The organism is Lysinibacillus sp. EB271-A1-10B (assembly GCF_058791335.1).
Genome location: NZ_JBYTDL010000006.1, coordinates 57,672 through 115,342 on the forward strand (window position 1 = coordinate 57,672; position 57,671 = coordinate 115,342).

Genomic DNA, 57,671 nt, shown 5'->3' on the forward strand with positions numbered 1-57,671 from the left:
GGTCCTAAATATTTTATATGTTGCTCAATAATTCGTGCACCTGGTCCAGGAATATACTTTGACACAGCTGAAGTAATAATGCCATTTAACATGATTGTTGGTACGATTGGCTTTTGAAAAGGTGTCATTGCAGCATAATCATGTTGAATATAAAGTGGATTATTATCATTCGTCAGTCCTAAATAAAGCAATAAATCCTTATCTTCTATCTTTTCGGTTATATGAATCTTCTCGCCAACTGTAATTTCATCAATAGAGAGACCAAGCTTACTGTTTTTTTGAAGCAAAAATACGCCAACCCCTTTTCTATCATATACCTTCATAGTATCAATTTTATTCCAAAAGTACAACGAAAAGCAGAATAACCATGTAATCTTCATTCAGCATTATTTATCGGTTCCTTTGTCTTTAACCGAGAATGGTGTTGCCATTCTTTTTGATATTTAGCTGATGAATGTTGAAGGACCAGATTCTCCAAAGCGTAGCTGAAAAAAATACAAAAGACATCTACCCTTCATATTTGCGGATTTCACCAATTCCTTACTTAGAAAATCGCCGAAAGAACTAAAAATTAACGAACTGCTAATTTAACATAATTATGAAGTTCAGACTAAAGTTGTAAATACTTTTCCGAATCACGTTGGTAATATATGGTGTGTAGTGAATTGAGGTCAAGGATTTTAAAGGGGGAGTAATTTTGAATTACTATATTTGTGAAACATGTGGGGTGCAGTATGAAAAATCAATGGAAGAGCCAAAGCAATGTACTATTTGCTCAGAAGAAAGACAATATGTCGATGTAAATGGGCAAACTTGGACAACTTTGAACAAAATGATTTCTTCTGAAATTTATAAAAATGACTTTAATCTTGAAGAAGATGGATTATTTAGCATAACAACTATTCCAACATTTGGAATTGGACAAACAACTTATTTAATTCAAGAACAGGGTTTTAATTTGTTATGGGATTGTATTTCATATATTGATCAAGAAACTATTGATAAAATAGAGAGGTTGGGGGGAATTGATGCCATCGCATTATCTCATCCTCATTATTATTCAAGTCAAGTGGAGTGGGCAGAAACTTTTAACGCACCTATTTATATTCATGAGGATGATAAAAAATGGGTTACAAGAACTAGTGACAAGATTATTTTTTGGTCTGGTGAATCTCTTACTTTACAGAATGGGTTAACTCTTTATCGTATGGGTGGTCATTTTAAAGGAGCCACTGTACTAGAATGGAAAAATGGTAATCAACAAAAAGGCATATTACTAGTTGGAGATATCATTCGTGTAGTGGCTGACCGCAATTGGGTAACATTTATGTATAGTTTCCCTAATTTTATTCCACTTCCTGTTAAAACAGTGGAAAGAATCTTAAGTCAAGTAGAGGATCTACATTTTGAACGAATATATGATGCTTTTCTCCGTATTGTGAAAAAAGATGCAAAACAATCTGTTCATAACTCAGCTGTAAGGTATATAAATGCTATAGAGGGTAAGCTATTCACTACTTAAGTTAATTTCACTTTATTGATAGGATTTTGTTAATGTTTTCAAAGTCATTGCCTCCAATTTTTGCAGAAACAAAAAGCGTCCTGCTATCGTTTTTCATTACGATGCAAGACGCTCTAGCTACTATTTACGATCAATTGATTTTCATTAAAACCATTCATTTTGCCTGATGAACTACTATGTCAGACAATATATGTTTGGGTAAAATAAGTATATGAGATGATTTATAGGAGAGCTATTTTATTGCCTTTCAAGTCTCCTATTTTCGATTAGATATTACCCCAAATGTAGATGCTTTAATGTATGTTTGCCCTTGTAATAACTCCAATTGCTTTGGTGTGCCAGTTACTACGGCCCCGATAATTTTCACATCACTTCTTTCCAGGGTTCCATTTTCCCCTATTAAGGATTGGTAAACTTGGTTTGTTTCCCACTCAAAGTTCTTGCTCCCTCGAAGAAGCTCAAGGTTTTGAATAAAGGTGTCAACCTCGTCGATTTGAGACTGTCGGGGTACTGGTTTTGATTGTTCCGATTGAAATCCGAAAATGAACGGAGAATTAGCTGCAATAGTACCCTGTCCTTGCTTCATAAAATTCAATCCTTCCTCTGTAAAGGCATCCACCCACCACCAATCTACTTGCACATCAGAAGGCAACTTGCGTTTAATGTCGTCAAAGCTATATGCATTATCAAAAGATATTGCTAGCTCTACGAAAGTATTTTCTTCCAATTGATTGAGTTCACTGATACTACCTTTATAAACATCGTATGAAATCTCCGGGTGATAAAAAAACATTTCTCTATCGCCAGTGTATTCATTAAATTGTTCAAATTGATTTGATTCCGCTAGTGATTCTGAACCTTCTATTTGGATCGAGCCTGAAACATAATTTCTTGTAAGAGTTCCAAATAGATTGTAATCACTTTCGAGAGGTTCCCAAATATAAGGTCTATGCTTATCTCCAAGTACCTTAAATGTTGTCGTTTTTATTTTCCCTCCAAACAAATTATAGTCATACATTTGATTACTAATTTGAACATTTGGGGCGCTAATTGCGTTAAACAATCTAATATCGTCCTTTACTTTCTCAGCACTATTTATTGATAAGTTCCTAAGACCGTACCATACTACTACTAGAACAATTGGCGTAACGATGATCGTTATGCCAATAATTTTTATTGTTGACCAAAACTTTGCCTTTCTCATTATTTTTTTCGTCTGTTTTTCATCAAATAAAAAATCATTTTGCCCTTTATTCATAATCAGTGTCCTCCTTAAATCTTTCAGTAAATTCTTCCCTAGCACGTCTGACGTGTGTTTTTAGAGTGTTTTCATTCTTATTCATTAAAGCTGAAATTTCTTTATACGATAATCCCATCTCATATTTCAGAACTAATAATTCCTGATGCAAGTTAGACAGCGTTTCAAGAGTGTCTCTTATGTCCTCTAATTTTTCTTTTTTTAGAACCTGAATTTCAGGTATATTAGTCAATGCTGTCAATTGGACTTCATCAAATTCGGTTGTTGGATGACGCTTTTCTTTTCTCTTGAGATCATAAAACTGATTGGTAGCCACACGGTATAACCAGCTCATTACTTTGTCTGATTGAATTCCATTTTTATGTAATAAAAATTTATAACATGTATCTTGAACGATATCTTCTGCATCCTCATGGGCTAATCCACGTTTTCTTAAATATCGGTATAATATGGTACCTACTTGCTGCAGAAATTCATTCATTGATTGATTTGCCATATCTATCTCCCTTCTGCCTATACAACGCAGAACTCAAAGAAAAGTTTACATATTATAAAAAATCCTTCATAAATTATTTTATTTTCCATAAAAACACAAAAAAGAGGAGGGATTTGTGCCACCCACCTCTATTTTTCGGTATCCTGTATTTTGTAAGAACATCTTATTTTTCCACATTAATCGCTCTACTTTTTGATAGCTAAATACTCAAAAAAAAATCGAGTAGGAATGAATCCTACTCGATTTCATAAACTTTTATTAAGCTAAAACTTTCATAACATCGCGGACTGCTTCTGCCGACTTATCTAAAGCTGCTTTTTCATTGTCTGTTAATTCAAGTTCAAATATTTTTTCTACACCATTTGCACCTAATAATGTCGGAACACCTAGGTATAAATCGTTGTAGCCATATTCGCCTTCTAAGTATGCAATAGATGGAAGTATACGTTTTTGGTCTTTAATGATAGCTTCCGCCATTTCAATAAGCGCCGCTGAAGGAGCATAATATGCAGAACCGTTCCCAAGAAGGTTCACGATTTCAGCGCCACCTTTTCGTGTACGGTCAACAATCTCTTCAAGACGATCTGCTGGGATTAACGTTTCTAATGGAATACCTCCAGCAAATGAGTAGCGTGTTAGTGGCACCATTGTATCACCATGCCCACCTAAAACAAAACCTGTGATGTCTTTTACGGAGATATTAAGTTCTTCAGCTACAAACGCACAGAAACGAGCCGTATCGAGTACACCTGATTGACCTATTACACGATTTTTAGGGAAACCAGTTTCTTTGAATACTGTGTAAGTCATTGCATCAACTGGGTTTGTAAGAACGAGGATTGTTGCATTTGGTGAGTACTTAGCAATTTCTTTGGAAACTGCTTTCATTACATCTTGGTTAATTTGAACAAGATCGTCACGGCTCATACCTGGTTTACGAGCAACACCAGCAGTGATAATTACTACATCAGAATCTGCAGTATCCGCATAATTAGAAGTACCTTTAACATAAGAATCATAGCCTTGCACTGGTGCAGCTTCCCACATATCTAGAGCTTTACCTTTTGTTGGGTTTTCAGCTTGAGGGATATCCACTAACACTACATCACCAAGTTCTTTTTGAGCTGCTAAAAATGCTGCAGTAGCGCCAGTAAAACCGCTACCGATTACTGAGATTTTTTTTCGTTTCAGAGACATTCGAATACGCTCCTTTAAATTAGGTTATATAATCTATTATGCCTCGGCATAATTGCGTCAAGAATCGGCTTTGTGCAAGCACAAAGAACTCCTTTCCGATTCCGTGACATCCACCGGAGGCTTCTTTCAGCGGGTGTTTAAACACCTGCTGTAAGAATTTAAAAAAGGGAGGAGAATAAATTCTCCTCCCTCGATTAAACAAGTTCATCGTAAATATTTTATTAAGCTAAGTTCAATAGAAATTTACATTTCACCCTAATTATATCGGCAGAATATACATCCGCTTTAACTATAATTTCTATTTAAAATAGAAAATTAAAGGTTTTTGATTAATTCAGTAGCGAATTCTGAACATTTTACTTCTGTAGCGCCGTCCATTAAACGAGCGAAGTCGTAAGTTACAACTTTAGAAGAGATTGTTTTCTCTACAGATTTAGTAACCATATCAGCTGCTTCTTGCCATCCTAAGTGCTCAAGCATTAATACGCCTGAAAGTAATACTGAAGATGGGTTTACTTTATCTTGACCAGCATATTTTGGAGCTGTACCGTGAGTAGCTTCGAAGATCGCGTGTCCAGTTACATAGTTAATATTTGCGCCTGGAGCGATACCGATACCACCAACTTGTGCAGCTAATGCGTCAGAGATATAGTCACCGTTTAAGTTCATTGTAGCAACTACGTCGAACTCATTTGGACGAGTTAAGATTTGTTGTAAGAAGATATCAGCGATAGAATCTTTAACTAAGATTTTACCAGCTGCTAAAGCGTCAGCTTGTGCTTTGTTCGCTGCTTCTTCACCTTGTTCAGCTTTAATAGCATCATATTGGTTCCAAGTGAATGTTTGATCAGCAAATTCTTTTTCAGCTAATTCATAACCCCATTTTTTGAATCCACCTTCAGTGAATTTCATGATGTTACCTTTGTGTACTAAAGTAACAGATGGGCGTTTATGGTTAATAGCATATTCGATAGCAGAACGTACTAAACGCTCAGTACCTTCTTTAGATACAGGTTTTACACCGATACCAGAAGTTTCTGGGAAGCGGATTTGGTTAACACCAAATTCAGATTGTAAGAAGTTGATGATTTTTTGTGCTTGTTCAGAGCCAGATTCGAATTCAATACCAGCGTAGATGTCTTCTGTGTTTTCGCGGAAGATAACCATTTCAACGTCTTCTGGACGTTTAACTGGAGAAGGTACTCCATCAAAGTGACGTACTGGACGTAAGCATACATATAGGTCAAGTTGTTGACGTAATGCTACGTTTAGAGAGCGGATACCACCACCGATTGGAGTAGTAAGAGGACCTTTGATTGCGATTAGGTATTCGTTGATTTTGTCTAAAGTTTCTTGTGGTAACCATTCACCAGTTTGGTTGAATGCTTTTTCACCAGCTAAAACTTCTAACCATTCGATTTTCTTTTCACCGTTGTAAGCTTTTTCTACTGCTGCGTCGATTACGCGTGATGCTGCAGCCCAAATATCTGGACCAATTCCGTCACCTTCGATGAAAGGAATCACTGGATTGTTTGGTACATTAAGTACGCCATTTTCAACTACAATTTTGTTTGACATTGATGTTGCCTCCTAAATTCATAATCATAGGACTGTGTTATGTAACACAGTCCCAAATATTCTAGCATATTTTCCGAATTAGCGCTCGCTGATTGGAACATATTTTTGCATGCCTGGTCCAACATACTCTGCACGTGGACGGATTAGGCGGTTGTTAGCATATTGCTCTAGAATATGAGCTACCCAACCAGAAGTACGTGATACTGCGAAAATTGGTGTGAATAGGTCATGATCGATACCTAAAGAATCATACACTGACGCAGAGAAGAAGTCTACGTTTGCAGGTAATTTCTTTTGTTCTACGATCATGTCATGGATTTTAACTGACATTTCATAAAGTTCTGGTTTACCAGTTAGCTCAGTTAATTTTTGTGACATTACACGTAAGTGTGGTGCACGTGGGTCGCCTTTGCGGTATACGCGGTGACCGAAGCCCATGATTTTTTCTTTGTTATCTAATTTATTTTGAATATAAGATTCAACGTTTTCAAGTGAGCCGATTTCAGTTAACATTTTCATAACTTGCTCGTTTGCACCACCGTGAAGTGGTCCTTTTAATGCTCCGATAGCTGAAGTTACACCAGAATAAACATCTGATAATGTAGCTACACAAACACGTGCAGTGAATGTAGATGCATTTAATTCGTGGTCAGCATGTAATACTAACGCTTTGTCGAATGCTTCAACTTCGATTGCTGCTGGTTCTTCACCTTTAAGCATGTATAAGAAGTTTGCAGCATATCCTAATTCTGGTTTTGGAGCAACTGGCTCTAAACCTTTACGAACACGCGCAAATGCAGTAACTACAGTTGCAATTTTAGCTTGTAAACGGATAGCTTTACGATAGTTAGCTTCTGTATCCATAACATCCGCTTCTTCATCGAATACACCAAGTAAAGATACTGCAGTACGTAGTGCAGCCATTGGATGTACAGTTGAAAGTGGGTATGTTTTGAATTGGTCTACAATTGCTTGCGGAATAGACATGTTGTCTGCCAATTGTTGTTTTAATTCAGCTAGCTCGTCTGCTTTTGGTAAACGAGTATGCCATAATAAATAAATTACCTCTTCGAATGACGCGTTCACTGCTAAATCATCAATGTTGTAACCAACATATGTAAGTGTGTCATCGATAATTGAACTGATTTTAGATTCCGCTGCTACGATACCTTCTAAACCTTTAGTTGCTGACATAAATTATCGCTCCCTCATATTTATATTTTTTAGTTGTAAATGCAGTTATTAGGTCGCATTTACGTTTTTTGCTCATATGAACCATTAAGTAAATCGCTTACAATTGCTATTATAATCATTTTTGACAGCTTTGTGAATGAAAAACCTCCGAATAAAGAAAAAGGTGCATGAGCGATTATATATACGCCTGAAAGAGATTCTTTTTCGCATTTTGACATTAATTTATCAATTGAAATGGGGTGAATTTGTAAAAATGAGGAATATTAAATATTTTTCATACGAAAGAACTATAAGTGTTTTGTTTTTTATATTCTACTTAACAATATTATGGTTCGTATTACCTGTATCTCTCGCGATTTTTTTGTCTTTTTCTACGTATCCTATCATAAAATTTCTTCATTCTTATTGTAGGATTGCCTATTGGCTTGCAGCAATTATCGTGGAAGCACTTATTCTAACTTGCATTTTTCTTCTCGTTATCATTTCTATAAACAGTATTATTCTTATCTTCCCTGAAATCCGAGATACACTACAAAATTTCCCACTTTTCAACGAATATGAATCAATGTTTATCCAAGTTTTAAAGGAAAAATCGCTTTCTATTTTCGATTCAATCTTTTTATACATGGCAAACATTTTCCAACTATTAATGAAACATGTAATTGAAGTATTTATATTCCTTGTCGCTTACTATTTTGCCCTATTGGAAACTCGCAAATCCCGGTATTGGTTTTTTCAATATGTGCCCAAGAAATTTCGCAATGAGTGGCAGTCGCATTTTTCTAAAATTATGCAGCTATTTCATTACTTTTTGTATGTGGAGTTTCAACTGTTCACAATTACTCTACTCATCCTTTGTGCGGTATTCATGATTCTTCAATTTGAACAAGCCATCATCAAAGCTTTTATAGTTGCATTTGCAGATGTACTTCCGTTCTTTGGGATTGGTGTATTTCTTGTACCCATGAGCATTTATTTTTACTTAAAAGGCAATACCTTTTTATGTGTAGCTATTTTACTTTTATATCTCTTCGTTCAATTAACAAGGCAGCTAGCTGATTCCATGCTTTGGTCAAACACATTACAATTACGGACTTTCCACACCTTTTTCATCAGTGCTGCCTCTATTTTATTATTTGGTTTTTACGGCATTTTACTTAGCCCCATATTTTTATTTTTGGCAGTTAAACTAAAGGAAAATGCTATTTTTGAACGATGATAAATTGACCCTTTTTCATTTTTTTCCGCATCCAATAATAAAAGATTGGTTGGAACATTTTGCGAGAAAAAGGCAGTAACAATAATAAACCAACAAGATCTGTTATAAAACCTGGTAATACTAGTAGTACACCACCACTAAAATTCAAAACTGTGTTAACTAATGCTGGCCCTGGAGCCTCTCCTCGTGCTATCGTATTTTTAACCTTTTGCACAGAATTCATACCTTTATTTTTCACTACATAAATACCTATAATACTCGTAGCGACTATAAGCAGTAATGTATTTAAAATACCAATATTTTGACCAACTACTATTAATAACGCCAACTCGGCTAATGCATAGACAATGAAACCAAGAAAAATTTTTCTCATATTTTTCTCCTTTCTAGCTGAAAACGCTATACCTTATATACGTTATTATAGCCCATTAAGTTTCATAAAAAAACAATCGGCCCTATTAAAGAGAAGACGACGTTATTATTTTTATAGTAAATTCTCATTCCATGAGGGAACTATTTTTATGTTGGTTAAATATTGTTTAAATCTAGGTCATCTCAAGATGTCGGTGATAAACCGCAAAATGCTATTTACTTCATCTTTATAAGAAAAGCTCTAGTACAATTAATTGCACTAGAGCTTTTTGTTATAGATAAAAACATTTACTAAAGAAATTAAAGAACACTTGCATGCCCTTTGTAAATAACTCCCGTTTCAGCATCCATTGTAATTTCTTGACCGTGGCGAATCAGTGTAGTAGCTTCTTTTACTCCAACGATAACAGGGATGCCAAGGCTTAGTCCTACAACTGCTGCATGACTTGTAAGCCCGCCCTCTTCCGTAATCAGACCAATGCAATTTTCAAGCGCTGGCATCATATCACGATCTGAACCAACCGTTACTATAATGCATCCGTCTGTATCATAAGCTAGTGCCTCTGCTGCATTTTTAGCAACAACTGTTTTACCTACTACTGAAGATTTACCGATACCTTGACCACGCGCTAACAAATCTCCGATGATGTGTACCTTCATTAAGTTAGTAGTACCTGCTTCCCCTACTGGTACACCTGCTGTAATAACAACTGCATCACCATGCGTTACAAAGCCATGTTTCAAGCTTTCATCAACAGCTAGCTCTAAAATTTCATCTGTTGTCGTAACACGTTGGCAAACAACTGGGAATACACCCCAAACTAGTGTTAATGCGTGAGCTGTATTGGCAGAACCCGTTACCGCGACAATTTGTACACCTGGGCGATATTTTGCAATCATTCTAGCTGTGTTACCACTTTCTGTTGGTGCAAGCACGGCCTTTACACCTAAGTTAATCGAAGTGTACGCTACTGCCTGAGAAATCGCCTCCGTCATATTTGCTTCTTTTTCACGACTACGAGTAGAGACGATGGCCTTATAGTCTAATGAATTTTCTGTACGTTGTGCGATTTTATTCATTGTTTGTACAGACTCTACTGGATAAAGTCCTGCTGCAGTTTCACCAGAAAGCATAATTGCATCTGTACCGTCGATAATTGCGTTTGCTACGTCACTAGCTTCTGCTCTTGTCGGACGTGGATTACGTTGCATCGAATCTAGCATTTGTGTAGCCGTAATAACTGGTTTACCTACTTGATTACATTTTAAAATTAATTTCTTTTGTACAAGTGGTACTTCTTCTGCTGGGATTTCTACACCAAGATCACCACGTGCTACCATTAACCCATCTGAAACTAAGATGATCTCATCGATATTATCGACACCCTCTTGATTCTCGATTTTCGGGATAATTTGAATGTGGTTACCGCCATTTTGTTCAAGTAATTCTCGAATTTCAAGTACATCCTTTGCTCGACGAACGAACGAGGCTGCAATAAAATCAACACCCTGCTTAATACCGAATAAAATGTCCTGTGCATCTTTTTCTGTAATTCCAGGAAGTTGTACAGAAACGCCCGGCACGTTAACACCCTTTTTATTTTTTAAAACACCTGCATTTTCAACAATCGTATGAATAAGACCTTTTTCCATATCTTTTGCTAATACACGTAGTTGAATAAGTCCATCATCTAATAAAATAATGCCGTTTTGCTCAACATCCTCGATTAAACGTTCGTACGTTACAGAGAAGCTAGTTTCTGTTCCTTCAACTTCCGTCATTGAAATATCAATAACTTGCCCTGCTGCTAAATGCAATTCTCCGTTTTTCATATTATGCGTACGAATTTCAGGACCTTTTGTGTCCAGCAAAATCCCAACTGGTTTCCCTAATTTTTGTGCTACTTCGCGAATTAAATTAATGCGTACTTCGTGCTCCTCATGAGAACCATGCGAAAAGTTTAAGCGGGCTACATTCATACCTGCTTCAATTAGTTTCTCTAAAACTTCTGGTGACTCACTTGCTGGACCAATTGTACATACGATTTTTGTTTTTCTCATTTTCTGCCCACTCCGTTTTTATATCAAATTATATGGATAGTTCTTTCATTAAAGTATATAAGCTTACATCTGCCTCATGATTTTTTTCGAAAGCCTCAGGCATATCATAGTCAATCACTTGATGATTACGGATACCTACCGCCCTGCCAGACTTTCCTTCCATTAGCAATTCAACTGCATGTGCACCGAATTGACTCGCTAGAACACGATCACGCGCAGTAGGTGAACCACCGCGTTGGATATGTCCAAGAACAGAAACACGCGTCTCTTTTCCTGTTTTTTCATATAATAGCTTTGCCAACTCACTACCAGACATGACACCTTCAGCGACAATAATAATGCTATGCTTTTTCCCACGCGCTGCACCACGGTCTAAGCGTGCCACAATATCATCCAAATTATAATCTTCTTCTGGAATTAAAACTGTTTCAGCACCGGCTGCCAGACCTGCCCATAAAGCAATGTCTCCTGCATCTCGCCCCATTACCTCAACGATAAAGGAATTTTCATGAGAAGTTGCTGTATCGCGGATTTTATCAATGGATTCCACGACCGTATTTAGCGCAGTATCAAATCCTATCGTATACTCGGTTCCTGGTACGTCATTATCAATAGTTCCTGGAACGCCCACAACAGGAAAGCCTTTTTTCACTAAATCCATAGCTCCACGGTATGAACCGTCTCCGCCGATTACGACTAGTCCCTCAATGCCAGCTTCACGCATATTGTCTATACCTCGTTGCTGAACAGCGGCTTCTTTAAATTCAGGACATCTTGCTGAATTTAAATGTGTACCACCGCGTTGAATAATACCACCTACTGAACCTAAATCAAGATCTTCCATACTTCCTTTTATTAAGCCATCATAGCCGTGCTTAATTCCGACAACATTAATTCCATGATATGCTGCCTTACGAACGACCGCACGAATAGCTGCATTCATTCCTGGTGCATCTCCACCACTTGTTAATACGGCAATTTTTTTCATTGTCGAACCTCCTGCAGATACTATTATTATTCACATTAACATGAAAAAACAAACTATGTAAGTGTTCTGAGGCTACAAAAACATAACTTTTACATAAAAAATAAAAAGAATGCGCTTTCACACACTCTTTCCATTCAAAAACATCCTGAATTTAACATTTTTCTGAAGTGTTTGGTAATATTTTTCGCACTATTTATTCTTCCATCATTAGGTTATTTATTTTTTAAAGAAACAATTTTTAACTCTTTACGAGCAAATTTATATGTCCAAAAACCTAAAAATGGATTTAAGCTTCTGTATATTGTCCAATCTTTCTGAATTTCTCATAACGGTCTTCAATTAATTGGTCGCCATTTAAAGAGTTCAATGTTTTTAGTGTGTCGCTTATACATTCTTTTAAATAAAGTGCTTGTTTTGCTACATTGCGATGAGCTCCACCTGTTATTTCAGGGATAATTCCATCAATAACGCCAAGCTCTTTTAAGTCAGGTGCTGTTATACGCATTGCTTCTGCCGCTTGCTTTGCAAGGCTACCATCACGCCATAAAATCGACGCTGCCCCTTCTGGCGAGATTACAGAGTATGTTGAGTTTTCTAGCATAAAGACACGATTTGCTACACCTAATGCAAGTGCACCACCGCTTCCGCCTTCCCCAATAACGATTGAAATAACTGGTACTGTTAAGCCCGCCATTTCGACAAGATTTCTAGCAATCGCTTCACTTTGACCACGTTCCTCAGCTGCCTTACCGGGATAAGCACCTTTCGTATCAATAAAGCAAATAATTGGTCGTTTAAATTTCTCCGCCTGCTTCATTAAGCGTAATGCCTTACGATATCCTTCTGGGTGTGGCATACCAAAATTTCGACGAATGTTTTCTTTCGTTGATTTCCCTCGTTGGTGTCCAATAATTGTTACTGGCTGACCTTCAAAAAGAGCAATCCCACCAAGAATAGCCGCATCATCACCAAACGTACGATCTCCATGTAACTCAATAAAGTTTTCACACATAGCTTCTATATATTGTAAAGTTGTTGGTCGTTCTGGATGTCTAGCAACCTGTACACGATCCCATGGCTTCATATTTGCATAAATAGATTGTTCTAGCTGTGTTAGACGTGTTTCAAGCTTTTCAATTTCGCCTGTCATATCTACATCTGCCTCGGTAGCAATCGTTTTTAATTCATCAATTTTTTCACGTAATTGTACTACTGGTTCTTCAAAAGCTAAATTTTTAGACATGTTGCACGCCTCCTTTTGTATGCATTTTTACAAGCACTGCTACTTGGTTTCGTAAATCTTTTCGATGGAAGATTGCATCAAGCTGTCCATGTGCTAATAAAAATTCCGCTGTTTGGAAATCATTTGGTAGTTTTTCTCTTACTGTTTCTTCGATTACTCGACGACCAGCAAAGCCAATCAATGCTTGTGGCTCCGCAATATTAATATCTCCAACAGAGGCAAAGCTTGCAGAAACGCCACCTGTTGTAGGATGCGTTAATATTGAAATAAACAATAGTCCATGATCACTATGACGTTTTAATGCCACACTCGTTTTCGCCATTTGCATTAATGATAGTACGCCTTCTTGCATGCGCGCCCCACCACTTGCAGTAAAGATAATAAACGGTACTCGTAATTCCGTAGCTTTTTCTACGGCACTTGTGATTTTTTCTCCAACAACTGAGCCCATTGAACCCATACGGAAATGAGAATCCATAATTGCTACAACAATTTCTTCTCCATCAAGGGTACCCACACCTGTCAGTACGGCTTCGTTTAATCCCGTTTTTTGTTGGTCCGCTGAAATTTTTTCAACATAAGCAGGGAAATTAAGAGGATTACTTGTTTGTAAATGATCGTCCATTGAAACAAATGAACCTTCATCTAAAAAACATGCTACGCGCTCCTGTGCAGTCATTTTGAAATGATGGTCACATTTTGTACACACTTTGTTATTTTTTTCTAATTCTTTCGTTAATTGAATGTGACGGCATTCTGGACATTTTGTCATAAGTCCTTCTGGAAACCCCTTTTCTTGTCCGTCCTCTTTCTTTTTACTAAATATGCTGCGAATTGCCATGTTTGACTCCCCCTTTGTTGTCTAATTACTTCGTAAAGTCTTCATCCATTGCTCGTAAGCTTTTAGTGCTTCTTTTTCATAGCCAAGCTGCATCGATTTCAACATAGTTTGAATGATCAATTTTTCTTCTTCTGTTGAGTTTCGATTTAAACGGTCACCATCATAAGCTGCTAACTGAAACCAGACTTTTAGTGAAAGACGATTTCCCGCCGTGATGATTATTTCTCGTAATACATCTCGACAACTAATCGCATCCTCTATCTCTAGCTTTACAAAAAAACTGTCCCACACCGGTAGTGTTCGCAGAGTCTCTGTACAACTTATTACGCGAATGGCTTCCTTTTCATGAATTTGTCGCGTTAATTCGACATCTTTTTTCGATTTTTCATCTTCTAGTATAAACATCGACAGTATTTCTACGAGCTGATGCTTATGCGTGGAAGCTAGGAACGTACCTCCCCCATGTTTCGTTTCAATAAGACCTAACAATTCTAAGCTTCGCAATGCCTCTCTCACAGAGGATCGCCCGACACCTAGACGCTCTGAAAGGACTCGTTCGGAAGGTAGTTTTTCTCCAGCCTGTATTTCTTCCATTTTAATAAGTTGTCGTAATTGTTGGACGATATCCAAAAACACTTTTTTTTGTTCGGTTTTTTTATCCATACGATCAACTCCTATTATCAATTTCGCCTTGGCGTAATTGTATCTGTCGCTACATATACATACCGAAAGTGGTCTGGCCACTTTTGAACATTGACTCTAGCTTACAAAATAACTGTTAAAAAGTAAAGAAAAAACTGCATAAAAAATTTATGCAGTTTCTAATATTTTCTTCAATTTCATATTCTTTTCGTCGCTTGCGCATGTTTTACTTTCACTTGAGGTTTACCAAAGCGTCTTTCAAGTGTCCCCTCAATGTAAAGCAATTCATCTTCAAGTAACAGCTCTTGAACAAGATGAAAAACCTGAGGGAATAAGGTTACAGATATTGCTCCAAACTCATCCTGAAGCTGAACAAAGGCCATTTGCTCACCTTTTTTTGTGCGTATTTTTTTCACTTCTTCTATCATGCCAAGCATTTTGACATACGTTCCGTCACGCGCTTGTTTTAACTCTCTGCACGTACTATTTACCTCATTCCAAAAAGCTCTTTCCTCTGTAACCGGATGGGCTGATATATAAAAACCAAGACTTTCCTTTTCACGTAGCAATTTTTCCTTTTGTGGCATCGCTTCTGCTTCCATATACTTTGGCTTACCAAAGCTAAAGGTAGTAGTCGATTCAATATCAATATCCTCAGTTGGTCTTAGCAGTTCTGCATGCTTCAAAGCTGCCTCCAATGTCGCTATCAGTACCGCACGATCTTTATCTAAATAATCGAGAGCCCCCGCGAAAATTAAAGACTCCATTACTTTTGGTTTAAAATGCTGTGCGCTTAATGCAACTGCCATGTCAAATATATTATCCAATGCTTCTGGCTTCGCCTGGCGTAAGGCGTATACTTTTTCTATAAATGTATAGGGAACACCCTTTATTCCGGACAAGCTGTAGCGAATTCCATCCTTCTCAACAGTAAAGAATTTTGTACTTTGTTTTAATGATGGCGGGTAAAACGAAATTCCTTTCTCTTTTGCCGCATTCTCAAGTTGCAGAATTTTTTCCACATTTCCTGTTGCATTTGATAATAACGCAGAATAAAAACTTTGCGGGAAATGTGCCTTTAAATAGGCCATTTGGTAGGAGATAACGCTATATGCGACAGCATGGCTTTTAGGAAAACCGTAGTCTGCAAAGCGTACAATTAATGCATACACTTCTTCCGCCACATGGACGTCAAAGCCTTGCTTCATTGCTCCATCTACAAATGCGGTACGTTGCTCTTCTAATACTTGACGATTTTTTTTACTTACCGCTCGACGCAATAAATCCGCTTGTCCCATCGTAAATCCAGCCATCACCGAGGCAATTTGCATGATCTGTTCTTGATAAACTATGACACCAAATGTCTCTCGTAAAATGGGCTCTAATGCCGGATGAGGCATAGTAACCGATTCCCTTCCCGCTTTCCGTCTAGCATACATCGGAATAAAATCCATTGGACCAGGGCGATACAACGCATTGACTGCTACTATATCTAAAAAATGGGTTGGTTGAATATCACGTAAAGCTTGCTTCATACCTTCCGATTCTAATTGGAAAATCCCTAATGTATCTCCCATTTGAAGAAGTTGAAATGTTTTTTCATCTTGCATCGGTATAAGCTCAAACTCTATCCAAGGACCACCGGCTTTATAAATTGACCAACGCACTTGCTCTAAAATTGTCAGGTTGCGCAATCCTAAAAAATCCATTTTGACAAGTCCACAGGCTTCTACATCTCCCATCGGCCATTGCGTACAATAAATTCCATCATGCCCTTCTTCAATCGGTATCGTATTAACTAATGGAGAAGGTGACAGCACAATTCCTGCCGCATGAGTGGAAGAATTTCTTGGCACCCCTTCAAGTTTTAACGCCACCTCAAACCAACGACGATGTTTTTCATCCTCAGCTAACCAGCCTTGTAAGCCTTGTGATTCGGCTACTGCTTTTTGCAATGTTATTCCTGGTTTATTGGGAATCATTTTCGAGATTTTCTCTAACGTTTCAGCGTCAAAACCAAAAACACGCGCAACATCTCTAGCTACTGCCTTTGCAGATAAAGTGCCAAACGTAATAATTTGCGCCACATTTGCCTTGCCATATTTCTGAGCGACATAATGGATTACTTTTTGTCTTTTACTGTCGACAAAGTCGATATCGATATCCGGCAGTGTAACACGTTCCGGGTTTAAAAATCGTTCGAATAATAAGCCATAAACTAATGGATCTACTTGCGTAATAGATAAGCTATAAGCTACAAGAGAACTTGCTGATGAACCACGACCAGGACCTGTTAAAATACGATTTTCTTTAGCAAAGTGCATAAAGTCTGCAACAATTAAAAAATAATCTGCAAAGCCCATTGAACAAATAATCTCAAGCTCGTATTGAAGCCGCTCCTGATAAACTTTAGGAATCTCTGCTTGCTTTAATCGTTCTGCCAATCCTGCAAAAGTCTCTTTGACAAGCAAGCTTTCGGCTGTTTCACCTGTAGGAACAGGAAATTTAGGCATTTGAACGTGCATTTCAGGAATTTCCGCCGTACAGCTCGCTAGCATCGTTGCACTAGATGCTAGCCATTCTGGATGATCAGCAAACCAGCTTCGCCATTCCTCTTCTGTCGGAGCGAAATATCCTTGTAAATGAGCTGATTGCATTGTATCAGTAAGCTTTTCACCTGAATCTATCGCTCTTGCAACCTCAAAGGCGAAATGATCTTCTGGTCGTAAAAAATAACAGCTTTGGGAGGCAACTAACGTTATATTCATAGTTTCACACCACGTCACAAACGTTTCTTCTTTTTCGGCTTTCATTCCTGCTGGTCTTGCAATTCCCATAAATAAATGCTTGCCAAATACCTTGTTTAAAGCACTTGCTACTTCTGTCCAATCCTCAGTTTCTACTAAATCATCCGAAGAAAGTAATGCCGCACAGCCCGCCGCATATCCTTCAAGCCATTTCCACGGAAGCGTATTATCCTCTCTTATCGAAACTGCACTACTAATCTTTAAAAGATGCTGGTAGCCTTCTTGCGTCTGAGCATACAGCACAATTGGAACCTTTCTATCTTGCCACTGTACGTTTATCGAGAGCCCTAATACAGCATGAATATTCGCTTGCTGCAATGCTTTACAAAAAGGCAAAAGCCCGTACAATTTTGAATTGACGATTGCACAGGCCTGAGTATTTTGCTCTTGTAAAAAAGGGATCAATTGCTCAAGCCGAATCGTACTTTGCAATAAATCCGCACTCGTATGCATTTTCGTATATACATGTGTCAAATGAATCCCTTCCTTTCTAGGTATGAAAAAATGTTTATCGATACGCCTTACAAATTTCCTGTAATCTCGTTATAACACGCTCTGCTTCTTCCCATGAATAAGCTGTAGCTCCTGAAGCGAGCGGATGTCCACCACCGTTAAATCCCTTCGCCAAAGTGTTAATAACAGGGCCTTTTGAGCGTAAACGCACACGAATTTGATCGACCTCTTCAATGAAGACCACCCATGCACAAATACCTTTCACACTTCCAAGACAGCCAACTAACAGGGATGCCTCTGACGGTACAACATTGAATTCTGCTAGCAATTCCTTTGTCAGCTTGATATGTCCTGCTCCGTACTCATCCATTTTGAAATTTTGATAAATATAGCCCTGTAAATTTAATAGCTTTTGCTCCATTTCATACATTCCATCGAAAATTTGATTTCGATCAAAATCATATGAAACAAGCTCCCCTGCAATTTTAAACGTTTTTGCGGTCGTGCTAGGGAATTGGAAACGTCCTGTATCTCCTACAATACCAGCAAATAATAATCTTGCGGAGGCATCTGGTAGAATCCAGTTGGCTACTTGTTTCCCTTCCTCAAAAAGCTCATAAATCATTTCACTACAAGAGCTCGCATTCGTATCTACCCATAGTAAATCACCATACGCATCGTCATTTGGATGATGATCTATTTTAATAATCGTTTTACCTTTTATATAGCGTTGATCGTCCACACGTTCTGTATTTGCCGTATCTGTCACAATAACTAAAGCATTATCGTAAATTTCATCTGTAATGTCATCGGGATTTACTAAAAATGATAATGATTCATCATGCTCACCTACAGCAAAAACTTTCTTTTCCGGATAATTTGCTAAAATAAGCTCTTTTAAGCCTTGCTGAGATCCATAAGCGTCTGGATCTGGTCGCACATGGCGATGAATAATGATTGTTTCATATGAAGCAATTGTGTCGATGATTTGTCTTTTCAAATTAATTTCCCCCAACTTGATAGTAATAACCGTTAGCATTTTTCTTCAATAATCGTTACAATAATGACTAGTTATGCTAGGAGGTTTACTATGCTCAATTTAATATTTGTATTTACAATAATCATATCATTTGTGTTTTATTTTTATTTTAAAACAAAACAGTTTCGTTCTTCATTACCAATCGCTAAAAATTGGTACAAGAGTAAAGCCAATGTAAGTTTCGGTGCATTTATTCTTTTGTTTGGTTTAAACCAAGCTTATTTATTCCCAGGGTTATTTACATTTATTATTGTAGCAATTCTTGTCGTTTTAGGCATCTTTGTTATTGTCGAAAACACTAAAAAGGTTCGTCACTACGGTCAATTTGTTGAAGAAGAGTACCGTATTAACCGATAAATAATCAATTATGCCTCGGCATAATTCCATGACACCCGCTGAAAGAAATGAAAGGGATGGTCTAGCATGTACCCTAGACCATCCCTTTTTCTGTTTTCTTAACGTTCCAGTAGTTGGAACATCATCATTGCCTTCCCAACAAGCATTTGTTGATTAAACACTTCGAAGTCCATTTTCACAAACTTACGACTCATGTCTAATATTCGAGGCTTTACAGTAAGTGTGCTTTCCATTTGCACAGGTTTGATGAAATAAATCGTCATGTTTTCGGCAACTGCATCTCCACGTTTACGACGCTTTAATGAGAATGAACCAACTTCCGCTAGCAAAGTTGTAAATGCTCCATAAGAAATTGCCCCGTATTGGTTGGTCATTTGAGGAGTTACTTTAAATTCTACGATTAATTCTTCATCGCCAAGCACCTTCATCTCATTTTTCACTAAATCATCAATCGTTTCACCATGCTGAGGTTGTCTTTGAGCAAGCTGAAGCGCCTTTAGTACATCTTGTCGACTAATTACACCTTGCAAAATATTATCATCATCGACAATTGGTAACAGGTCAATCCCTTCCCAAATCATACGATGCCCTGCAGAAGCAACACTCATTTTCATCGATCCAGCAATCGGATTTTTCGTCATAACTTTTTCAATAAACTCGTTTTCTTCGCGACCGATAACGTCTTTTACTGTAATCATCCCAACAAGCTTATTGTTTGCTGTCACAACAGGAAATGCACCATGAGTTGTTCGTTCATTTAGCTTGTGGAAATGTTGAATTGTTTCATCATTTCGAAGAACAGAAGTATCAGTCATCGGCACAAAAATATCTTCAATAAATAAAATATCTTTTTTAATTAATTGGTCATAAATTGCGCGGTTAATCATTGTTGCCACAGTAAAGGTATCATAGCTTGTTGAAATGATCGGTAAGTCCAAGGAATCTGCAAGTAATTTGTTTTCCTCAGTTGTATCAAAGCCCCCTGTAATTAAAACAGCTGCACCAGCTCGAAGTGCATTTTCATGCGCTTTAAAACGGTTACCAACGATCAGCAAGCTTCCTGCATCTGTATAACGCATCATATCTTCTAATTGCATGGCACCAATAACAAATTTCGTTAACGTTTTATGTAGACCTGTTTTTCCACCTAAAACTTGGCCATCTACAATATTTACAATTTCTGCGAAGGTTAATCGCTCAATATTTTCTTTCTTTTTCTTCTCAATACGAATTGTTCCAACACGTTCAATAGAGCTTACTAAACGACGATTTTCCGCTTCTTTAATAGCACGGTATGCCGTTCCTTCACTCACCTGCATTTCCTTTGCAATTTGACGTACTGAAATTTTATCACCAACGGGTAATGATTCGATGTATTGTAAAATTCTCTCATGTTTTGTAGACAAAATATCACCTATTTCTCAATCATCAATTCTGCTCTTAGTGTACCATATTTTTTATAAAAATATTTAATATAAAGTGATGAATTTGTTATACTTTCCCCATCGTTTCAACTACGCACGTGGTGCCAACTCATATAGTACAGCAGTGTCACTGATTAGGAACAGTTTACTTTTTCACCCGCTTTTAAAATTTGAACCTCTGCATTTTGCACTAAATCCGCAAAAATTTGTGGATCCTGCTCGATTGGTGGGAATGTATTGTAATGAACTGGTACGACAATTTTCGGCTTCAAAAATGACACGGCACAAGCTGCGTCTTCTGGACCCATCGTAAAATTATCACCAATTGGTAAAAATGCAATGTCAATAGGATGGCGTTCTCCAATTAGTTTCATATCACTAAACAAAGCTGTATCCCCTGCATGATAAATTGTTAATCCTTCGATAAATAGTAAAATTCCAGCAGGCATTCCCATATAAATAATTTCGTTATTTTCAGTTACATATGACGAACCGTGGAAAGCTTGCGTAAACTTCACTTTACCAAAATCAAATTCCTTGGCTCCCCCTATATGCATCGGGTGCACTTTCACTCCTTGCCAAGAAATCCAATTGGCTAACTCGTTTGGCGCAATGACAAGTGCATCTTTTTTCTTTGCAAGCTCCACTGTATCACCAACATGATCATTATGACCATGTGTAAGTAAGATTATATCCGGTGCTTCCTCAGCAACCTTTAAATCTGTTTGTCCATTCCCATTAATGAATGGATCTACCAAGATTGTTTTCCCATTTGATTGAATTTTGACAACAGAATGTCCATGATAACTAATTTCCATTTACGTTTCCTCCCTGCGGTACATATTGTTCTACACCATTTTTATTCGCTATCCATGCGATTTTTCCCTTTTTTTGATATGCTTGTACAGAGAATAATAGATTCTTTCCCAACAAAGCATACCTTGTGGGAAGACATTTATTCATTTGTACAAAATGAAGCATCGAATTAGAGTTATAAATCGCTCAAAAGTCGAAGCCTCATCCCGGTTAAGCTATTAGTTTAGCCAAGCACATGGAAATTTTTCAGTGCAATAAGAGGAGGAACTGTTTATGTCAAAGGTTAAAGAAATTCAAAGTTATTTACAACAAAACCAAATTGATGCCGCTTTCGTAACGACACCAGACAATGTTTTTTACGTTTCAGGCTTTAAAAGTGATCCACATGAGAGATTGCTAGGCGTGATGATTTTTAAAGAGGCAGAACCTTTTTTAATTTGTCCAAAAATGGAGATCCCAGATGCGAAGGATGCAGGTTGGTCTTATGAAGTCATCGGCCACCAAGATACTGAAAATTCAATGGAAGTTCTTGCACAAGCGATAAAAGCTCGTAATGTTAATCCACAAACGTTTGCTATTGAAAAAGGTCAACTTATTGTAGAGCGTTTAGAAGCTCTACAACAATCATTTCCACAGGCAAGTTTTGTCCGCCTTGATGAAAAAATCAATGCTATGCGCGTAATTAAAGAGGCAAATGAATTAGAAAAATTACGTAAAGCCGCTGCACTAGCTGACTATGCTATTGAAATCGGCTGTAAAGAAATCGCAGAAGGCAAAACAGAAATGGAAATTTTAACAGCAATAGAAAGTGCTATTCAGGATAAAGGCTGCAAGATGTCCTTTGAGACAATGGTATTGAGCGGTCCAAAAACAGCCTCTCCACATGGTAAACCAGGTGCTCGAAAAATAGAAAAAGGCGATATGATCTTATTCGACCTTGGCGTAATTTACGATGGTTATTGTTCTGACATTACACGTACAGTTGCCTTTGGTGAACCTAGTGAAGCACAAAAGGAAATTTACAACACAGTACTATCTGCTAACACAAATGCTATTGCAGCTGTGAAGCCAGGTGTTCGTGCAATGGATTTAGATAAGATCGCTCGTGATACTATTACTGAAGCAGGCTATGGCGATTATTTCACACACCGACTTGGTCATGGACTCGGCATTTCTGTACATGAATTCCCATCTGTTACAGGCGCAAATGAAATGACTATGGAAGAAGGCATGGTCTTTACAATTGAGCCAGGCATCTATAAGTCCGATGTGACAGGTGTCCGTATTGAAGATGATGTAGTAGTAACAAAAGATGGCGTAGAAATACTTACAAAATTCCCGAAAGATTTGATTGTACTGTAAGTTTATTTAAGGAAAAGGAAGGAAGCAACCAACATGGTGCTTCCTCTTTTAGTTTAAAGTACGCTCTCCGGCAAAACGAGTGGTTGATTTCCGTTCCAGCTGGGCGCTTTCCTGAGGGCGTTCGATGAGCTGCTTGGGCCAACAGATGTTTTTTACGCGAAGGCGTAGTGCTAACGAAGCGGCAGCAGAGGGTTTTGATTGTGCGAAAGCGCAGCGACAGCAACAAAGCGAGTAGCTTGGAACGGAAATCAACCCTCGTTTTGCTAAGGGAATAGTTTTTCAACAACATAAAAAGGAAGCACCCATAATTAAACACGGTGCTTCCTTTTATTACTTTATTTATTGAATTAATTCATCAACATTTACATATGGCAACCCTTGAGAATCTGCAACAGCCTTGTAAGCAAGATGTCCATCAATTGTATTAACACCTAGTTTCAATGCAGCGTTTTCAACACATGCTTGTCTATAACCCTTGTTAGCAATTTGAAGTGCATAAGGAATTGTATTATTTGTTAAAGCAATTGTTGATGTACGTGGTACAGCTCCTGGCATATTCGCTACTGCATAATGTACAACTCCATGTTTTACATAAGTTGGATTATCATGTGTCGTCACTCGATCAGATGACGCAAAAATACCGCCTTGGTCAATAGCAATATCGACTACTACTGAGCCTGGTTGCATTGACTGAATCATTTCCTCAGAAACTAGCTTTGGTGCTTTCGCTCCAGGAATTAAAACAGCTCCAACTACTAAATCTGAGTTTTTCACTGATTCTGCAATATTATATGGATTGGACATTAATGTTTGTACATCACGGCCAAATAAATCTTCTAATTGACGTAAACGCTCTGGGCTTAAATCAATTACCGTTACATCAGCACCCATTCCGACAGCTATTTTCGCCGCGTTTGTTCCAGCTATACCGCCACCGATCACTGTAACTTTACCACGTGGTACACCTGATACGCCGCCTAGTAAAATACCTTTACCTTCATGATTTTTCTCTAAGAATTGTGCACCAATTTGTGTTGCCATTTTACCAGCAACTTCACTCATTGGTGTTAAAAGCGGTAAAGAACCATTTGTTAATTGCACAGTTTCATAAGCAATGCCTACAACTTTTTTATTTAAAAGTGCCTGCGTTAATTCAAGCTCTGGCGCTAAATGTAAATAAGTAAATAAGATTTGACCTTCATAGAAGTAATCGTATTCTGACGCTACAGGTTCTTTTACTTTCATAATCATTTCTTGCGCCCATGCTTCTTTTGCCGTATCAACAATATGAGCGCCTGCAGCAACATAGTCTGCATCTGTAAAGCTTGAGCCTAAACCTGCTCCCGTTTCAATGAACACTTCATGACCTGAATTTGTTAATGTAACAACCCCTGCTGGTGTCATGGCTACACGATTTTCATTGTTTTTAATCTCTTTTGGAATACCAATCTTCATCTTCCCTATCCCCTTCCATTACCTAAAAAATAAGCACATATTGTTACATACTCTTCGATGTATTGATGCACCCCTTGCATTTCCATATTACCAAACATAAACAAAAAATGCTTTAATTAAAATAATAATAGATAAAATTAAAAATATTTTTATAATGCTAAATATTCAAATTAATAAAGTGGTAATTTTCCTACAATTATCTTTCTTCCAGGATGACATTTATTAAAACATATTCCCTTTATTAGTTAATAAGAGTGAAGGTTGTACAGCTCTTTGGAGTTCGCAGCACCTTAGAGGAATGTGAATCTCCTATGTTATGATGATTAACTGAATCACTGTAAACGTCTTCATTTTTTCACATTTTTTCTTCCGGAAAGTATTTCCTTTAGAAAATCATTTGGTATAATCAACATATACAAATCAGGGAGGTAATACAAATGGCTAATAAATATAAAAGCATTGTAGTTGCAGTAGACGGTTCGAAGGAAGCTGAATACGCTTTCCGTAAATCAATTGACGTAGCAAAACGTAACGATGGTGCTGTATTAAATTTAGTAAATGTTATTGATACACGTTCTTTCGCTGCTATTGAAGCATATGACCGTTCAATTGCAGAGCGTGCTCAAGCATTCTCTGAAGAGCTACTAAATGGTTACAAAAAGCAAGCTGAAGAAGAAGGCTTAACAAATATTAACCTTGTAATTGAATATGGCTCACCAAAAAATATCATTACAAAAGAGCTTTCTAAAATTGTAGACGCAGACTTAATCATCTGTGGTGCAACTGGTCTAAATGCAGTAGAACGCTTCCTAATCGGTTCAGTATCTGAAGCGATTGTACGCTCAGCTAAATGTGACGTACTTGTTATCCGCACACCTGAAAATTAATTTTGTATTACATAAAAGGTATCCAATATTGGATACCTTTTTCTTGTTGTTGAAAAATTAATATGTGAATGGGATTAAAGTTCTTATTAAATAAAGTATGGCTCTCTGGTAAAAAACGAGGGGGTTGATTTCCGTTACGACTGGGAGCTTTGTTGCTGCCGCTACGTTAGCACTAGGGAACATAAAATTTTCTCTTTTTTCTATTAGGAAGTCTTAAGCTGAATCTTTTTAGTATTAATTATAATTAATACTATTTCGGCTTAACTTTTTCACCTATTCTAGGGTGTGAAAACTCAGGGTGAAAACCAACAGTTGTTCATTGATACATATTTTATTATTGATAAACTAAAAGGTATCCAATTTCGGATACCTTTTTTTACTTATTTCCCTTCTTGCCACATATTCACTTTTTCAAAGAACATAGCTAGAGCTTGTTTATTTTGCATATTTGGTACTTTTGCTAATAGCACCTCTTTTGGGGCTTTGAAATCCTTACCTTGTTTTTGTAAAATGACAATGCTCTTTTCTAGTGCTTTATTGGCGAACATTGTATCTGGCAATTGTATAATTGCTTGAATCCAAGCATGCTTTTGAATGTATTTATGCAGTTGTTTCGATTGCTCAGATTCAAAGAGATGCGTTGGTGCAAGGAAAAATAAATAGCCTCCATCCTTCGTGTAGTTAATGGATTGCTCAATAAATAAATGATGCGCATAGCTCAACCCTTCTGAAGGGCACAGCTCATAGTCTAATGCGATATCTTCATTCGGATAATATCCCACTGGTAAATCACAAACAATAGCATCTGCAGGACTTACTAATAAATCTTGTAACGCATCTTGACGGTATAAGGAAACAGGCTGCTCTGTCAAATCAGCTGTAGCAGCAGCTATACGAATAAGCAGTTCATCAACCTCTACACCTGTTGCCTCTATTTTCTCGTCTAATAAGTTCATAACTGTTAGGAGTAAATTCCCTGTACCTACTGCTGGATCTAAAATCGAAATTTTTTCGGTTTTTAGACGATCTGCAAATAGTTGCTCCACAAAATAACCAACTAATAACCCAAGAGTATCTGGTGTCATCTGATGATTCGGCTGAGAGCCTTTTCGCATTCCCTTTAAAACAGCAATTTGAATCGCTTTGCGCACATCTTCCTTCGTAGCACCTTCTTGTGAAAAATCAACTTCCCCACCTAGCCATGCCTCTAAGCCATCTAGAATACCCTCTAGCAATGTAATATTATGTTCTTTTTCTATCTTTTCAGCATGTTCATTTAGCATACCAAACAACTTCTCGATGTTTTCCATACACAACTTCCTTTCACGCAGAAAAGAGCCGTGACAAAAACTTGTCACAGCCCCTTTGTCTAGTAATATCTTAGCCTAAAATCAATAAATTATGCTAGTGCTTTGACAGCTGCAATTGCCGCTTCATAGTTTGGATGGTCTGTTGCTTCAGGAACATATTCCACATATGTCACTTTGTCATTTGCATCCACAACAAATACTGCGCGTGTTAGAAGACGTAACTCTTGAATATAGACACCATATGCTTCACCAAATGACAGGTCACGGTGATCTGAAACTGTTTGAACAGCATCAATACCTGCTGCACCACACCAACGTTTTTGAGCGAATGGAAGGTCAACAGATACTGTATAGATTACTACATTATCACCTAAGCCAGCTGCTGCTTCATTAAAACGACGTGTTTGTGCATCGCATACACCAGTATCCAATGATGGTACCACGCTAAATAAACGAATTTTCCCCTCTGAATCTTTTAATGTAACAGGTGATAGGTCATTCGCTAATATAGAGAAATCTGGTGCTTGATCTCCAACCTTTACTTCGTTCCCTACAAGTGTTACTTGACCATTTTTAAATGTTACTTGTGCCATATAAACGCCTCCTAATCATCATATGTACTTAATATTACTAAATGGAGGGAATTAATTGCAACTGAGACAGCTTATCAAAAATATTTTTGAAAAATCTTTTCGCACCTATTCAGCCATGTTTACTTAAGGTTGCACCTTTTTCCAAGTTCATTAAAATAATGTAGGGTTGATTTTCCAACTAACTAATGATGTCTCCCCCAAATAATATGGCTTATCACCCTAATACGAAGTTGATCTCCAACACTTTGCAAAAACTTTAACTTATTCAACCTATAATACATTACCTAATATTATAAAAAAGCAGGAACTTTGATTTTCGACATTATTTCCTAGGAAATTAATGATGCTTGATAAAATGGATTTTTTCTTGCTCTCGTAATTCGACACGACGAATTTTGCCTGATGAGGTCTTTGGCAGCTCAGTAACAAACTCAATCTTACGAGGGTATTTATATGGGGCTGTTAAAGTTTTTACATGGCTTTGTAGTTTTTTTATAAGTGTTTCATTACCAACTTCTCCTTCACAGAGCACAACAAACGCCTTCACGAGATTTCCACGAATCTCATCTGGACTTGCAACAACGGCAGTTTCTTTCACTGCAGGATGCTTCAACAATGCATCTTCTACCTCAAATGGTCCAATCGTATACCCAGACGAAATAATGACATCATCCCCGCGTCCTTCAAACCAAAAATAACCATCATTATCTTTGTATGCACGATCTCCGGTAATATACCAATCGCCTCTAAATTGTAAATTTGTCCGTTCTGGATCGTTTAAATATTTTTTAAATAACGCGGGCGTTTCACAGTGTACAGCAATATCTCCAATTTCCCCAACCGCAACAGGATTTCCAAGATCATTTATAATTTCAACAGTATTACCCGGAGTAGGTTTGCCCATTGATCCCATTCTAGACTCCATCCCTACCATTGTACCAACAAGTAATGTATTCTCTGTTTGTCCATAGCCATCTCGTACTTGTAAATTATAAACTTCGGAAAATACTTTTATCACTTCACTATTTAAAGGTTCACCCGCTGACACAGCCTGACGTATTGTACTTACATTAAAATCTTGTAAATTTTCAAGACTCGCCATAAATCGATATTCGGTTGGTGTGCAACACAGAATATTAATATTGAATTTTTCAATCAGTCTAAAGTAAGTTGCCGCATCAAAGTGACCTTTGTAAACAAATGCTGTTGCACCACTTCCTAAAGTAGCGAGGAACGGACTCCAAATCCATTTTTGCCAGCCTGGAGCTGCTGTTCCCCAAACAATGTCACCCTCTTGAACACCTAACCAATTTGGTGAAGTAGTTCGCAAGTGTGCGTAACCCCAGCTATGTGTATGTACCGCTGCCTTTGGATTGCCTGTTGTACCACTTGTATATGCTAAAAATGCAATGTCTGTACTCTTAGTTGGAGTAGAGCTTATATAAGATGTTGGTTGGCTATGCATTCTTTCAAGCAACGGTTGCCAAGGTTCATGTGCATGACCAATGACAAATTGCTTTATTGCTTGTAAATTTTCCACATTATCAAATTGTTCAATATAAGGCTCAAATGCAACAACTCCTTTTGCATCGGCATGATTGATTCGATATTCAATATCTTTAGTTCTCAGCATTTCTGAACTAGGTATAATAGTTAAACCTGCCTTCAAAGCTGCAATATACACGATATATGCTTCCACTGATCTCGGTACCATGACTAAAATAACATCGCCTTTTTTTAAACCTTGGGAGGTAAATACATGTGCTGCCTGATTCGCCTTTTCAAGTAAAGTTGTATATGTTAAGTACTGAATTTCCTCGTCTTCGCTATAAACTAATAATGCATTTTTCGTAGGATCCTGTGCATATTTTTCAATTTCTTCTGAAATGTTATACCATTCTGGTGCGATTAAATCTTCTCTTTTCATGGCAATTGCCCCCTTTTGTTACGCCCATTATAAAACTCAATTTTTATCATTTTCAATTGAATTCACTCTAATTTATTAAAGTCGTGACAACTATCATGCTCCGCTATATGGCATCAGTCACGTATTGCTTCTATTCATTTCAAATTGGCGTAATCGTCGCTTTCGTACAGAGTTGCTGAATGAAAATAAAAAACTCCCTATTGAACGCGAATGAATAATATGGTACATTTTGGTCAACTAAAAGCATGATTGCAGGGGGACTCATTAAGAGTTGAGAAGGTAAAACCTGACCCTTTGAACCTGTTAGTTAATACTGACGTAGGGAGCAATTCACATCGACTTACTGATGAAAGGCTCTTTTACGTGTTTTTTGCACGAAAAAGGGCCTTTTTTGCACGCTTACGTCCATCCAACGAGGAGGACTTAAATTGATTTTCCAAACGATCCGTAAACAAAATCCACTTATTCATTGCATAACGAATTATGTGGTTGCTAATTTCCAAGCAAATGGCTTATTAGCAATAGGCGCTTCTCCAGTCATGGCTGATGACGGTCATGAGGTTGAAGAAATGGTCACAATCGCCTCAGGCTTATTGATCAATATTGGGACCCTTAATGAGCGAATGAAAGAATCCATGTTACTTGCAGGGAAAAAAGCAAATATTCTTGGCATTCCGGTTGTTTTAGATCCTGTTGCAGCCGGTGCAACGACTTACCGGAAACAAACGGTACAGCAATTATTGGAGAAAATAAAATTTGCGGCGATTCGATGCAATATCGGAGAGCTTGCAGCAATTGCCAATGTAGACTGGCAACAAAAAGGCGTAGATAGTGGTAGTGGTTCAATTTCTTTAGAAATGGAGGCACAAAAAATAGCTCAGCAATACAATTGTATTGTTATTGTGACCGGTGAAAAGGATTTTATTACTGACGGCAAACTTCAGCAATGGGTTACAGGTGGAAATTCGCAAATGACAGAAGTTACTGGAACAGGCTGCTTATTGAGTGCAATATGTTGTGCCTCTATCACCGCAGGAGATCAACCATTTGACCAATTACTAGAAACATTATCACTTTATAAAAAATTAGCAGAAAAAGCCGCTTCTTCTACTCGATTCATTGGCGATTTTCAAATAGCTGTATTGAATGAACTACATCGCCTTTCAAAGGAAGGTGAAGAATAATGCATATTGTAACGACAATTGCCGGTTCAGATAGTGGCGGCGGTGCAGGTATACAAGCTGATTTAAAAACATTCCAGGAATTAAAAGTATTTGGAACGTCTGTCATTACAGCTTTAACGGCCCAGAATACTTTGGGTGTATCAGATGTTTTACCAATTGAAGTGAGCTTTGTTGAAAAACAACTGAAAGCGCTAATCGAGGATTTTTCAATTAGTGCTATTAAAACAGGAATGTTGTTTTCCTCCGAAATCATCCAATCAATTGCACATATTTTAGCCGAAGTAAATATTCCACTTATTGTAGATCCTGTTATGATTGCAAAAGGTGGCGAGAGCTTATTACAGCAAGAAGCAATTGAGGCATTACGAAATTATTTGCTACCTTTAGCAACAATTGTAACACCTAACATTCCTGAGGCCGAAACCCTTTCTGGAAGAAAAATTAATTCTATAGCAGATATTAAAGAAGTAGCCCAGATTTTATTACAGACAGGTGTTCAATGCGTCGTTATGAAAGGCGGTCATTTAGAGGATATATGTCATGCTACTGATTATGTATTTTTTCAAGATGGTGGATCATTTTCTATGCAATCTACTCGTATTGCAACAGCAAACACGCATGGTACAGGCTGTACATTTTCCGCTGCATTAACTGCTTTTCTTGGCCTTGGGCTACCTATAGAAAAGGCAATTGAGGAAGCTAAAAAATTTATTCAATTAGCAATAACTCATGATTTATCTATTGGGAATGGCCATGGTCCAACAAATCATTTTGCTTATCAACAGTATAAGGATTCCTGCGAGGTGATCATACATGAAACGTGACGATTTACAGCTATATTTTATTATGGGTACAGGTAATGTTTTCAATCAGGAGCCAATAATTGTATTAGAAAAAGCTCTCCAATCCGGAATTACTATGTTTCAATACCGTGAAAAAGGGCCAAATACCCTTACTGGACGAGCCTATGAAAATTTTGCTCGTAAATGTCAAAAGCTCTGTCAACAGTATCATGTTCCGTTTATTATTAATGATGATGTAGAGCTAGCTATAAAACTTAGAGCAGATGGTGTTCATATTGGCCAAGAAGATTTTCCTGTGTCAATGGTACGTAAAAAAATTGGCAACATGATACTAGGTGTTTCTGTTCATTCTCAAGCGGAATTAATAACTGCTTTACAATATGGTGCTGACTATGTAGGAATTGGTCCAATTTTTTCAACTACTTCTAAAAGTGACGCCAAACCGCCTAGTGGCACTGAATTTTTACAGCAAGTTCGCGGACAATACCCAGAGCTGCCTATCGTTGCAATTGGAGGCATAAACTGCTCGAATACACATACGGTATTTAAAGCAGGTGCAGATGGAATAGCAGTTATTTCCGCAATTTGCGAAAGTGAAGATATTTCGAATACAGTCTCTACATTTAAAGCATTTGTAGGATAAATTGAAACTTTTAATCAGGGGGCGTCTTTCAATCGGGTTTTTAAATTACTGCCCGTTAATACGGGATAAAAAATAAACATTTTAAACAAACTAAAACCAGTGCCTTTTACGGTCACTGGTTTTAATTTTAATAATTGCTAATTAAGCAATTATTGGTTGTTCGGCATACCTTTTAATTGAGATTCTGCCATTTGTACAAGACGTTTAGTGATTTCACCGCCAACGGAACCGTTAGCACGAGCTGAAGCGTCAGCTCCTAATTGAACACCAAATTCTTGTGCAATTTCGTATTTCATTTGATCAAGTGCGCGCTCTACACCAGGTACAGCAAGTTGATTTGAACTGCGGTTATTGTTGTTTGCCATGTGTTTCTCACCTCCTTGTGAATATAGAATGTGCGATTTTAGATTTTTAATACAAAAATATTTCAGGTAAATTGTACCTCAGAAGGAAATGGACTAAAAAAGCCGACTCAAAATGTACTTTTGAGTCGGCTCTTATGAATTCGCAAGGTTCTTCTATAAAAGATCCGCAAATTTATCGGCATCTTGTTCTTTTTTCGGGAAAATGTAAACTTCACGGTTTTTCACTGCTCGTTCGATGAGTTCATCAAAATCCGAGAAGCTTTCGTAATGCTCAACCTTTTCAAGCTTTGGCTTTGTTTTTGGACTTGCAGGAGTAAAAATTGTACAGCAGTCTTCAAATGGCTGAATAGACGTTTCGTATGTGCCAATTTTCTCAGCAATATCGATAATTTCTAATTTATCTGATGAGATTAATGGACGTAAAATCGGTGTGTTCGTTACTGCATTAATAGCTGTAAGGCTTTCAAGAGTTTGACTCGCTACTTGCCCAAGACTTTCACCTGTAACTATAGCTAGTGCACCAATGTCTTCACGTACTTTGTCAGCAACTTTTAGCATCATACGACGAGTAGTTGTCATCGATACATTAGATGGTACTTTTTCTTTAATAAGAACTTGAATTTCAGTGAAAGGAATAACGTGTAAACGTATACTCGCTCCGAATTTCGTTAATTCATTAGCAAGTACCTTTACTTTTTCCAATGAGTTTTGGCTTGTGTATGGTGGGCTAAAGAAGTGAATCGCTTCTAAGCGCACTCCTCGTTTCATCATTAAATAACCGGCAACTGGGCTATCGATACCACCTGAAAGCATTAATAAAGATTTACCATTCGAGCCTACAGGCATTCCACCTGCACCCGGAATAACTTGCGCCATCATATATGTTGCATCATGACGCACCTCTACGCGAAGTTCGATATCAGGCTTCTTCACCTTTACTGATAAATTTTGATATTGTGGTAATACATGACCACCAATTTCGCGTTGAATGGCATGTGATTCTAACGGGAATGTTTTATCTGTGCGCTTTACTTCTACTTTAAATGTAAGCTGCTCATTTTTAAATGTATCCATAATTGTTATGGCTAGTTTTTTCATGGCTTCGATATCTTTTTCACATGCAGCCACAGGACTAAATGATTGAATACCAAAAATTTTAGGTAAACCTTTTAATAGTACGTCCATTTGTGCTTCATCTTGAATGGCTATAAACATTCGATCACGCTCTGTGCGAATGTGTAAATGTCCTAAATCCGCAAACGCATGACGAATGTTCTCTCGTAAACGACGAATAAAATCCATCTTGTTGCGACCTTTTGTAGAAAGCTCTCCATATCGAATTAAAATTTCTTTCCAAATCATTTTTAAAATTCTCCTTTTAGTTCCGTCAATACTTCATCTAATACTTGTTTAAACTTTACAATATCTTCATTTGTTACATGTGCGCCAAAACTTATACGAATAACACCATTTTTAAAATGCTCATCGATATTTAGAGCTTCAACAACATGACTTGTTTTTGTCTGTTTCGATGAACATGCGCTCGATGTCGATACAATTACATTACGTTTTTGCAATGCATTGATAATGACTTCACCTTTTAAGTCGCGAATACTAAAAGATAAAATATGTGCAGCTCCTTTTGGTGTTGATAAAATATGCACTTCATCTCCATATCCACGTAATTGAGTGCATATTTCTTCATACCATTGACGATATTTTTTTGCACGGTCATTCATCGTCTCTATCGCTATTCGAGCTGCTTTTGATAAGGCTACAGCTTGCGGTACAGCTACTGTTCCGCTACGCAAACCAAATTCCTGCCCTCCGCCAAGTGCATACGGTTGCCATTTCATTTTTTTACGGAATGCGAGTACACCTGAACCTTTAAAGCCATGAATTTTATGACCAGAAATTGAAATACAGTCTGGACCCTCGTCATCGTTAAATGATATCGGTAACTTCCCGAAGCTTTGTATAGCGTCTACGTGAAAAGCTGCACGACTCGATTCATGAATAATTTTTGCAGCTTCAAAAATTGGTTGAATCGCGCCCATTTCATTATTTACATGCATCATACTTACTAAAATGGTATCCTTCCGCACTTTTGCGCGAAGCTCCTCTAAAGAAATAACTCCGTTTTCATCTACTTGCAAGTATTCCACATCAAAACCGTCTTGCTCAAGCTGCTTCACAGATTCTAGGACAGATGGATGTTCAATTTCAGTTGTTAAAATATGATTTCCTTTATGTGTGTTGCTACGTGCTAAACCAAATATAGCCGTGTTATTGGATTCAGTACCACCTGATGTAAATAGCACATTTTTTGCTTCTGTATGCAAAATATCTGCTACTTGCTCACGTGCACGCATTAATAATTCATTTGATTCAACACCCATTGCATGAATGGAAGCAGGATTGGCATAATACTGCTCATTCACTACCATAAATGCTTGCATAACCTCTTTTATAGGTTTTGTTGTTGCACTGTTGTCTAAATAGATTGTATTAACTTCCATTATTATCACACACTTTCAAAACGTTGATTTAACGGTATTTATCATAACGCAATCTTCAGCGATTGACTACTAACTTTAACAATTATCCTAATTTAATCACCTATTTGTTTGCTTTTAATGTGAAAAACCACCCTTTTTAGAGTGGCATCTTAAAGACTTGCTATGAACGTTTCTAACTAAAAATTAAGCAGCAAAAAAATTTGATTTCTGCATTGTTAGGCTCATCACCCTAACGTGTAGTTGATTTCCGTTCCTGGGCGCTTTGTAGCTGCCGCTTTGCTTTCGCACAGTTAAAACATTTGTTGCTTTCGCTAATCCCCGAGGAGTCGCCCAGTCGTAACGAAGATCAACTTATACACATAGCATGTTTTTTTAATGTCACCCTCTACTTTCAGTAAAAGCTAACGCTGCTATATTTAACTATATTGTAAGCTAATTTCACACTAGTAGTTCAAGAAAAACAAGCAATCCCACAAATTTTTCTTAATTGACTGGCTGATTCATTAAGCTTTCTCCATTGTTATAAATTCAGTTGAAGCTGTGAAATTCATAACTTTTTTAAAGCCTAATTTTTCATATAGGTGAATGGCTCTTGCATTAAAGGTAGCTACTGTTAAACGAAGAGGACAATTTTTTTCTTGTTGTAGATGATTTAAAACAAATGAAAAAAACTCTGCACCATACCCTTTTCCTGTTAACTCAGGCTTCATCCCTATTCCAATATCAATGCATTCGTCTATATATGCACCATAGTCATGTCCTTTAGGTACTTGTGCAGATGTTCCTGTACAGAAAAAACCGACTAGCTCTTCTTGATCATTGACAATAGAATAATACGGACTTTCAAGAAATTCTTTTAGAGATTCGTCGCAAAGTTCATTGTTGTAAAAATCATATGGTTCTTCATATTTCCAATTTAATATATCAGTCGCATGCATTTCATTCATTTCCCGACTATAAAATTGCATGTTGAACACCTCTATTTTTCATCATTTCGAATCAAAAATAATTAAAGTCTCCGCCTCATTTGATGTTCCATCTTTAGCTTTTATATCTACAACGAGGGGGTGATTTCCGTTCCAGCAGGGCGCTTACTTCGTATCTTAATAAAAAGCTGTCTAAAAAGTAATAACTATACCTTTTAGACAGCTGCTGTAATTTCTTATTATACTTGACTATTTTGATATTGTTTCTTCAGCCACAAGTTCTTGAATTCGCTTTAAAGCACCTGGCTCCATTTCTTCAACTGCTGTTCCAGCCTCTTCTAATGCTTTGGAATAACGGAATTGATTGAAAGATCCTTCTGCTTCTTTTAAACGAGAATTCAATTTTGGATTTGTTGCACGATGACGGTTACCGTACTGAATAATGCGCTCAATCAGCATTACATTTTCAATTAATTCATGCGACTTCGTTTTTACATCTTCTACACAAAGTGTTGCGGCATTTAAATTATTATGAACTGTTCCCATGTTGAGAGGCACCTCTTGCAGGCTTTGCATAACTAAATAAATATGCTCTGCTGCCTCATCTAGACGGGCATCCATCTCTTCAGGGATACCTGGAATATTAGCCTTATTCAATAGACGATCTGTTTCTTGTAATGTTTTCTTTAAGCTTTCTACTTGCATGCGAGCCTTGTTTTCATCAATTCGTAGCTTCTTCATCGTATTTGACAAATGACCTTGCTCCTCATGAATCCTTTCTAGCTCATCACTAATTTCAATCAATTCTTCCTGTAAACTTGAATATGCAGATTTTTCCTCTCTAACACGCATCGCCAATAAATCATAGCGACGTTGTAAAGCTTCTAATTGCTTTAATGCAGCTTTTGGAATTTCAGCATCTTTTTCATTTAAGCGATAACTTTGCTGCACAAAAGTTGCTTCATCACTTACTAATCTTGTTGAACTAATAACATTGGTGATTGAGCTTAATAAACGATCACAATTTTGGTCAACATAATTTTTAGCAATAACCTCTTTTTCAAGAAGATCGTAAAAATGATCAATTTCTTCATTTATATCCGTAACACGTGGTTTAACAACATTTAAGTTAAGCTCTGCTAATTCACTTTTTAATGTTACAAATTCTTCTTCAAATTTATTAAGCTCTTCAGTTAGCTCTAAATGTTGTAAATAATAGGATTGATCTTCCATTTCACGCTGGCCACTTCGTAACTCCTGTACCGCTCCTGGAAGCTTCACTTGCAATTCAGTCAAAATTGCTGGGACATCATTGATATATTCAAATGTCTGTTGTGATTCTTGGTTTAAGCCAATAACAATTTCCCGTGCCTGCAAATAATTCCCTTCACTAGTAAGCACATCGAATTCCTCAAACTTTTGAACAAACGTCTCCAGTTTTTTCTCTAGAGCTGGTAATGCTACCCCAAATGAATGTTGGTGCGCTAACAATGTTTTACGTGCAGAGCGATAGTATTCTTTTAATTGTTCAATTTCAATACGATTTTTTTCTTCGCTGCCAATTAATTCATTTAGTTCTTCTAAGATTTTATCTTTATCTTGTTCACACTTTTTAATGTAATCTTCTATCTCACGTTCAATTAATGTTGCTTTATTAAAACGAAGTCTATTGATTTGATCCTCTGCATCGAATAAGAGTGAATCAATTTTTGTCATATGTACATCGATGACTTCATCCCAACTATTACGCCATCGTTCAAACATTTCCTCCGTTTCACCGTTCATGTTTAAAGATTTAACTTTTGAAATTTCCTCATTTATGGGATTGTTTTGTATTTGTGATTTTTCATTTTCAAGTTTAGCAATGATTGTTGTATGTTTTCGTCGCATCATAAATCCTACTATCGCTAAAATTAATAGTAGGATAACTGGAATGATGATATACTCCATCGTAAGCCTCCTATTCTACAATAAACGAATTGGCTAGTTGTATTTATTATATACTATGTTATCGCCTTTTGTACTAAAATTTGAGTGTTTTTTGTGTAATTACGCCTTTTAAGAATAACAATAACTTAATTTTTGAACAATATGCGCAAATATAAGTGTATTATCCAAAAATATAAAGGAGTGGTATTTATGAAATGTGACGGCCATGTTCATAGCCCATATTGTCCACATGGTACCTCTGATTCATTTAAGCAGTATATAGAAAAAGCAATCTCTCATGATTTCACAGATATTAGCTTTACAGAACATGCACCATTACCATTGAATTTTGTAGACCCTACACCACAGCAAGACAGTGGTATGAATCCGGAATTTTTAATGCCTTATTTTGAAGATTTGCAACGCCTTCAAAAGGAGTACGCACAAGACATTCGCATTCATATAGGGCTAGAGGTCGACTATATTCAAGGCTTTGAACAAGAAACTCGTCAATTTCTTGATACATACGGACACTTTTTAGATGATTCTATTTTATCAGTTCATTTTTTACAATGGGACAATACCTTTGAATGCATAGACTTTTCTCCAGAAAGTTTTATGGCTTTTGCAAAGAAAGTCGGCTCTATTGAACAAGTGTATAATTTATATTACGATACCGTCCTACAATCCATTAAAGCAGATTTAGGACAATACAAGCCTAAGCGCATTGGGCATCCTTCACTTATTCACAAATTCCAATTAGCACATACAGTGAAGATTGATGATTCTGCGCAGATTCGAAAAGTTTTAGATGTAATGAAGGAAGAAGGCTATGAGTTAGATTTAAATAGCGCTGGATTAAGTAAAACATATTGTCAGGAAACTTATCCACCATTTTCCTTCATAGACTATAGTAAATCTATTGGGCTTCCAATGGTTTTCGGTTCAGATGCTCATAGTGTTGCTGATTTGCATCAACACTTTAATGTTATATATCCAAAATAATAACTTTCAAACGAGGTGCTTTTATGTTTACTCAAATTAATTATGAAGGGCCAATTGCCGAGCAATATAATACGTTGGCCAAACAATTAGATGCCCTACTTACAGGAGAAAGCGATCGCATTGCTAATTTAAGTAACGCCTCTGCATTACTAAATCAGTTTCTGCCGAACATTAACTGGGTTGGTTTTTATGTATTACAAGGAGAGCAACTTGTATTAGGGCCATTCCAAGGCTTACCTGCATGCGTCAGAATACCAATTGGACGTGGGGTATGTGGAACAGCAGTAAGTAAAGCAGAAACAATGGTCGTAAAAGACGTACACGACTTCCCTGGTCACATTGCCTGCGACGCCGCTTCCCAATCCGAAATCGTGATTCCCTTGAAAAAAGAAGGAGAGGTCATCGGTGTTCTTGATATCGATAGCCCAATCGTTAATCGCTTTTCTAAGGAAGATCAAGAGGGATTAGAGCTATTCGTAGTAACCTTACTCTCCCATTTATAAAAAAAATACCCTGAAATGATTTATTGTCATTTCAGGGTATTTCATTGCAAAAAAATGGATGACATTTAATTTCGTGAAGTCTATTTTCATTCTGAGCACTTTCCTTGTGGCGTCCGATGAGCCACGATTCCGAAAGAGTTGTCCACCCTCCACCGAGATGTCACCCCTAATTTCAGGAGCGAATTATTAGTTTATTTGATACGGTCGATCATGCATACAGAATCGATTTTTACCACTATTTTTCGCTTCATACAGCGCTGTATCTGCATGTAGGAAAACAGATTGAAACGGTGGACGATACAGTTCATCCCATGTTATGAGACCTGCTGAAATTGTCACCCGAGGATCTGTTGTATTTGGAATTACTGCAACAATTTCTTCAGCCAATTCGATTGCTTCTTTCTCATCAATATTCGGAACATACACAGACATTTCCTCTCCACCCCAGCGTGCACAAATACCGCGAGCTCCAATCATTTCTTTTAACTGTACCGCAATTTGCATAAGAATCTTATCACCAATTTGATGACCATACGTATCATTCACACGTTTGAAATTATCAATATCAATGAGTAGGAACATCCCAGATTGATCATTAATAAGTGACTTTTCTACATACTTGTCTAAATAACTTCTTGCATACAATTTTGTTAAATGGTCTAAATCTACCATTTCCTGAAGTTGATGTCGTAATATTGAGTTTGCAATTGCTAAAGAAGAGTGATGAATTAATGATTGCATTAACTTAAAACTATCAAACGAAAAGAAATATGGCTCCTTGTGTAACACAATACTAAAGCCATTTATTTTTTCTTCCATTAAAATCGGGATTGCCATAATTGAACGATATTCAATATGAGTAGGGGTTAAACGGCTGAAATCTGCAATAAATAGTGGATCGTTGGTACTTTTAAAATGTTGTTCAACATGTTTTATAAATGTTTGACCCTTTTCTGTATTAAATAAGGCCGTACTAGCATCCGTCACTTCAAATGTGTCATTATGCTTAAAAGCGAAACAAACTTCCATTGGTTGAAATGATTTCATTAACTGCTTTTGAAGGAAAAGTAACATTTCATTAATGCCTATCCTCATATTTAAACGATGTGATGTTTCATTGATGAGTTGCAAATCACTCACAAGGCGATGTGACTGATGATATAATTTTGCATTTTCGAGCGCATTTCCTGATGTTTGCGCTAGCATTCGTACAAAATCTTTTTCAGTCGTTGAAAAAAGATACGTTGTAGGTGCACTTACTTGTAAAATGCCATAAATAGCTTGTCTTCCTTTAATAGGGGCGTTTAAAACTCGGCAATTCAAATCGCTAGCAAGCTCCGTCGTCAGCTCTCCTGAGACAAAAGCCTCAATAGTCGCAGGCCTTTCAGATAAGTAATCAAAAAGCTTAATATCGATAGTCGTATGGCGGTCTTGATCATTCGATAGTATAAGCTCCACATTAAATTCGGGGAAATTATCCTTAATATTTTTTAAGACGTTTTCTAAAATTAAATCAATATCCATTGTTGAATGAAATAAATCTGTCATATTATACAATTTTCTAAATTGATCTTCATTCACTTTTACTTCATAATTTTCTCTTATCAACTGAAGAACTTTCGTAAGCGTTTCTATACTTTCTTCCCCGTAATTAGAAGTCATAAAGTCTGTCCAAGCATCTGTTGCCTCTACTAGTAGCCCACCTATTGGATTCCTACCTTCTACTTGGAAAAGAACCATATCTGTCATCTTCGAATAGGCTTCTTTTTCTTTTAATATATAAGGGATTTTTACCATTTTCTGTTGATAAAAACTAGCTTCAATCATTAACCATGACACAGCATTTAGTTTCGTTTCAATTGTTAAAGTAGCCATCTCTTCTACAGGTATTAAAGAATTACCTTCAAAACCGAGGAATGCCACATTCACAATTCCAAAATGCTTCTTTAGACACTGTTCCAATGGGTGAAAATACTCATTTAAACCAGTTTGTTCTTTAGAACTCACCCAAATGCTCAAAACATCTGATTTTATATATTTTAGCGTTTGTAAATGGTCTGTCATGAAATCACCTTTTCTATATAACGTACAAATCAATTACTATTAACTTATTGTATATTATACATAATTTGTGTCATTTTGACTATGTTATTCTACTTTACTTTTACATTTTACATCTCTCACTGTATCATTAACTATTCTAAAATTTCGCATCGTGTACATAAAGGAAATATTTACTATAGTTCTTTTTTGAAAATAGTTAGTGTTATAATTGACGTCTATGTAATAAGCAGTTACAATGAAATTTGTGTAAAATAAACGCAGCAGTGGTATGAGCTTATTACTGTATTTTATTCCTCTATTTTTTTAGGATAACTAAACAGATTCAAATAGATGGTGTATTGTGTAACCTAACGGCTGCATAGGCGAAAATACATGAAAATAAAATGCGTATAAGAATGGGTACTACTGGTTTTTGTTTTACAACAAAAAAACCAAATTTAAAGGAGGAGACAACAATATGTCTCGTTATACAGGTCCATCTTGGAAATTATCACGTCGTCTTGGTATCTCACTAAGCGGTACAGGTAAAGAAATCGAAAAACGCCCTTACGCACCAGGTCAACACGGTCCAAACCAACGTAAAAAATTATCAGAATACGGTTTACAACTTCAAGAAAAACAAAAACTTCGTCACATGTACGGCATGAACGAACGTCAATTCCGTACTCTATTCGACCGCGCTGGTAAAATGAAAGGTGTACACGGTGAAAACTTCATGATCCTTCTTGAAACTCGCCTTGACAACCTAGTTTACCGTTTAGGTTTAGCTCGTACTCGTCGTGGATCTCGTCAATTAGTAAACCACGGCCACATCTTAGTAGATGGCAAACGCGTTGATATCCCTTCATACAGCGTAAAACCAGGTCAAACGATTTCTCTTCGTGAAAAATCTCAAAACCTTACTGTTGTAACAGAAGCAATCGAAGTAAACAACTTCGTACCTGACTACTTAACATTTGACGCTGACAAAAAAGAAGGTACATTCACTCGCCTTCCAGAGCGTTCTGAATTATCAGCTGAAATCAACGAAGCATTCATCGTAGAGTACTACTCTCGTTAATAAAATTTCGTTGCATTTAGCAACAAAAAAAAGCCTTAGAAAACTTGTTAATTCAAGGATTCCGAGGCTTTTTTCTTTTGCGAAACTTTGCAATTAAATATATTGAAACCCTTTTAGTTAGGGTTGATCAAGGGTTAAATTAGGGGTATTTTAGTGTCAGTAGTTCGCGAATCGAAATTTAACTAAAGCACCCCGTTACTTTAAGTATATTTCTTCACAATCTTATAATTTTGTTCATACCTTACTTTTTAATCTTTAAATATACCTATAATCTCATCATATGCATTTTTAGTTTCATCGTATGTTGGAATATCAAGAAATTGAACATTTGAGACATTTTCGGAGAAGAACTCTTTAACTAATATTTTTACACAATTCTTAATTTCATGTATGTCAAATTCACCTGAAAGCTTAGTCCACATATCGATATAAACGGGTTTATGATTATTTCTGTTTAAAGGGGCAAAATGGGCAACCTGATATATTAAATCTTCATCACCTCTCGGATATATATAATTGTATATTATCTGAGAATCATCATTCAAAAATTCTTCAATTTCCTTCTTGTAATCATAATCTTCTTCGTGGTTTAATTCGTTGTTATATAAATAAGCTAGACTTATCTGAGTGGTAATTTCAAAAAAACCCAATTTATTGACCTTATTAGCATCTGAATAAATTGATATCTCAACATTACAGCTTTTATCACAAAGTCCATATTCTCCAAACCAAAAATTCATATGACGAATACTAACGTATACTGTATCTAACATTTGAATACCCCTCCTTCTTTCTTTATTTAATATTGGCTAGTTATTAAGTGTTAAAAATTACCAATTGGTAGAGAAAAGTAAAGCGACTGAATATTGAACAATCGCACCCGTTTCTTGAATAATGATTAAATAAAATCTTTAATTTCTTCCTTAATCTCATCCCAAATATCCATTTGTTGTGAAGTGTCTTTAATCAGGTGAACAACATTCTCTGAAATAAGAATATTTTCTTCACAAATGGTTGCACATAGGTGTTCTAATGCCACTCCCCACTCTCTATGTTCTAAATATTCTAATACAGTAATACGGTCTTTTTGTGGTAATCTAGTTGTTCCAATATTGTTTTTATCTTCTTTTCTATGATTAATTTTTATCCCCAAAAATAATTTCAATTTCTTATTACACTAACCTGCACAGTCAGAAAAAAAACGTTTTCATTGTTGGAAAAACGTCACCGTTCCAATTATATTACATAGAATACTTTACCTATCAAATCTTAACAATGTATTGCCTTATTTTATATATGTAATTTTTTCCTCTTTCAATTAAATGCGCTGTTAGTTCAACAAAGAAAAAAGAGCTGCTTACGCAACCCCATTTTCTTCATGTAAAGTTCCTCATTCCTGTTATAAGCTTGTAATTACCCCACTAGCTCATGTCTTTGGTGGGAGTGTTGTAATAATGTGAGAATCAATCGTATATTACATTTCGTCCTTGTTCACTTAACTTTTTTAAAGATGTAAGCATATGATCTATTTCTTCATCGGAATGTCTTTCCCATGAACTTAATTCAGCTATTATTTTCAAAGGAGATTTAGACCTATAAGAACGCGTTGGGTTTCCAGGAAACCGTTTGTCAGTTACGTTCGGATCATTTTCAAAATCACCTAATGGCTCTACAATATAAATCCTCTCTTTTGAGTTAGATCTTGCTAATTCAGCACCCCATTTAGCCGCGCTCAATGTTGCAGTAAAATAGATATGGTTAGATTTTTTATCCTGATAATTGGATAAGTGCAAAGGTTCAAGCAGGTCTCCGATTTTCAGTTCTGCTTTAGTACCATGAAAAAACGGACCGGGATCTAAGATATTTTCTTTGTCATTCATATAAACGCACCCCTTATACTTTTTTTGACTTGCGTATAACAGTATAAGGTAAGGAATGGGCGAAAATGTAGTCTATAAATAATTTTCAGATGGGGTTATAATATAAGTAGAGGGTAAGATGTTAACTGTATTCAACCGTTCTTTGAAAGCGAGTTTATAAAACTTGAACTATTTCAGTTGCAGTTGAAGCTTTTTCCGTTTAGTTCGTAATAAAAGCCCGACCAATAGGTAAAGCATTGTAGTAACAATGCCTGCCGTGGGAGAAACAAGGAATTCTTTCCCTTGAGCAATTTTGATATAGCCATCAAGAATTAGTGGATTCACAAGTGCATCTTCTGTCATATGCATAAGGACAAGCGGCCAAATACTTTTCGTCATTAAATAAATTTCTGTATACATTACTGTCCAGCAAATCATCGTCACAATACCTATTAACGCGAATATCCACCTATTTACAGGAAGCACACTAAGGATATCACTTTCTGATAGGAACACTAAAAAGTACGGCATATGCCACGCTCCCCAAATACCACCAACAATACAATACAACCAAAAATCATTTACTTTTAACGTTAAAAGTTTACTTGTCAAATAACCTCTCCAAACTGATTCCTCAAAAAAGTTTTTAACAAATTGAATCAGTAAACCACCAGCAAAAACTGAAACTAATGTATTTAAATTAAAATCCGAAAAGTCCATCCAGCCAAATAGATAGCTTACTAACAAAACTATAGAAGTGACGACAGGATAGACTAGGAGCGAGACAATATACCATTTTATGTTACCCTTTAAATTAGGCAATAAGCCTATATCTCGCCAACCATCTCCCGCAAAGACACGTAATAGTATAGTTGTCAGCAGCGGAAATACTAGCCAAATCCCCATCCCAAGTGTGTCACCTCTAGGCTGTTCAGGGCCGAAGCGATCTACAAAAACGCCAAGCCAACCACATAGTAAAACAACAACTATAAAGATTATTATGTTGCGTTTAGTTTTCATTTTTCAATCCCCTCCCTGTTTTCAAGGATTGAAATAATCCACATCGCATTGGGACATGGAGTCTCGGGATGCAGCGCAATGTATTGAGCGATCCCTTGAATAGAACACCAAAATGCTACTGCAAGCGCTTCAGCATTCCCCTGTTTAATTTCACCTAGCAATTGCCCCTTCTCTATTAATGGAATACTCTTTTTAATTAATTTATCTGCTTCCATAAGCATTTCTTTTAAATCCTCCGACAAGGAATCAAGATGTTGTGCATTCTCCATTAGGACAAACATTTTCGCTGCAGATGGGTTTGTACAGATCATGTCAAACAAATCCTCCGCAGCAGCTGTAAAAATTGCTAATGGTGATTCATTAGTAAAACTAAAATCCATCTGAAGTCTTTCACACCCTATGCGAATTAGCTCTTCATATAGCTTTTCCTTAGAGTCAAAATAATGAAAAAGCAACCCAATGCTCATATTAGCAGCTTTAGCGATATCAGCTACTTTCGTTTCACCATACCCCTTCCGAATAAACAAATCTAATGCAGATTGTAAAATTAAGGCCCTTCGTTGTTCTTTTTGTTCATGTCTAATTGACATTTCCCCCACCCCTTTATTGAATATATCTTCATTGAAATATTATTCAATAAAATTGCAAATATCCCTGAAAAGTGCCCAGATTATAAAAACTTTTTCATTTCAGTTTGTAAATATATATATCAATGAAAAAGGAACCCTTTTATCTTCATGGAAGTCTAAATAGGAAATATTAGAAATTCAAAGGAGGAATTAATGAGGAGTTTTGAACTTACTGTGCTGGTTTTAGTCTATAGTGGCATCATGATTTTTTTCTTAGTTCCCTTTAAAAGCAAGGAAACAAAGTGTCCAATTACTTTTAAAGAAAGTCTGCTGCACATCACTTTTCATAAAAAAGCTTTACTGGCTCTTCTTCTAATCAACTTTTTATTAGTAGCTATTTGGTTCGGTTATAAGCAGGAAATATATCATTTTAATGCTCACAGTGGTTATCCTCCAATCAGTTCAGATTCAAAGGAAATTTTTTACATGTGCGCATTACTCGGATATACTGTCATTCTTTATGTAACTCTCGCATTATGGATTTCCTTAAAAAATTTAAAAAGGAGGGTCGAATAATTTTAAATATTCCTATAAAGTATGACGATTTTATGTACTTTAAAATAGTAATTACACAATTAAAAAACAACATAATCACTACTAATATATTAATAACAAATTATCAGTTATTTACTATTCAATACTTCTTTAAAATAGAACCATATTCCAAAAAATATATTTTACTTTCATAGGAAAACAATTTTCAAAACGTCTTCAATTCAACACTCTTAGACAACCCAACCTTTCATCATATCAAAAACCTATCTATCTTTTTTGTAAAATAATAACATGATTAAAATTAACAATTTTAATAAAAATACGAGTTGAACTTTTACATGGAATAGAATACTATGAATTTCGAAAGGTGGTTCGCCATCATTCAAGCAATAACAATTATTTTAAAGGGGTTGGAATTATGTCAGACGTTCTAAAGCAATTTGTTATGCCGAAAACAAACTTATTTGGACCTGGAGCAATTCAAGAAGTTGGTAAACGTTTAAATGATTTAGAAGTGAAAAAGACATTAATCGTAACAGATGAGGGCTTACACAAATTAGGTCTCTCTGAACAAATTGCTAACATCATTATAGCTGCTGGAATAGATGTAGCAATTTTCCCGAAAGCAGAACCAAATCCAACAGATCAAAACATTGAAGACGGGATTGCAGTGTATCATGCTGAAAACTGTGATTCAATCGTTTCTCTTGGAGGCGGTAGTGCACACGATGCAGCAAAAGGTATCGGACTTATTGCTTCGAATGGTGGACGCATACATGATTACGAGGGCGTTGACAAATCACAAAACCCACTGGTTCCATTAATCGCTATTAACACAACTGCTGGTACAGCAAGTGAAATGACTCGCTTCACAATTATTACGGATACAGCTCGTAAAGTGAAGATGGCTATCGTGGACAAACATGTTACTCCACTACTATCGATTAATGACCCTGAGTTAATGATTAGCTTACCTCCTGCTCTAACAGCGGCTACTGGTTTAGATGCATTAACACATGCAATCGAATCATTTGTGTCGACAAACGCAACACCAATTACTGATGCATGTGCAGAAAAGGTACTTCAGCTTGTTCCTGAATATTTACCACGTGCCTATGCAAACGGTGCAGATTTAGAAGCACGTGAGCAAATGGTTTACGCACAATTTTTAGCAGGCATGGCGTTTAATAATGCATCCCTTGGCTATGTGCATGCAATTGCTCATCAATTAGGTGGTTTCTATAATCTACCACATGGCGTATGTAACGCTATTCTATTGCCACATGTTTGCCGCTTCAACTTAACAGCACGTACTGAGCGTTTTGCAAAAATCGCAGAATTGTTAGGCGAGAACGTTGAAGCATTAAGTAAACGTGATGCTGCTGAGAAAGCAATTGTAGCAATCGAAAATCTTTCTAGAGATTTGAACATTCCAAGTGGCTTCCGCGAATTAGGCGCGAAAGATGAGGATATTGAAATCTTAGCGAAAAACGCAATTTTAGATGTATGCGCTGCAACAAACCCACGTAAAGCAACTTTAGAAGACATTAAACAAATTATTACAAATGCGATGGGCCCTGTAGCGAAAAAAGAAGAATCACTTGAAGCTATCGCACTTTCTTAATAAGTAAGCAAAAGGCATGTCTCTTGTAGGCATGCTTTTTATTGCGAACATCGTTCGGGCATTGTATGTGACCACAACACTCGTTATACTTTTCTTAAAAAGAATTGGAGATAAGAAGATGCGTTTAATCTCAATTTGTCCGAGTAATACCGAGCTTGTTGCTTATTTAGGCCTGACTGATCAGCTTGTTGGTGTCGATGATTTTTCGGATTGGCCATTAGCAGTAAAAGACTTACCTCAACTTGGCCCAGATTTATCAATTGATATGGATGCATTAGAAGCATTACAGCCTGATCTTGTACTCGCATCCTTAAGTGTCCCCGGCATGGAAAAAAATATTGAAGCGTTACAAGCTAGAAATATTCCCCACATTGTTTTTAATGCTAATTCATTAGAGGAAATCGCACAGGATCTCCATACTTTAGGGAAAGCCTGTAGGGTTGAAGGTCGTGCTAAAGAAATTTCTGAGGAGTATTTACAATGTATCGATCGTCTTCGCACAGTTGCTCAAACGATTCCTAAAAAACCTACTCTTTATTGGGAATGGTGGCCAAATCCTATCTTTACTCCAGGGAATATTAATTGGCTAACTGAAATTAGTGCCATTGCCGGTGGGCAAAATCTGTTTCAGGATGTAGAACTTGCAAGCGTACAAACTGATTGGGCTGATGTAGTAAGGCGTGACCCAGACTATATTATGATGGCTTGGGTAGGAGTTGCCTTTGAGCGTATTCAACCGGCCAATTTATTAAAACGTTCCAATGCGCAGGTGCTTCGAGCTGTTAAAACGAAACAGCTTTACGTAATGGAGGAATGGCTTTATTGTCGTCCATCACCACGCCTTATAGAGGGTGCATTAAAGCTCGCGAATTTGCTTCACCCCCAAGAATATGAGCACATAAAGCTTCCTAGTTTTTTAGATAGTTAAAAATAAAAGTATGGCTCTTCTGCAAAGAGAGGGGTTGATTTCCATCCAAAAGAGACATCCCCTCAAATATTGAGGGGATGTCTTGTTGTATAAGTCTGAATTAAACAAACTTCACCATATGGTATTTTTTCTTGCCGCGACGAACAATGCTGAATGCATCTTCTAAACGATCTTTGCTGTCGATGACATATTCTAATTCAGTGACCTTTTCACCGTTCACGCTGATCGCGCCATTCGTTACGTCTTCACGCGCTTGACGCTTTGAAGGAGAAATACCTGCTTCCACAAGTAACTCCACGATATTTTTATCTTCTTTCGCCATTTCAATAGAAGGAACATCTTTAAACGCATCCTTCATTTCATCAGCAGAAAGTGCTTTTAAGTCACCTGAGAATAAAGCAGCTGTAATGCGGATTGCTTGGTCTAATGCTTCTTGACCATGAACTAAACGAGTCATTTCTTCAGCTAGCGCTTTTTGTGCCTTACGTAAATGTGGTTCCTCTTCTACAGATACTGCTAAAGCTTCAATTTCTTCACGAGAAAGGAATGTGAAGATTTTTAAGTATTTTACAACATCAGCATCCGCAGCGTTAATCCAGAATTGGTAGAACTCATATGGAGATGTTTTCTTACTATCTAACCATACAGCGCCACCTGCTGTTTTACCAAATTTTGTACCGTCTGCTTTCGTTACTAACGGAATTGTGATACCAAAAGCTTTTGTCTCTTCCTCATGTGTTTTGCGAATAACTTCTAAACCAGTCGTAATATTCCCCCACTGATCAGAGCCACCTACTTGAATGCGACAGTTGTAATGGTTGTATAAATGATTGTAATCAATACCTTGAATTAATGTATACGCAAACTCAGTAAATGAAATCCCTGTATCAAGGCGTGATGCAATTGTATCTTTTGCTAACATGTAGTTCACGTTAATTAATTTCCCATAATCACGTAAAAACTCAATCGTATTTATATTGCCAATCCAGTCACGGTTATTAACTAACTGAGCACCATTACCATCTTCTGCAAATTCAAAAATACGCTCTAATTGGCTACGAATACCTTGAACATTTTTATCAATTTGCTCAACCGTTTGTAATTGGCGTTCTTCAGAGCGTCCAGATGGATCTCCAATCATCCCAGTCGCACCACCAACTAATAAAATTGGACGGTGACCCGCTTTTTGGAATCGACGTAGCGTTAAAAGAGGCACAATATGTCCAATATGCATAGAATCCGCAGTTGGATCAACACCGCAGTATAAAGATACAGATTGTTCATCTAATAATTTGGCCATACCTTCAGCATCAGTTTGTTGGTATAACAATCCGCGCCATTCTAAGTCTTGTAATAATTCGTTCGTCATTTTTATTCCTCCTAAGGGTTTAATAATTCCGTGTAGGGAGAAACAAAAAAGTCCCTACACGCAAAATATTGCATGCAGGGACGTTATAAACTAACGCGGTACCACCCAGCTTGAAGATGTCATCCATCTTCCTCTTCATTCAACCGCCTTTATCGCAGGCGCGCACGTCTAAGCTCCAAGCACGTAATTCGTCTCTACATTATGACCAGCTTTCACCAACCGCTGGCTCTCTATACAGGGAATATAGACACTACTGCAAGCTCTTCTTCGCTAGAAAACTATAAGCATAATTCTAAACGATTCTTTTTCATTGTCAATAATTATGTTCGACCTAAATCAATATGTGCTATAATAGACAAGATTTTAGGAGGTCGATACATTGAAAGATTGGATTGAGAAAATCAATGCAAAGATCGATGAATTAATTCAACAAAAATGGATGAAGAAATTACGTATTTCAGGAAGTGTTGCCTGGAACTTATTTTTACTATTTTTAGTCTTTGCATTGGTAGGCACTGTATTTGCCGGTTCAGTTGGCGCTGGCTATTTTGCTTCACTTGTAAAAGAAGAGCCACTACGCTCTAAGGAAGAATTACGAAAAGAAATTTTCAACTATGATTCAACAAGTGAGATTTATTTTGCCAACGATATTTATATCGGAAAATTACGTACAGATTTAGACCGTCGAGTAACAACATTAAACGCTGTCTCACCTGATGTTGTTAATGCGGTATTAGCGACAGAGGACGAGTATTTCCGTGAACATAACGGAATAGTTCCGAAAGCCGTCATCCGCGGGTTACTTCAAGACGTAACCAACTCTTCTACACAAACAGGTGGTTCTACACTAACACAGCAGCTTATTAAAAACCAAGTATTAACAAATGAAGTATCTTATGAACGAAAAGCAAAAGAACTTTTACTTGCGATGCGTTTAGAGCACTTTATGAAAAAGGAAGAAATTTTAGAGGCCTACTTAAACATAATTCCTTATGGTCGTAACGCTTCCGGTCGAAACATTGCAGGGGTAGAAACAGCTGCTGAAGGTATTTTCAATGTAAAAGCAAAGGATTTATCACTTCCTCAAGCAGCATATATAGCTGGTATACCTCAATCACCTTTTGCTTACACACCTTTCACAAATACAGGTGTACTTAAAAGTAAAGAAGCTCTGCAACCGGGTATTGATCGTATGAAAACTGTACTTTATCGTATGAAAGACGCAGGTTATATTAACGAAGCTCAATATAAAGAAGCACTTGCTTACGATATCACTGCTGACTTCCGTTCACCGGAGATGCGCGCAGAAGATCGCTATCCTTGGCTAACGTATGAGCTTGAAAGTCGCGCAAGAGACATTATTGCGGAAAAACTAGCAGAAGCAGATGGTGTTGATCCAGAACGCTTAAAAAATGAAACAAAATTAAAAGAAAAGTATACGATTTTAGCAGATCGTGATGTCCGCTCAAAAGGTTATCGTATCTATTCAACTATTAATAAAGATATGTACGATTCGATGCAAAGCGCAGCGGAAAACTTTAAAACTTACGGTCATACTTACACTGTTAAAGACAAAGACCCTGTAACAGGTGAAGAAATTGATGTTCAAATGCCTGTACAGGTTGGAAGTATTTTAATTGAAAATACTACCGGACGTATTTTAAGCTTTGTCGGTGGTCGTGATTTTGAATTAAAAAGTTATAACTATGCTACACAGGCAAAACGCTCAAATGGCTCAACAATGAAACCTTTACTCGTATATGCACCTGCAATAGAATACGGTGTAATCGGTGCAGGTAGCCCATTAGTCGACGTAAAATTCTCGATTGGTAGCTGGAGCCCGAGCAACTATATTACTAGTGATGAACGAGGACTAATTCCAGCACGTGAGGCATTAGCAGATTCACAAAACTTATCAGCTTTACGACTATATCATAGTATTCTTAACAGACGCCCTGCCGATTATTTAGTAAAGATGGGGATTACAACCCTAAAGCCCGATGACTTCACAAACATTGCAGCTGGTATCGGAGGCGTAAAAGAAGGTATTACTGTTGAAGAGAACACCAATGCCTTTGCAACTTTTGCAAATGGTGGTCAATTCATAGACTCTTATATGATCGATAGAATTGAAGACCAAAATGGAAATATCATATATAAACACGAAGTTAAACCTGAACAAGTATTTAGTCCTGAAACTTCATATATCATTACAGATATGTTACGAGATGTGTTAACAAAAGGAACAGGTACAGTCGCAAGAAATACATTAAAATTCTCTTCTGACTTTGCCGCTAAAACAGGTACTTCACAAAACTACAAAGACGTGTGGCTAGTTGGCTATAACCCGAATGTTTCTCTTGGTGTATGGATGGGATATGATAACAATCAGTCACTGTATACATTTAATAATACGTATCAGCAGCCTAGTGTGCGAATTAACAAGCTATGGGGAACATTAATGAATTCTGTATATGATGTAGATCCACAGTTAATCGCCCCTAAAAATAGATTTGTGCAACCGAAAAACGTTGTCACTGCATCATTCTGTGGTATTTCTGGTTTAGCGCCATCTGCAGCATGTGCTAATGCTGGTCTCGTGCGCTCTGATTTGTTTAATGCAAAAGTATTTTTACCTTCACAAGCTGATGATAGCTTAGCTTCTTCAAGCGTTGTTACAATAAAAGGTAAAACCTATAATGCCCTTCCTAGCACACCATCAGAATTTGTAAAAGCAAGCGGTGCAGGAATAAATCAGGCATTTATTAAACGAATGCTAGGCCCACTTGGCGGTAATCCGGCCAGCCTATTACCAAAAAATTCGACATTAGCGAATTCATCGGTATCAGGTGTTGATTTCCCAGCAGATAATAATGCACCAGCAGCAGTATCTGCTTCAATTAATGGAAATACATTATCATGGACAGGCTCTTCAAACGATGTAGTCGGTTACCGAATTTATCGAGTAACAAATGGCGAAAGAACCCTTGTTGGATCAGTGCTTGAATCTTCACAAAGCATGACGGTAGCAAGTGGTCATGCCTATGTTGTTGTCGCTGTAGATATTACAGGTTTAACTTCAGCGCAATCCAATACCGTTTCTACGGGTGGCGACGCAAGTGAAAAACAACCTGAAAAAGACAAGGAAGAAGAGGTCCCAACAACTACTCCACCGACTGACGGCAATGACTCGGACCAAAATGGAAACGGCTCAGAGAATGGCGATGGGTCTGATGGTAGTAACGGGAACAACTCAAATAACGGCAACGGTTCCGGTAACACTGGAAATGGCTCTAATAACGGCAGCGGTTCCGGTAATACTGGAAATGGCTCAAATGGCAACGGTTCCGGTAACACTGGAAATGGCTCAAACGGCAACGGTTCCGGTAACACTGGGAATGGCTCAAACGGCAACGGTTCCGGTAACACTGGGAATGGCTCAAACGGCAACGGTTCCGGTAACACTGGGAACGGCTCTAATGGAGGAAACAACGGAAATACTACTCCGCCGACTGACCCACCTAAACAATAATAAACAGGCATACTACATTTAAAAAGTAATTGTAGTACGCCTGTTTTTTTGTCATTATATAGGTGACTATAAATTCGAAGGGGTGGAAATAATTGAACATTTTAGTTTTAGGAGGCACCCGCCTTTTTGGTAAAAAACTTGTTGAGCTTTGTCTTCAAAATGGACATAATGTAACTATTTTAACACGTGGACAAAGTGGAAATCCTTTTGGTACAAAGGTGAAGCAGCTAATTGTTAATCGAGATAATGCCGATTCATTATCACAGGCGCTATCAAGTACTACATGGGACATTGTCTATGATAATATTTGCTACTCTCCGAATGAAGCTCTTAAAATATGTGAAATTTTAGAAGGTAAAACGAAAAAGCTCGTTTTTACATCTACTCTATCTACTTACAAAATAGACGGGATTGTCAAAACAGAAGAAGATTTTAATCCATTTAATTATGAAATTCGAATGGGGAATCGCGAAGATTTTTCATATGGTGAAGGTAAGCGTCTAGCAGAAGCAGTACTTTTCAAAGAAGCTATGTTTCCTGTTGTCGCCGTTCGTTTCCCAATTGTTATGGGTGTGAACGACTATACACGCCGTTTACATTTTCATGTTGAACGAATTTTACAGGAACAGCCTATTTCATTGCCAAATATTGAAGCAAAAATGAGCTTTATTACAGATGACGAAGCAGCTGCATTTTTGTATTTTGCTGGTATTACACCAATTGAAGGCACTTATAACGCAACAGCGGAAGGTGCAATTTCATTAAAGGATTTGCTAGGTCTTATTGAAGATGCAACCGGAAAGCATGCAAAAATATCTCTTGTAGGTGGCAATGAAAAGTCGCAGTCACCATATGGGATTCCAGCAGATTGGTACATGTCAACTGCAAAGGCAGAAGCGGCAGGCTTTACATTTAGTCAACTTCACGATTGGCTCCCTACACTAGTAAAAACATTAGTAAAAGAGCTGCAATAACATAACAGGATAAGATCTTACTAACTAAAAGACATATCACCATAGCGAAGGCTTTGGTTTTGTTTGTGCGAAAGCTCAGCGACAGCAAAAGGTTTTGGAATGTGCGAAAGCGCAGCGGCGGCAACAACAGCACCGACGTTGGTCACGAAGGCATATCACAGGATGTGATGTTTTTCGCCTTCGTTCCTCTATCGCTGCCCCTCAGTCTCCACTCCAATCAACTTATATACATGGCATATTTTTTAAATAATATCATCCCCAATTTTGGAGATAAGCATTAAAAATCTGCTAGATTTCTTGCAAAGAAGTCTAGCAGATTTTTTTATCGTATATAATTGTCCAGATACTACAGCAGTATCGTTTTTAAAATCGCAATTGCTTCATCGATTTCTGCTTTTGACACGGTTAATGGAGGTAATAAACGTATAACATTTGGCCCTGCACCTACTAACAATAAGCCGTTTTCTTCTGCCGCAGTTATATACGAGGCTACCTCAGTATCACCACAGCAAATGCCAAGAAGTAAGCCTTGGCCCTGTACGGTAAACGTAGAAGGGAGATTCGCTTTTAACTCCTTCACAAAATATGCGGATAGCTCCTGTACATTTTGTAAAAATGCAGGTTCAAAGACATGATCTAGCACAGTTTCAGCAACACGCATTGCAAGTGGATTTCCACCGAATGTTGTCCCATGTGTGCCAGGACTAAACGTTTCATATAGCTCTGCTGTGCCAATCATACTACCGACAGGGAAGCCTCCACCTAGCCCTTTTGCCAACGTCACAATATGCGGCTTTAAAATCGTTTGTTCAAAAGCATATTTTGTTCCTGTTCGTCCAATACCCGTTTGAACCTCATCGATTATTAGTAATATTCCTTTGTCGTCACAAGCTTTAGCTATTGCTGCTGCGAACTCTGGTGATACACTGTTAACGCCGCCCTCACCTTGAATCATCTCCAACATTATTGCTGCGACAGTATCGTCAATCGTTGCTTCAAGTGCTGCCACATCATTAAAAGGAAGAATTGTAAATTTTTCAACAAGTGGTCCGAAGCCATTATGTACCTTGCCCTGACCTGTTGCGGACATTGCTCCAAAAGTTCGTCCATGAAAGGATTTCTCGAAAGTAATAATATGATTTTTCCCTGTATGCTTACGTGCAAGCTTGATGGCTGCCTCATTTGCTTCCGCACCACTATTACAGAAAAATGCATATGAAAAATGTGTATCAGCTATTAATTTTTGTGCAACCTTCTCCTGACCAGGAATATCAAATAAATTAGAAGTATGCCAAAGCGTTCTACTTTGATCATGAATAGCCTCCACAATCGCAGGATGTGCATGACCAAGACTCACTACTGCAATTCCACTTGTAAAATCTAAATATTTCTTCCCAGCAGCATCTTCAACAACTGTTCCTTGCCCTTTGACAATTTGGGCGCGGCGTTTGCCATAGTTTCCAAATAAAGCACTCATCTAATCACCCCTACTTAAATTCATAGCTAAAAAAATCTTCAATCTTACTCAACTATATTGCTACCTCTATGCCATTAGAACAGTCATTCCAACTATAACGAAGAGTAACTTTCAAAGGTGAAGACAAGCATTTAATTCAAATGAGATAAAATTGTCGTACCTACTAAGGATTCCCCAACAATTTGCACGGATGGAATACCTGCATTTAAGCATTCGAGAGCTCCTTGAACCTTAGGTATCATCCCACCGTAAATATGCCCCTCATTAATCCACTGATTGATGAAAGAAGGTGTTACTTTCGATTGATATTCATCGTTTATTCGAATACCATTTACATCTGTTACAAGTAATAAGCTATCTGCCTCTAAAGCTAGTGCTATTTCACTTGCTACCGTATCTCCATTTATATTCAATGCCTGACCATGTACATCCGCTCCAACGCAAGCAATAACTGGTACTACCCCTGCATTTATTAATGCTTCTAGTAACGATGTATTAACGGTCTTTACTTCACCAACATAACCGAATATATCTTTGTCTAGGTAATCGGCTACAATCAACTGATCATCAAATCCGTTTAAACCAATTGCAGCTATGCCAGCCGTTGTTAATTCATGAACAAGCGCTGGATTGACCTTTCCTAATAACGTTGACTGTACGATATCAATTACAGCTTCGCTCGTTACACGAATACCGTTTATAGCATGTGATTTTATTCCACGCTCCGCAAGTTCACGGTTGATAGCTGGGCCACCACCATGGGTAATAATAAGCTCTGCACCGCTCTCTTGAAGTTTTTTAAAATTCTCAAAAAATGATTCATGTAAGCCTTCTAGCGTACTACCCCCAAGCTTAATGACCATTCGTTTACGAGCGATACGAGGCATTGATTTGAACGTAGTCATAAGTTAGATCACATCCCCAAGCATGCCCCTTGCCTTCTCCAATACCAAGTGACACATAAATTTTCACTTCATGCATTTTTAAAATTTGAATTAACTCATCCTCCGAGAATGGAACTGGCTCACCGTTTTCAACCATAGTTACACCGCCAATTTTGATCGTAATTTTTTCCGGATCAACCGTTGCGCCACTATAGCCTACAGCTGCAATAATACGTCCCCAGTTTGCATCACAGCCAAATACTGCTGTTTTCACAAGCGGTGAACCGACTACTGTTTTAGCAATTTTACGTCCTTCTTCATCCGAAATTGCCCCTTCGACTTCTACCTCAATCAGCTTCGTTGCACCTTCACCATCTTTGGCAATCATTTTCGCTAAGTCTTGAGATACTGTTTTCAATGTAAAGTAGAAGTTTTGCCAATCCGGATGATTAGGAGTTAGAGCTTCATTGCCCGCTAAGCCGTTTGCCATCACAACTACTGTGTCATTTGTAGATGTATCTCCATCCACTGTAATTGCATTAAAAGTCAAATTTGTTATATCAGATAAAGTAGCCTGTAGAACATCTGATTCAATATTTGCATCAGTCGTAATAAAACCTAGCATTGTCGCCATATTTGGTTCAATCATCCCCGAACCTTTTGCAACACCAGCGATAATAACCTCCTTGCCATCAACGATAGTGCTGTAACTTGTGTTTTTCATAACGGTATCTGTTGTTAATATCGCTTGGGCAAAATCAATCGCACTTTCTAAATTATCCTTTGGCTCTAACTGATTAATCCCATTTGCTACTGGCTCCATATTCATAATTTCACC

General features: G+C 37.3%; 51 protein-coding genes, 1 riboswitch and 1 other annotated feature (2 of these 53 cut by a window edge). Of the genes, 16 read left to right on the forward strand and 35 right to left on the reverse strand.

What is annotated here, in order from left to right:
* A protein-coding gene (locus tag AC3WSK_RS10735) for a MaoC/PaaZ C-terminal domain-containing protein (protein ID WP_079561586.1) crosses the window boundary here: on the reverse strand, positions 1–287 show its 5' portion. Its footprint begins 154 nt before the window's first position; 287 of the gene's 441 nt are visible here — the first part of the coding sequence; its start codon is at positions 285–287; its stop codon lies off the left edge, out of view.
* A gap of 410 nt (positions 288–697) precedes the next feature.
* Here AC3WSK_RS10735 and AC3WSK_RS10740 point away from each other — a divergent pair, with 410 nt between their 5' ends.
* Positions 698–1,522 (forward strand): MBL fold metallo-hydrolase, encoded by an 825-nt coding sequence (locus tag AC3WSK_RS10740; RefSeq protein ID WP_492412832.1) that lies wholly within the window; start codon positions 698–700, stop codon positions 1,520–1,522.
* A 256-nt stretch (positions 1,523–1,778) separates the two neighbouring features.
* Here AC3WSK_RS10740 and AC3WSK_RS10745 read toward each other — a convergent pair whose 3' ends face one another.
* The 5 genes from AC3WSK_RS10745 to citZ form a co-directional block, all read right to left on the reverse strand.
* Positions 1,779–2,780: an anti sigma factor C-terminal domain-containing protein gene (locus AC3WSK_RS10745; RefSeq protein WP_492412834.1), complete on the reverse strand. Its 1,002-nt coding sequence runs from the start codon at positions 2,778–2,780 to the stop codon at positions 1,779–1,781.
* Positions 2,773–3,276, reverse strand: coding sequence for an RNA polymerase sigma factor (locus tag AC3WSK_RS10750; RefSeq protein ID WP_079561588.1), 504 nt, complete (start codon positions 3,274–3,276; stop codon positions 2,773–2,775). Before AC3WSK_RS10750 ends, AC3WSK_RS10745 begins: the two co-directional genes overlap by 8 nt.
* 258 nt (positions 3,277–3,534) lie before the next feature.
* Positions 3,535–4,473, reverse strand: coding sequence for a malate dehydrogenase (gene mdh / locus AC3WSK_RS10755; protein WP_079561589.1), 939 nt, complete (start codon positions 4,471–4,473; stop codon positions 3,535–3,537).
* A gap of 315 nt (positions 4,474–4,788) precedes the next feature.
* Positions 4,789–6,051, reverse strand: a complete 1,263-nt coding sequence (gene icd / locus AC3WSK_RS10760; protein WP_079561590.1) for an NADP-dependent isocitrate dehydrogenase — start codon at positions 6,049–6,051, stop codon at positions 4,789–4,791.
* Positions 6,052–6,129: 78 nt separating this feature from the next.
* On the reverse strand, positions 6,130–7,245 hold the full coding sequence (gene citZ / locus AC3WSK_RS10765; RefSeq protein WP_079561591.1) for a citrate synthase: 1,116 nt from the start codon (positions 7,243–7,245) through the stop codon (positions 6,130–6,132).
* Positions 7,246–7,498: 253 nt separating this feature from the next.
* Here citZ and AC3WSK_RS10770 point away from each other — a divergent pair, with 253 nt between their 5' ends.
* A complete protein-coding gene (locus AC3WSK_RS10770; RefSeq protein ID WP_492412837.1) occupies positions 7,499–8,464 on the forward strand; it encodes an AI-2E family transporter in 966 nt (321 codons plus the stop codon).
* Here the strand turns inward: AC3WSK_RS10770 and AC3WSK_RS10775 are convergent.
* From AC3WSK_RS10775 to AC3WSK_RS10810, 8 genes are all read right to left on the reverse strand, one after another.
* Complete coding sequence (locus AC3WSK_RS10775) at positions 8,448–8,837, reverse strand: FxsA family protein (RefSeq protein ID WP_079561593.1); 390 nt, start codon at positions 8,835–8,837, stop codon at positions 8,448–8,450. The genes AC3WSK_RS10770 and AC3WSK_RS10775 overlap by 17 nt on opposite strands.
* Positions 8,838–9,136: 299 nt before the next feature.
* Positions 9,137–10,897, reverse strand: a complete 1,761-nt coding sequence (pyk, locus tag AC3WSK_RS10780) for a pyruvate kinase (protein WP_079561594.1) — start codon at positions 10,895–10,897, stop codon at positions 9,137–9,139.
* Between the two features lie 28 nt (positions 10,898–10,925).
* Positions 10,926–11,885, reverse strand: coding sequence for a 6-phosphofructokinase (gene pfkA / locus AC3WSK_RS10785; protein WP_427483116.1), 960 nt, complete (start codon positions 11,883–11,885; stop codon positions 10,926–10,928).
* A 286-nt stretch (positions 11,886–12,171) separates the two neighbouring features.
* The gene (locus AC3WSK_RS10790; protein WP_079561596.1) at positions 12,172–13,128 is read right to left on the reverse strand and encodes an acetyl-CoA carboxylase carboxyltransferase subunit alpha; all 957 of its coding nucleotides are present in this window, start codon (positions 13,126–13,128) and stop codon (positions 12,172–12,174) included.
* On the reverse strand, positions 13,121–13,969 hold the full coding sequence (gene accD / locus AC3WSK_RS10795; protein WP_079561597.1) for an acetyl-CoA carboxylase, carboxyltransferase subunit beta: 849 nt from the start codon (positions 13,967–13,969) through the stop codon (positions 13,121–13,123). Before accD ends, AC3WSK_RS10790 begins: the two co-directional genes overlap by 8 nt.
* Positions 13,970–13,990: 21 nt before the next feature.
* Positions 13,991–14,632 (reverse strand): FadR/GntR family transcriptional regulator, encoded by a 642-nt coding sequence (locus tag AC3WSK_RS10800; protein ID WP_079561598.1) that lies wholly within the window; start codon positions 14,630–14,632, stop codon positions 13,991–13,993.
* Positions 14,633–14,808: 176 nt separating this feature from the next.
* Entirely contained in the window at positions 14,809–17,892 is a 3,084-nt protein-coding gene (gene dnaE / locus AC3WSK_RS10805; protein WP_492412841.1) for a DNA polymerase III subunit alpha, read from the reverse strand.
* Between the two features lie 34 nt (positions 17,893–17,926).
* Positions 17,927–18,871 (reverse strand): DHH family phosphoesterase, encoded by a 945-nt coding sequence (locus AC3WSK_RS10810; RefSeq protein WP_427483120.1) that lies wholly within the window; start codon positions 18,869–18,871, stop codon positions 17,927–17,929.
* A gap of 90 nt (positions 18,872–18,961) precedes the next feature.
* Here AC3WSK_RS10810 and AC3WSK_RS10815 point away from each other — a divergent pair, with 90 nt between their 5' ends.
* On the forward strand, positions 18,962–19,267 hold the full coding sequence (locus tag AC3WSK_RS10815; RefSeq protein ID WP_079561601.1) for a YtpI family protein: 306 nt from the start codon (positions 18,962–18,964) through the stop codon (positions 19,265–19,267).
* Positions 19,268–19,365: 98 nt separating this feature from the next.
* On the opposite strand, the gene AC3WSK_RS10820 is transcribed toward AC3WSK_RS10815, so the two are convergent.
* Both AC3WSK_RS10820 and AC3WSK_RS10825 read right to left on the reverse strand, forming a co-directional pair.
* Positions 19,366–20,673 carry a DRTGG domain-containing protein gene (locus AC3WSK_RS10820; protein ID WP_079561602.1) on the reverse strand — a complete coding sequence of 436 codons (1,308 nt, stop codon included), beginning with the start codon at positions 20,671–20,673 and terminating at the stop codon, positions 19,366–19,368.
* A 152-nt stretch (positions 20,674–20,825) separates the two neighbouring features.
* Positions 20,826–21,509 carry a metal-dependent hydrolase gene (locus AC3WSK_RS10825; RefSeq protein ID WP_079561603.1) on the reverse strand — a complete coding sequence of 228 codons (684 nt, stop codon included), beginning with the start codon at positions 21,507–21,509 and terminating at the stop codon, positions 20,826–20,828.
* 271 nt (positions 21,510–21,780) lie between these two features.
* Between AC3WSK_RS10825 and AC3WSK_RS10830 the strand changes: the two genes are divergently transcribed.
* Positions 21,781–22,869: a M24 family metallopeptidase gene (locus AC3WSK_RS10830; RefSeq protein WP_079561604.1), complete on the forward strand. Its 1,089-nt coding sequence runs from the start codon at positions 21,781–21,783 to the stop codon at positions 22,867–22,869.
* Positions 22,870–23,208: 339 nt separating this feature from the next.
* On the opposite strand, the gene ald is transcribed toward AC3WSK_RS10830, so the two are convergent.
* Positions 23,209–24,324, reverse strand: coding sequence for an alanine dehydrogenase (gene ald, locus AC3WSK_RS10835; RefSeq protein ID WP_079561605.1), 1,116 nt, complete (start codon positions 24,322–24,324; stop codon positions 23,209–23,211).
* 437 nt (positions 24,325–24,761) lie between these two features.
* On the opposite strand from ald, the gene AC3WSK_RS10840 reads away from it, so the two are divergent.
* Positions 24,762–25,211 (forward strand): universal stress protein, encoded by a 450-nt coding sequence (locus AC3WSK_RS10840; RefSeq protein ID WP_079561606.1) that lies wholly within the window; start codon positions 24,762–24,764, stop codon positions 25,209–25,211.
* A gap of 380 nt (positions 25,212–25,591) precedes the next feature.
* Here AC3WSK_RS10840 and AC3WSK_RS10845 read toward each other — a convergent pair whose 3' ends face one another.
* The 3 genes from AC3WSK_RS10845 to mbcS form a co-directional block, all read right to left on the reverse strand.
* Positions 25,592–26,521, reverse strand: a complete 930-nt coding sequence (locus tag AC3WSK_RS10845) for a class I SAM-dependent methyltransferase (RefSeq protein ID WP_427483124.1) — start codon at positions 26,519–26,521, stop codon at positions 25,592–25,594.
* Between the two features lie 89 nt (positions 26,522–26,610).
* Entirely contained in the window at positions 26,611–27,114 is a 504-nt protein-coding gene (tpx, locus tag AC3WSK_RS10850) for a thiol peroxidase (RefSeq protein WP_079561608.1), read from the reverse strand.
* Between the two features lie 337 nt (positions 27,115–27,451).
* A complete protein-coding gene (gene mbcS, locus AC3WSK_RS10855; protein ID WP_492412846.1) occupies positions 27,452–29,041 on the reverse strand; it encodes an acyl-CoA synthetase MbcS in 1,590 nt (529 codons plus the stop codon).
* A gap of 243 nt (positions 29,042–29,284) precedes the next feature.
* Positions 29,285–29,383, forward strand: a riboswitch (TPP riboswitch).
* Positions 29,384–29,469: 86 nt separating this feature from the next.
* Here mbcS and thiM point away from each other — a divergent pair.
* The 3 genes from thiM to thiE are packed head-to-tail and all read left to right on the forward strand — an operon-like array spanning position 29,470 to position 31,671.
* Positions 29,470–30,225, forward strand: a complete 756-nt coding sequence (thiM, locus tag AC3WSK_RS10860) for a hydroxyethylthiazole kinase (protein WP_427483128.1) — start codon at positions 29,470–29,472, stop codon at positions 30,223–30,225.
* Positions 30,225–31,049, forward strand: coding sequence for a bifunctional hydroxymethylpyrimidine kinase/phosphomethylpyrimidine kinase (thiD, locus tag AC3WSK_RS10865; protein ID WP_427483130.1), 825 nt, complete (start codon positions 30,225–30,227; stop codon positions 31,047–31,049). The genes thiM and thiD overlap by 1 nt, the downstream gene beginning before the upstream one ends.
* Positions 31,039–31,671 carry a thiamine phosphate synthase gene (thiE, locus tag AC3WSK_RS10870; protein WP_079561612.1) on the forward strand — a complete coding sequence of 211 codons (633 nt, stop codon included), beginning with the start codon at positions 31,039–31,041 and terminating at the stop codon, positions 31,669–31,671. The genes thiD and thiE overlap by 11 nt, the downstream gene beginning before the upstream one ends.
* Before the next feature lie 149 nt (positions 31,672–31,820).
* Here the strand turns inward: thiE and AC3WSK_RS10875 are convergent, their stop codons facing one another.
* From AC3WSK_RS10875 to ezrA, 5 genes are all read right to left on the reverse strand, one after another.
* Positions 31,821–32,036, reverse strand: a complete 216-nt coding sequence (locus AC3WSK_RS10875) for an alpha/beta-type small acid-soluble spore protein (RefSeq protein WP_079561613.1) — start codon at positions 32,034–32,036, stop codon at positions 31,821–31,823.
* Positions 32,037–32,189: 153 nt separating this feature from the next.
* Positions 32,190–33,398, reverse strand: a complete 1,209-nt coding sequence (thiI, locus tag AC3WSK_RS10880; protein WP_079561614.1) for a tRNA uracil 4-sulfurtransferase ThiI — start codon at positions 33,396–33,398, stop codon at positions 32,190–32,192.
* 2 nt (positions 33,399–33,400) lie between these two features.
* A complete protein-coding gene (locus tag AC3WSK_RS10885; protein WP_079561615.1) occupies positions 33,401–34,555 on the reverse strand; it encodes a cysteine desulfurase family protein in 1,155 nt (384 codons plus the stop codon).
* Between the two features lie 503 nt (positions 34,556–35,058).
* Complete coding sequence (locus AC3WSK_RS10890) at positions 35,059–35,523, reverse strand: GNAT family N-acetyltransferase (RefSeq protein WP_492412850.1); 465 nt, start codon at positions 35,521–35,523, stop codon at positions 35,059–35,061.
* 207 nt (positions 35,524–35,730) lie between these two features.
* Entirely contained in the window at positions 35,731–37,431 is a 1,701-nt protein-coding gene (gene ezrA, locus AC3WSK_RS10895) for a septation ring formation regulator EzrA (RefSeq protein WP_427483136.1), read from the reverse strand.
* A gap of 189 nt (positions 37,432–37,620) precedes the next feature.
* Between ezrA and hisJ the strand changes: the two genes are divergently transcribed.
* Together hisJ and AC3WSK_RS10905 are read left to right on the forward strand one after the other, a co-directional pair.
* A complete protein-coding gene (hisJ, locus tag AC3WSK_RS10900) occupies positions 37,621–38,415 on the forward strand; it encodes a histidinol-phosphatase HisJ (RefSeq protein WP_427483138.1) in 795 nt (264 codons plus the stop codon).
* Positions 38,416–38,438: 23 nt separating this feature from the next.
* Positions 38,439–38,918 carry a GAF domain-containing protein gene (locus tag AC3WSK_RS10905; RefSeq protein WP_079561619.1) on the forward strand — a complete coding sequence of 160 codons (480 nt, stop codon included), beginning with the start codon at positions 38,439–38,441 and terminating at the stop codon, positions 38,916–38,918.
* Between the two features lie 186 nt (positions 38,919–39,104).
* Here AC3WSK_RS10905 and AC3WSK_RS10910 read toward each other — a convergent pair whose 3' ends face one another.
* Complete coding sequence (locus AC3WSK_RS10910) at positions 39,105–40,982, reverse strand: sensor domain-containing diguanylate cyclase (protein ID WP_079561620.1); 1,878 nt, start codon at positions 40,980–40,982, stop codon at positions 39,105–39,107.
* 457 nt (positions 40,983–41,439) lie between these two features.
* Here AC3WSK_RS10910 and rpsD point away from each other — a divergent pair, with 457 nt between their 5' ends.
* Positions 41,440–42,042 carry a 30S ribosomal protein S4 gene (gene rpsD, locus AC3WSK_RS10915; protein WP_079561621.1) on the forward strand — a complete coding sequence of 201 codons (603 nt, stop codon included), beginning with the start codon at positions 41,440–41,442 and terminating at the stop codon, positions 42,040–42,042.
* 248 nt (positions 42,043–42,290) lie between these two features.
* Here rpsD and AC3WSK_RS10920 read toward each other — a convergent pair whose 3' ends face one another.
* The 5 genes from AC3WSK_RS10920 to AC3WSK_RS10940 form a co-directional block, all read right to left on the reverse strand.
* Complete coding sequence (locus AC3WSK_RS10920; RefSeq protein WP_427483179.1) at positions 42,291–42,815, reverse strand: hypothetical protein; 525 nt, start codon at positions 42,813–42,815, stop codon at positions 42,291–42,293.
* Positions 42,816–42,940: 125 nt separating this feature from the next.
* A complete protein-coding gene (locus tag AC3WSK_RS10925; protein ID WP_427483181.1) occupies positions 42,941–43,207 on the reverse strand; it encodes a MafI family immunity protein in 267 nt (88 codons plus the stop codon).
* A gap of 298 nt (positions 43,208–43,505) precedes the next feature.
* Positions 43,506–43,922, reverse strand: coding sequence for an NAD(+)--rifampin ADP-ribosyltransferase (gene arr, locus AC3WSK_RS10930; RefSeq protein ID WP_427483183.1), 417 nt, complete (start codon positions 43,920–43,922; stop codon positions 43,506–43,508).
* 168 nt (positions 43,923–44,090) lie between these two features.
* Entirely contained in the window at positions 44,091–44,921 is an 831-nt protein-coding gene (locus tag AC3WSK_RS10935; RefSeq protein ID WP_427483185.1) for a CPBP family glutamic-type intramembrane protease, read from the reverse strand.
* The gene (locus tag AC3WSK_RS10940) at positions 44,918–45,511 is read right to left on the reverse strand and encodes a TetR/AcrR family transcriptional regulator (RefSeq protein WP_079561625.1); all 594 of its coding nucleotides are present in this window, start codon (positions 45,509–45,511) and stop codon (positions 44,918–44,920) included. The genes AC3WSK_RS10935 and AC3WSK_RS10940 overlap by 4 nt, the downstream gene beginning before the upstream one ends.
* Before the next feature lie 192 nt (positions 45,512–45,703).
* On the opposite strand from AC3WSK_RS10940, the gene AC3WSK_RS10945 reads away from it, so the two are divergent.
* The 3 genes from AC3WSK_RS10945 to AC3WSK_RS10955 all read left to right on the forward strand — a co-directional run bounded on the left by AC3WSK_RS10945 (position 45,704) and on the right by AC3WSK_RS10955 (position 48,597).
* Positions 45,704–46,066: a hypothetical protein gene (locus tag AC3WSK_RS10945; RefSeq protein ID WP_427483188.1), complete on the forward strand. Its 363-nt coding sequence runs from the start codon at positions 45,704–45,706 to the stop codon at positions 46,064–46,066.
* Positions 46,067–46,463: 397 nt separating this feature from the next.
* Positions 46,464–47,669, forward strand: coding sequence for an iron-containing alcohol dehydrogenase (locus AC3WSK_RS10950; RefSeq protein ID WP_427483190.1), 1,206 nt, complete (start codon positions 46,464–46,466; stop codon positions 47,667–47,669).
* Between the two features lie 118 nt (positions 47,670–47,787).
* Entirely contained in the window at positions 47,788–48,597 is an 810-nt protein-coding gene (locus AC3WSK_RS10955; protein WP_427483192.1) for a cobalamin-binding protein, read from the forward strand.
* Between the two features lie 100 nt (positions 48,598–48,697).
* On the opposite strand, the gene tyrS is transcribed toward AC3WSK_RS10955, so the two are convergent.
* The gene (gene tyrS, locus AC3WSK_RS10960; RefSeq protein WP_079561629.1) at positions 48,698–49,966 is read right to left on the reverse strand and encodes a tyrosine--tRNA ligase; all 1,269 of its coding nucleotides are present in this window, start codon (positions 49,964–49,966) and stop codon (positions 48,698–48,700) included.
* Positions 49,967–50,039: 73 nt separating this feature from the next.
* Positions 50,040–50,243: a binding site (T-box leader), on the reverse strand.
* 102 nt (positions 50,244–50,345) lie between these two features.
* Here tyrS and AC3WSK_RS10965 point away from each other — a divergent pair.
* Complete coding sequence (locus AC3WSK_RS10965; protein WP_492412857.1) at positions 50,346–53,498, forward strand: transglycosylase domain-containing protein; 3,153 nt, start codon at positions 50,346–50,348, stop codon at positions 53,496–53,498.
* A 92-nt stretch (positions 53,499–53,590) separates the two neighbouring features.
* Positions 53,591–54,472, forward strand: coding sequence for an NAD-dependent epimerase/dehydratase family protein (locus AC3WSK_RS10970; RefSeq protein ID WP_492412859.1), 882 nt, complete (start codon positions 53,591–53,593; stop codon positions 54,470–54,472).
* 346 nt (positions 54,473–54,818) lie between these two features.
* Here the strand turns inward: AC3WSK_RS10970 and argD are convergent, their stop codons facing one another.
* The 3 genes from argD to argJ all read right to left on the reverse strand — a co-directional run.
* Positions 54,819–55,949, reverse strand: coding sequence for an acetylornithine transaminase (gene argD / locus AC3WSK_RS10975; RefSeq protein ID WP_427483199.1), 1,131 nt, complete (start codon positions 55,947–55,949; stop codon positions 54,819–54,821).
* Positions 55,950–56,080: 131 nt separating this feature from the next.
* Positions 56,081–56,854, reverse strand: coding sequence for an acetylglutamate kinase (gene argB, locus AC3WSK_RS10980; RefSeq protein ID WP_079561633.1), 774 nt, complete (start codon positions 56,852–56,854; stop codon positions 56,081–56,083).
* Positions 56,817–57,671, reverse strand: partial view of a bifunctional glutamate N-acetyltransferase/amino-acid acetyltransferase ArgJ gene (gene argJ, locus AC3WSK_RS10985; RefSeq protein WP_079561634.1) — the 3' portion only. Its footprint extends 378 nt past the window's final position; 855 of the gene's 1,233 nt are visible here — the last part of the coding sequence; the start codon falls outside the window, past its right edge; it ends in the stop codon at positions 56,817–56,819. The genes argB and argJ overlap by 38 nt, the downstream gene beginning before the upstream one ends.

What these genes read in the sequence shown, in the direction of transcription:
- AC3WSK_RS10910 (WP_079561620.1), bottom strand. Translation starts at nt 40,982, where the DNA reads ATGACAGACCATTTACAAACGCTAAAATATATAAAATCAGATGTTTTG.
- AC3WSK_RS10825 (WP_079561603.1), bottom strand. Translation starts at nt 21,509, where the DNA reads ATGGAAATTAGTTATCATGGACATTCTGTTGTCAAAATTCAATCAAAT.
- AC3WSK_RS10875 (WP_079561613.1), bottom strand. Translation starts at nt 32,036, where the DNA reads ATGGCAAACAACAATAACCGCAGTTCAAATCAACTTGCTGTACCTGGT.
- citZ (WP_079561591.1), bottom strand. Translation starts at nt 7,245, where the DNA reads ATGTCAGCAACTAAAGGTTTAGAAGGTATCGTAGCAGCGGAATCTAAA.
- AC3WSK_RS10815 (WP_079561601.1), top strand. Translation starts at nt 18,962, where the DNA reads ATGCTCAATTTAATATTTGTATTTACAATAATCATATCATTTGTGTTT.
- AC3WSK_RS10800 (WP_079561598.1), bottom strand. Translation starts at nt 14,632, where the DNA reads ATGGATAAAAAAACCGAACAAAAAAAAGTGTTTTTGGATATCGTCCAA.
- AC3WSK_RS10750 (WP_079561588.1), bottom strand. Translation starts at nt 3,276, where the DNA reads ATGGCAAATCAATCAATGAATGAATTTCTGCAGCAAGTAGGTACCATA.
- AC3WSK_RS10935 (WP_427483185.1), bottom strand. Translation starts at nt 44,921, where the DNA reads ATGAAAACTAAACGCAACATAATAATCTTTATAGTTGTTGTTTTACTA.
- pfkA (WP_427483116.1), bottom strand. Translation starts at nt 11,885, where the DNA reads ATGAAAAAAATTGCCGTATTAACAAGTGGTGGAGATGCACCAGGAATG.
- tpx (WP_079561608.1), bottom strand. Translation starts at nt 27,114, where the DNA reads ATGGCACAAGTAACATTTAAAAATGGTCAAGTAACACTTGTAGGGAAC.
- thiD (WP_427483130.1), top strand. Translation starts at nt 30,225, where the DNA reads ATGCATATTGTAACGACAATTGCCGGTTCAGATAGTGGCGGCGGTGCA.
- AC3WSK_RS10950 (WP_427483190.1), top strand. Translation starts at nt 46,464, where the DNA reads ATGTCAGACGTTCTAAAGCAATTTGTTATGCCGAAAACAAACTTATTT.
- AC3WSK_RS10830 (WP_079561604.1), top strand. Translation starts at nt 21,781, where the DNA reads ATGTCAAAGGTTAAAGAAATTCAAAGTTATTTACAACAAAACCAAATT.
- pyk (WP_079561594.1), bottom strand. Translation starts at nt 10,897, where the DNA reads ATGAGAAAAACAAAAATCGTATGTACAATTGGTCCAGCAAGTGAGTCA.
- argB (WP_079561633.1), bottom strand. Translation starts at nt 56,854, where the DNA reads ATGACTACGTTCAAATCAATGCCTCGTATCGCTCGTAAACGAATGGTC.
- thiE (WP_079561612.1), top strand. Translation starts at nt 31,039, where the DNA reads ATGAAACGTGACGATTTACAGCTATATTTTATTATGGGTACAGGTAAT.
- AC3WSK_RS10775 (WP_079561593.1), bottom strand. Translation starts at nt 8,837, where the DNA reads ATGAGAAAAATTTTTCTTGGTTTCATTGTCTATGCATTAGCCGAGTTG.
- AC3WSK_RS10955 (WP_427483192.1), top strand. Translation starts at nt 47,788, where the DNA reads ATGCGTTTAATCTCAATTTGTCCGAGTAATACCGAGCTTGTTGCTTAT.
- hisJ (WP_427483138.1), top strand. Translation starts at nt 37,621, where the DNA reads ATGAAATGTGACGGCCATGTTCATAGCCCATATTGTCCACATGGTACC.
- AC3WSK_RS10920 (WP_427483179.1), bottom strand. Translation starts at nt 42,815, where the DNA reads ATGTTAGATACAGTATACGTTAGTATTCGTCATATGAATTTTTGGTTT.
- mdh (WP_079561589.1), bottom strand. Translation starts at nt 4,473, where the DNA reads ATGTCTCTGAAACGAAAAAAAATCTCAGTAATCGGTAGCGGTTTTACT.
- thiI (WP_079561614.1), bottom strand. Translation starts at nt 33,398, where the DNA reads ATGATTTGGAAAGAAATTTTAATTCGATATGGAGAGCTTTCTACAAAA.
- AC3WSK_RS10790 (WP_079561596.1), bottom strand. Translation starts at nt 13,128, where the DNA reads ATGTCTAAAAATTTAGCTTTTGAAGAACCAGTAGTACAATTACGTGAA.
- AC3WSK_RS10770 (WP_492412837.1), top strand. Translation starts at nt 7,499, where the DNA reads ATGAGGAATATTAAATATTTTTCATACGAAAGAACTATAAGTGTTTTG.
- mbcS (WP_492412846.1), bottom strand. Translation starts at nt 29,041, where the DNA reads ATGAAAAGAGAAGATTTAATCGCACCAGAATGGTATAACATTTCAGAA.
- AC3WSK_RS10885 (WP_079561615.1), bottom strand. Translation starts at nt 34,555, where the DNA reads ATGGAAGTTAATACAATCTATTTAGACAACAGTGCAACAACAAAACCT.
- argD (WP_427483199.1), bottom strand. Translation starts at nt 55,949, where the DNA reads ATGAGTGCTTTATTTGGAAACTATGGCAAACGCCGCGCCCAAATTGTC.
- rpsD (WP_079561621.1), top strand. Translation starts at nt 41,440, where the DNA reads ATGTCTCGTTATACAGGTCCATCTTGGAAATTATCACGTCGTCTTGGT.
- AC3WSK_RS10845 (WP_427483124.1), bottom strand. Translation starts at nt 26,521, where the DNA reads ATGGAAAACATCGAGAAGTTGTTTGGTATGCTAAATGAACATGCTGAA.
- tyrS (WP_079561629.1), bottom strand. Translation starts at nt 49,966, where the DNA reads ATGACGAACGAATTATTACAAGACTTAGAATGGCGCGGATTGTTATAC.
- AC3WSK_RS10890 (WP_492412850.1), bottom strand. Translation starts at nt 35,523, where the DNA reads ATGCAATTTTATAGTCGGGAAATGAATGAAATGCATGCGACTGATATA.
- accD (WP_079561597.1), bottom strand. Translation starts at nt 13,969, where the DNA reads ATGGCAATTCGCAGCATATTTAGTAAAAAGAAAGAGGACGGACAAGAA.
- AC3WSK_RS10745 (WP_492412834.1), bottom strand. Translation starts at nt 2,780, where the DNA reads ATGAATAAAGGGCAAAATGATTTTTTATTTGATGAAAAACAGACGAAA.
- ezrA (WP_427483136.1), bottom strand. Translation starts at nt 37,431, where the DNA reads ATGGAGTATATCATCATTCCAGTTATCCTACTATTAATTTTAGCGATA.
- AC3WSK_RS10840 (WP_079561606.1), top strand. Translation starts at nt 24,762, where the DNA reads ATGGCTAATAAATATAAAAGCATTGTAGTTGCAGTAGACGGTTCGAAG.
- AC3WSK_RS10905 (WP_079561619.1), top strand. Translation starts at nt 38,439, where the DNA reads ATGTTTACTCAAATTAATTATGAAGGGCCAATTGCCGAGCAATATAAT.
- AC3WSK_RS10940 (WP_079561625.1), bottom strand. Translation starts at nt 45,511, where the DNA reads ATGTCAATTAGACATGAACAAAAAGAACAACGAAGGGCCTTAATTTTA.
- icd (WP_079561590.1), bottom strand. Translation starts at nt 6,051, where the DNA reads ATGTCAAACAAAATTGTAGTTGAAAATGGCGTACTTAATGTACCAAAC.
- arr (WP_427483183.1), bottom strand. Translation starts at nt 43,922, where the DNA reads ATGAATGACAAAGAAAATATCTTAGATCCCGGTCCGTTTTTTCATGGT.
- AC3WSK_RS10945 (WP_427483188.1), top strand. Translation starts at nt 45,704, where the DNA reads ATGAGGAGTTTTGAACTTACTGTGCTGGTTTTAGTCTATAGTGGCATC.
- ald (WP_079561605.1), bottom strand. Translation starts at nt 24,324, where the DNA reads ATGAAGATTGGTATTCCAAAAGAGATTAAAAACAATGAAAATCGTGTA.